We start from the raw sequence: 57,163 nt of genomic DNA, 5'->3' as shown, positions 1-57,163 counted from the left end.
GGATACAGCATCACGTAACGTTGATCCACCAGTTGGGTGAATTGGGGGCCTCGCACACCTTGGTTTTGAAGCTGGTCTGCGTAGATAGCCAAGGCCACCATGTCGGCGAGGTCGGCACGGAGGGCGGTGCTGCTCATGAGCAGCAGCGCGATAGCGGTAAGCTTGGTGAGTGTTTTCATAGCGTTCAATGGGTTGTCCCAAATGAGTACGTCTGTGTTCCCCAGGACAACCGGGTTCATTTCGCGACACTGGGGCATTTGAACAATCAGTTTGATCCCTGACTGCCTTGTCAGAACATCGTCGTCAACAATCAACGGTCACGCCTCCCGCTCTTGCCGAACGCAGACAGGCGTCGAGCACACGTTGCGTGAGCAGGCTGATGTTGGGCCAGTGCGGGTCGATTTTGCCTGAGAGCACGAGTTGGGAAAAGGTTTGAAACATGCCGCATTCCTGCGAGCCGGGCGCGTTGCTGCTGGGTTCGTCGATTGTTTCGATGCTGCGGCCTTCGTGCATGTCGAACTGGCAGCGGTCGAGGACGAAATCAGAGCGGGTGATGCTGAAATGGGTTTGCGGGCCGGAGAAGGGCAGGACGAAGTCGGAGACTTGCAGCAGGCCATTGTCGCCACTGACGATGGCCCACTGGGCGTTCGCGGCGGTGAAGGAGCAGTAGAACGAGGCACTGGTGCCGCCCGCGAAGGTGAGCGTGCCGGAGAATTCGAGCGGTACGGGCGGCGCGTCATCGGTTTGCCGTGTTTCGGCATGGATGCGGCCGGTGACGTGAGTGGGGACTGCGTAGTTCATGGCCCAAAGCGTGAAGCGCAGGCAGTACCAGCCGAGATCGCCCAGACAGCCGAGTGGTTCGAGCGTGCCGTGCGCACGGATGTTGGTGCGCTGGAATTCCGCGTCGCTCATGAAGCTGAATTGCGAGGCGATGTGGCGGATCTGGCCGACATCGCGATCTACCACGCCACGCAGATGATTCAATCGGCGCCCGTGCATGAACATGACGCCGTCCATGAACTGCACGTGGTGCTTTTCACACGCGGCGATGATCTCGGCGACATCGGTGGCGCCGCAACCGACAGGTTTTTCGACGAGAACGTGTTTTCCGGCCTGCGCGGCGCGAATCACCCACTCCTTCCGCAATCCGGTGGGCAGCGGAATGTAAACGGCATCGATGTCGGTTCGCGTGAGCAGTGCATCGTAGCTGTCCATCGCCTCAGGAGCGGTGGGATGCGGCGCGCTGCCCTGGCATTCATTGATGAAACTTTGCGCACGAGCCAGATCACGGCTGGCCACAGCAACCAGCGTGGCGTTTCCGGCATCGCGGATGGCCTGCCAGTTTTTGCGTGCGATGAAGGCGGCGCCGAGAATGCCCCAGCGGCAAAGTGGTGTGTTCATGTCGGAGTGGTTAGATGAGTTCGATCACAGCATCAACCCAAAGCGGGCGGTGATGACGCGCAGCAGCGCGAAGAGGGCGATGGTGAGCACGGCGCTGCCGCCGAGGGCGCCGTAAAAGCCCCACCAGCGTTGAAAGGCAGGAAAGAGCAGGAACATGGGCAGCGTGGGCAGCACGTACCAGAAGATGTAATACATGTGGTCGGCGGTCTTCTGTGCCCGCAGTTCAGGAGCGCTCTCAAAATGCACCCAGAACAAAGTGATGATGCTCACGAACGGCAGCGCGGCGAGGAGGGCGCCGGCTTTGTCACTGCGTTTCACCATTTCGCTCACCAGGGTGATGATGCCTGCGCTGAGGAGGTATTTGAGGAGGAGTTTGAGAGTCATGACGGGTGAGTTTGAAAAATACAGTAACGATTTTCTGCGTGCGGGCTTTTCCGGGGCAGCAAGATCATGCGCACGGGCGTGATCGCAACCCACACCACATGCTATGAAAGCGATCCGCAATCACCCCATCCTCATGCTCGCGCTGGCGTGCTCCATCGTGACGCCAGCCAGCGCCCAGGCACCGAAAAAGCAGCCGCCACCGCCCCCGCGCAACGCGCCTGCGGCTCCGGCCACGCAGCCGGCTCCTCGGACGCCACCGCCACCGCCTCCGCTGAAGCAGCCTTCGCAACGTCCGCAACCGGCGCAGATCCCGCAAACGCCTCCGCCCAATCCGCGACAACCGCAGTTCGGTGATCCGCTGCCAGGACTCACGCGGCGCGAGTTGCAGGAGTTTCGCGATGGCAGGGCCGACTTTGAAGCCGTGGAGACGGATACCAGCGGCTTGGGGCCGATTTTCAACGGTTCCTCGTGCGTGATCTGCCATTCGTCGCCTGCTGTCGGCGGAGCGAGTGTGTTCAATGTGACGCGTTTCGGCCGCACGGAGAACGGCGTGTTCAATCCGCTGGCGACGTTGGGTGGTTCACTGTTGCAGGAGCGCGAGATCAATTCGGCGGTGCATGAGGTCGTGCCGCCGGAGGCGAACGTGGTGGCACAGCGCAATACCACGCCGCTCTTTGGCCTCGGTCTGATCGAGGCGATCCCGGACGCGGAGATTCTGCGCAACGTGAGGCGGCAGCCAGTGGATGGTGTGCTGGGAAAGGTGTCCCGTGTGCAGGATGCGGCGACAGGGCGGAACATGATTGGCCGTTTTGGCTGGAAAGCACAAGTCGCCACTCTGCTGACATTTTCCGGTGAGGCGTATGTGAACGAGATGGGCATCACCAACCGCCTGTTCCCGGTGGAAAACGCGCCGAATGGCAATGCGCAGCTTCTCAGCCAGTACGACACGGTCGCCGATCCTGAGGACACGCTGGATGCGCAGGGCAGGGGAGACATCGACCGGCTGGCCGAGTTCATGCAATGGCTTGGCGCTCCGCCGCGCCTGCAACTGACGCCAAGCGCCGTGGCTGGAAGAAATGTGTTTCAAACTGTCGGCTGCGCGACCTGTCATGTGCCGGTGATGCGCACAGGTCCCAATCGCTCCGCTTCTCTGCGCAACCAGGAGGTGTGGTTGTTCTCCGACCTGCTGCTGCATGACATGGGCGCTCTGGGCGACGGCATCGCTCAAGGCACCGCCGATGTGCGCGACATGAAGACCGCGCCGCTGTGGGGCCTGCGCGCCAGCGCCCCGTATCTGCACGACGGGCGTGCCGCGACGGTCAATGATGCGATCAAGGCGCATGATGGCGAGGCTAAGGCGGCGAAAGAGCGCTACCTGAGGCTCACCAACCAGCAGGTGCAGCAGTTGCTCGACTTTCTGATGTCGATCTGAGAGTGAGTGGAGTGCAATGGGTGCGTGAAGCAGGCAGCGATGTCTGCTTCACGTCGTTGTGTCTCAGCGCTGTTTTTGCCCCGGTTTTCCCTTCACAGGTGCAGGAGCCTTCCCACAGCGAGACAGCATGAAAATCACCAGCAGCAGCACGACTGCGGCTGCGGCGATCAGCTTGGGCTTGAGGTTGTTCCCTGCCGGGGCCGGCGGTTTGCGTGGCGGCGCGTAGGTTTTGCGTGGTGCTGCCACGATGGTCGTGGGTCGTTTCGCCCTGGCGGCGGCCACATGGGGACCGGCGGCGATGGGGATCGTGCTCGAGGTCGCATGATGGCGTGCTCCGTGATGAGCCGTGGGCAGAACGACGGGTGAGGAGGGCGGTTGCGGATTCAGGCTGACCGGTGGTGTGGTGGGCGCGATCTCAGCCGGTGTTTCCGAGCGCGGTGGTAGTTCCGGCAGGTTTGGTGCCTCTCGACGCTCAAAAAGCTCACGGGCCACCGCCGCCTTACGTGGGCGCTGCTCGGGATCCACGGCCAGCAGGTGCATCACCCAGGCGCACATCCAGCCCGGTACATGCGAGGAGATCTTTTGCAAGGGCGGCAGATCATGGCTGATGTGCTTGAGGCGGAGTTCCTTCAATACCTTGCCATCGAAGGGCGGTCTTGCGGCCAACGCCTCATATAGCACGCAGCCCAGGGCATAGACATCGGTGCGGCGTCGCGTCGTACCGTCCTGCCACTGCTCCGGCGCAGTGCAGCGGTAGGCGCGGATTTGCTCCTCCTTGCTATCGTCACGACCGGCGAAGCCCTGGCCGAAACCGTGCAGCGTGACGCGCCAGTTCGCGGCGGAAGCCCCGGTGATGCGCACAAAATCCGGGCGCAGGCTGCCGTGCACGACCGCCTGCTCATGCAGTTCGTCCAGCACGGTCATCAGTTGCAGCGCCACGGTTTCAAATTCCGCGATGGTCAGCGGGCCTCGCTCCAGCACGGTGCTCAGTGTCTCGCCCGGTGGCAGCCCTTCGGTCACCGCGAAGAACCCCTCCCTGTCGGTGCCGAATTCGACCACCGGCTCCAGATGCGGGCTGTCGATGTGGGAGACCTGCATGAAAAGCTCCTTCAGCCCCTCGATATCCTCCTGTTTTTGCGTTTTAAACCGTCGTAGGCAGGATTCACGGCCGCGTTTTTTGTCGCGGACGAGATAGAGCGTACTGGACGTGTCTTCTTCCAGGGGACGCAGGATTTCAAAATTCGATGCCATTCAGAAACGCTCGCCGCTGATGATGAATCCCGCAAGCTCCTTGCCACATCCATTGTTTGCGGGCTACAGTACCTGTTTCCGCCTGCATGGACGATTTTCTCGTCATCGACCACGTCACCAAATCCTTCGGCTCTCAGCGTGCCGTGGATGATGTGTCGTTGGCTGTTGCCCAAGGGGAGGCATTCTCGCTTCTCGGCCCGAGCGGTTGCGGCAAAACCACCCTGCTGCGAATGATCGCCGGGTTTGAGCGGCCTGACAGTGGGCGGATTCTGGTTGGAGGTCAGGATATCACCGCTTTGCCGCCAGAGCAGCGCCCGGTGAACACCGTATTTCAAAACTACGCGCTCTTTCCGCATCTCAGTGTGTGGGAAAACGTCGCCTTCGGCCTGCGCATGAGCCGCCGCCCGCGCGAGGAGATCCGCAGCGGTGTGGATCGCATGCTCGAACTCGTGCGCCTCAGCGAGCAGGCGCGCAAACGTCCCGCGCAGCTTAGCGGCGGTCAGCGGCAGCGTGTCGCCGTCGCCCGCGCACTGGTGAACCGCCCGCAGGTGCTGCTGCTCGATGAACCTCTCGCCGCGCTCGATTTGAAGCTGCGACAGCACATGCTCATGGAGCTGAACACGATCCATGAGCAGGTCGGCACCACCTTCATCTATGTCACGCATGACCAGGGTGAGGCCATGAGCCTGAGCGACCGCATCGCCGTGATGAACGCCGGCAAGGTCGAGCAGATCGATTCACCTGAGCATCTGTATGAAACGCCGCGCAGCAGCTTCGTTGCCACCTTCATCGGGGATGCCAATTTCTTCACCGGCACCGCCGTCGAACTCCAACACGAGGGCTATGTGCGCGTGCTGGTTGAGGGCTTGGGCAGTCCGCTCGTGCTTAGCAATGGCACGATCTCATCGAATCAAACGCTGCGCCTGATGGTGCGCCCGGAAAAAATCAGCCTCACGCTCAAACGTCCGCTTAGCGGCGATCGTGTGAATGCTTTTGCTGGTGTGGTCGAAGACATCGCCTATTTCGGTTCACACACGCGTTACCGCATTCGTGCCGGGGAGCATCACATCATCGCCCAGCTTCAGCGCAGCCGGTTCAGTGGCGGTGAGATCGCCCCGGAGCGTGGAGCCGAGGTGTGGATGAGTTTTCACCCCGATGAGGGCCGTGTCGTGCTGCTGGAGGACGCTGCATGAGCACAGATCGCCAGCGTTCCAAGCAGTGGTTGCTCACGCTGCCATCCCTCGCCTGGCTGGCTGTGTTTTTTGTGATTCCGGCCGTCTTGGTCATCGTCACCGCGTTTCGTCCGGCGGATCTGCATGGCGGCGTCGGGGCAGGCTGGACGATGGCGACGGTTCATGAGGTGAGCGATCCGGCTTATGTGCCCATCCTCTGGCGCACCGTGTGGTTCAGCGGCGTGACTACACTGGTCTGTCTGGCGCTGGCTTTGCCGATGGCGTTTCAAATGGCGCGCGTCGGCCCGCGCATGCGGCAGGTGTTGTTGCTCCTCGTCGTGATTCCTTTTCTCTCGAATTTCCTGATCCGTATCTTCGCGTGGAAGTCCCTGCTGCATCCTGAGGGGCCGCTCACACGCCTGCTGGTCTGGCTGCATTTCATTTCAGAGGATGCCATGCTGCTCAACAACGCCGGCACCGTGCTGCTCGTGCTCATCTACACGCAGCTTCCGTTCGCCATCCTGCCGCTCTACGCCGCCGCTGAGAAGTTTGATTTCAGCCTGCTCGATGCCGCGCGTGATCTCGGTGCCGGGCCGTGGCGCTCATTCTCCAAGGTGTTCGTTCCCGGCGTGAGGCGCGGCCTTGTGTCAGCAGCGGTGATGGTCTTTGTTTGCTCGCTCGGCCAGTATGTCATCCCGCAGATGGTCGGCGGTGCATCGGATGAGATGCTCGGCAGCAAAATCGCCCAGCGCGTGTTTTCAGACCGCAACCTCCCGCACGCCAGCGCTCTTGCAGCCGGGTTGATGCTCGCGGTGCTTGTGCCGATGCTCATTGTCGCCGTCTGGCAGCGGTTTGGCAGAAAGGAGGCCGCGTCATGAGGCACTCACGGCTTCCAGCGCTCATCACACTGGTGGTGATCGTGTTTTTGTTCGCTCCGCTGGTCGTTCTCATCACGAATTCCTTCAATGCATCGCGTTTTGGCGGTGAGTGGGAGGGATTCACCTGGAACTGGTATGAAAAGCTCTGGGAGGCGGAAGAGGTGTGGGAATCGCTCTGGATCACGCTCAAGATCGCCGTCTCCGCCTCGCTCGCCGCGATGATCCTTGGCACGCTGGCCGCCTACGCTCTGCATCGCTTCCGTTCCTGGCTGCAGGATGTGCATTCCTTGCTCATCACCCTGCCGCTGGTCATGCCGGACATTCTCATGGGCATGTCGTTGCTGGCCTTGTTCGTCCTCACCGGTGTCGAAACCGGACTGCTCACCATTTGGATCGCCCATGTCACGTTCTGTTTAAGTTTTGTCACCATGGTGGTGCTCGGTCGCTTGCAGGACTTCGATTTTACCCTCATCGACGCTGCCCGTGATCTCGGTGCCACACGGGTGCAAGCGGTCAAAAAAATCTTGCTGCCGCTCCTGCTGCCCGGTGTTCTTGCCGGCGGCCTGCTCGCCTTCACGCTTTCCATTGACGACTACGTCATCACCTTCTTCGTTTCCGGCCCTGGCACCACCACGCTGCCACTGCGCGTCGCCAGCATGATGAAAACCAGCCGCAGCCTGCCTGTGATCAACGCGCTCAGCACACTTCTCATCGCCAGCACTTTCATCTTGGCCGCCCTCAGCTTCCGCCTGCAACGCCGCGCATGACCTCCTTCCTCAAATCACTGGTCGATTTTCTTGAGCCGCCGGGGCTGATCTGGCTGGCGCTGACGATCAAATTGGTGCTGCACATCCGCCGCCGCCGGTGGCGCGCGCTTTGGTTCACGGGATCGGCCTGGCTGCTTCTAACCGTTACCGCCGCGCTGCCGGTGCCGCATCTGCTGCTCGCTTCGCTGGAAGACGACTGGCCGCCTGTTGATGTCGCTTCCCTGCCGGAATGTGATGCGATTGTCGTGCTCGGTGGTGGTGTCGAGCCATCACGTCTGGAACCTGCGGGTTTGCATCTCAAAGGCGGCTCTGACCGGCTTTTTACCGCGGTCAAACTCGCGCAAGTCGGAAAGGGGAGGCTTCTTGTCGTTGGCGGTGGGGTGCTTGAAAATAACACCATGAATGAATCGGAGGCCGATGGAGCCAAGGCGTGGCTGGAGGCATGGCAGCTTTCAGCCGTCCCCGTCCAAAGTCTTGGCAAATGTTCCGACACTCATGATGAGGCGGTCAAGGTGGCTGAGCTGGTGCGGAAGAACGACTGGAAGAAAGTGGCCCTGGTCACCTCCGCATTTCACATGACGCGTACGAAGGCCGTGTTTGAAAGAGCGGGAGTGGTTGTTGTGCCGGTTCCTTGCAATTACCTCAGCGCCTCCATTCGTCGGCAAAAGCTCAAATGGTTCGATGTTCCGAACGCCACCAATCTCATGAACTTCGAAATCTGGATGCACGAAGTCATCGGTCTGTTGGTCTATCGCCTGCGTGGCTGGATTTGATTCTGGATGCATCAATATCACCCGATGATAAAAAAACATTCGAGCAATCACAGCTTGCGCTGGCCCTCATGCTGGATTGGCTGACGTCACATGACTAGTGGCCTGGCTTTTGCCGATTCCATCATTCTTGGCGATAAAGACAGGACAGGCTCGGAGCTTATCCTGGCGACGAAGCTTTATGCCATGGATAACACCGTGAAAAGCTGGTGGTGCATTCTCTCAACGTCGGTCTTGGTGCTGGCGGCTCTTGCGGGAACGCTGCTCTTTCAACCTCTCGTGTTGAAGCTTGGCTGCAGTGTGCTTGCAGGGCTGTTCCTGCTCCGGTTGTTCGTCATCTACCATGACCAGCAGCACAACGCCATCCTGCCCACATCCAGGCTGGCCGAGTGGTACATGCGCGTGTTTGGCATCCTCGCCCTGAGTCCGAGCAGCATCTGGCGCAGCTCGCACAATCACCATCACCATCATAACTCGAAGATCAAAGGTTCGCACATCGGATCGTTTCCGATCATGACGAAGGATCATTACCTGAAGGCGTCCAAATCGGCGCGCTGGATTTACCTCTTCATGCGTCATCCGCTGACCATCCTGTTCGGCTACCTGACGGTGTTCTTGCACGGCATGTGCCTGCGGCCGTTTGTCACGAAACCGCGTGAGCACCTCGACTGTCTTCTCGCCCTGCTGGTTCACGCTGGAATCGCGGTGCTGCTGCTTGGCTTTTTCGGTTGGCAGGCATGGCTGCTGACCCAGGTCATTCCCAACTTCATCACGTATGCGATCGGCTCCTATCTGTTCTATGCGCAGCACAATTTCCCGGGCGTGTCCTTTTACGACAAGGCGGGCTGGACCTACGAGCGCGCGGCCTTGCAATCCTCCAGCTACATGAAAACCAGCCGGATCATGGCCTGGTTCAGTGGCAACATCGGTTATCACCACATTCATCACTTGAATGCGCGCATTCCGTTCTACCGCCTGCCGGAGGTGCTCAAGGCGATGCCCGAGCTTCAAAAGCCCAAGATCACCACGCTGCATCCCCGCGAAATCCTGCGTTGCCTGCGCCTGAAAGTCTGGGATGTGGAGTTGCAGCGCATGGTGCCGCTGCCTGAGTCTGCGCCTTGAGACCCCTCACGTCTCTGATTCTCGTATGTTCACCGTGTCATATCTAGCAGGGCAGATCGGTGGCGAAGTCGTCGGTGATGGAACCCTTATGATTCAAGGCATTGCGCCTGCCGATGGCGCACGTGCTGGCGATCTCACCTTTGCGGAGAAGCCAAGCTACCTGGCTGCCGCCGAAGCCAGCCAGGCCAGTGCGATTCTTGTCCCCGCAGGCTTCGAGTCCACGACGAAAACGCTCATTCGCGTCAAAGACCCGCGCATCGCCATCGCCAAGGTGCTGCCGCTGTTCTTTCCGCCTGAAACTCACACTGCGGGCATTCATCCGAGCGCTGTGGTCGATCCCGCGGCACAAATCGACGCCACCGCGACCGTCGGACCTCACTGCATCGTCGGTGCCGGAGTCCGGCTGGGGCAACGTTCCGTATTGATGGGCGGCAATCACATCGGCCGCGACAGTCAGATCGGCGATGACACCTGCCTGCACCCGAATGTGGTGCTCTATGCGAAAACGCAGATCGGCAGCCGCGTCATCATTCATGCGGGAACGACCATCGGCTCCGATGGCTACGGCTACGTTTTTGATCAAGGCCGCCACCGCAAAATGCTCCAGGTCGGCAATGTGGTCATTCATGACGATGTCGAGATTGGTTCCAACGCGTCCATTGACCGCGGGGCGCTTGGCTCCACCGTCATCGGTCAGGGCACCAAGATCGACAACCTCGTCCACGTCGCCCACAACGTCGTCATGGGCCGCCATTGCCTCATTATGGGCCAGGTCGGTTTCGCTGGCAGTACCGTGCTGTCAGATTACGTCGTTGTCGCCTCGCAGTCCGGCATCGCCGGCCATCTCAAACTCGGCACGCAGGCCACCGTCGGTGCCAAATCCGGTGTCATGCGCGATATTCCTGCCGGTGAAACAGTGCTTGGCATTCCTGCCGCTCCGGACAAGCAGGCCAAGCGCCAGTGGATCGCCTTGTCGAAGTTGCCGGATGCATTGCGCCGTTTGAAGGCGCTGGAGAAACAGATCGGCGTATCAAAGCCTGTGTGAGTAATTTCGGCTTCACCTGCGGCGATCTCACGCCATCATGAGCACATGACCCGCGAAGACGCCGCCACCATTTTTGAACGTATTGCCCTGCTGCTTGAATTGAAGGGGGAAAACACCTTCAAAGTGCGCGCTTATCGCACCGGAGCCGAGATCGTCGAGAGTTTCAGCGGCGACATCATGAAGCTCGCCGCCGAGAATCATCTCGAAGGAATCAAAGGCCTCGGCGAGGCGCTGCGTGACAAGCTTCACGAGATGGCCACGACCGGGAAACTGGAGTTCTACGAGAAGCTCAAATCCGAGTTCCCCGACACACTGTTCGAGTTATTCGACGTTCAAGGCCTTGGCCCGAAGAAAGTGGCGGCCTTGCATGCCGAACTCGGTGTCTCTTCCGTTGCTGATCTCAAACGCGCCTGCGAAAGTGGCGAAGCGGCCAAAATCTCGGGCTTCGGGGCAAAAACCGTCGAGAAAATCCTCGAAAGCATTGCCTTTCGCGATCAGCACGCGTCCGAGTTCCGCCTCGATCAGGTGCATGCGCTGGTGCAGCAGATTCTGGAGGCACTGCGTCAGCACCCGAACGTCTCGCACGCAGAAATCTGCGGCAGTTTCCGGCGCGGCAAGGAAACGGTGCATGACCTCGATTTCCTCGTTTCCACCCGGCAGCCGGAGAAAGTCATCGACTACTTCGTGCAACTACCTGTGGTCGTCGATGTGATCGCCAAAGGTCCCACCAAGGCCAGTATTCACGTGACTCACGGCTTGCAGTGTGATCTGCGGGCCGTTTCCAGCAAAGAATTTCCCTTCGCGCTCGCTTATTTCACCGGCAGCAAGGAGCACAACGTCGCCATTCGTCAGCGTGCGCTCAATCGTGGCTGGTCGTTGAACGAATATGCATTCACTCCGGTGGCCGATCATGCCGATGCTCCGGTCATTCCGCCGGTTCATGACGAAGCCGGCCTCTACCGCGCTCTCGATCTCGATTTCATCGATCCCGAGCTGCGTGAGAACACCGGCGAGATTGATGCGGCCGAGCACGGCGGCCTGCCACGGCTCATCCAGCTCGAAAACCTGCGTGGAGTCTTCCACAATCACACCACTGCCAGCGATGGCGGCGCAACCTTGCGCGAAATGGCCGACGCCGCGCATGATCTCGGCTTCCAATACCTCGGCATCGCAGATCACAGCAAATCGTCCTTCCAAGCCAACGGTCTCGATGAGAAGCGACTGCTGGCCCAGATCGAGGAAATCAAAGCGCTAAACGCCGAGTTCGACGACTTCCGCATCTTCACCGGCAGCGAGGTGGACATCCTCAAGGACGGCAGTCTCGACTTCAGCGACGAAATCATGGCCCAGCTCGATTACGTCGTCGCATCGGTTCACAACGTCTTCAATCTGCCCGAGGCCGAGATGACGAAACGCATCATCCGTGCCATCGAAAACCCGCACGTCACCATGCTCGGCCATCTCACCGGTCGTCTGCTGCTGCAGCGCCCGGCTTATCAGGTCAACGTCGCCGCCGTGATCGATGCCGCCGCCGAAACCGGTACCATCATCGAAATCAACGCCAGCGCCTGGCGTCTCGACATGGACTGGCGCTGGTGGAAGCTGGCGAAAGAGAAAGGCGTCAAATGCAGCATCAATCCCGACGCCCACAGCACCCGCGGCCTCCAGGACGTGATCTTTGGCACCAAAGCCGCCCGCAAAGGCTGGCTCACGCGCAACGATGTCATCAATTGCCTGCCTCTTGCGGAGGTGGAAGAAGTCTTGAAGGAGAAGCGCTCGCGCTGATGGAGCGCGAGTTTCGTAACTCGCCGGTCTTTCCTGCTACGAACGCTTTGCCAAAAAGTGGCGAGTGGTCTTCGACGCACTCGCGCTCCGGCCTTATTTCCCTTCAGGAATGATCCGAAGCGCATGGCTGGCCTTGCTGGCATACCAGAAGCCGCGTTTGAACGGGCGCAGTTGCACGCCGCTCGGGATCTCGTTGCCGTTGCTGTCCTTTGCCCCGGTGCCGGTGCTGTCGAGAATCAGCGGCAGGCCGTCGGGGCTCTTGCCGATCTTGCCCACCCACAGCACGACATGTGAAACCTCGCCCTTGTTGCTTTTCACAAACAGCAGATCGCCGGTGAGCAGCGTCTTCGCGAAGTCCTCGTAATTTTCCGGCACCTCGATGCGCTGCACCGGAATCGTGCGGCCTGCACCCGGACCGGCGGCTTCGGTCATCATCGCTTGATCCTGCACATCACCGGTCGGCTTGATGCCAAGCGCGAGGTTGTAAACGAACGCGGTGAAATTGCTGCAATCGAGTCCCTTGCTCACCGGGGTCGTCTGCTTCTCATCCTTCGGCCAGTCGGCAGGCGGCTCCCAGTCCGGGATGTGATGATGCTGGTAGCTGTAGCCCGCAAAGCGCAACCCGGTGGCGATCACGCGCTGGCGCGACCACTCCGGGCTTTTCGTCGCGAGTCCGGCGGGCGGGTTGAAATGCTTTGCCGCCGGTCCCCAGTGCGTCCAGCGCCGCTGATTGCCAGGATCATACCAGTCACGGAACGGCACGCTCGCCTGATCCTTCCAGTCTGCACGCGGCCCCTTGAGCAGATCACTGATCAATTCCTCTTCCTTAAAGGTGAAATCGACCTTGTAGGGCGACTGGTAATCGGCGGCAGGGAGCGAACTGCTGCACAGAACGAGGGCCGCGAGGAAAACAGGTGGCTTCATGGTGGCTGGAGAATGCGGTGTTGCTCACTTCTTTGCATCCAAGAAATCACACACCGCCGCCGCCATCACGGCCACGCCAGTTTTGATCGCCTCCTCGTCGCAGTCATACATCGGTGTGTGACCGCCGTAGGTGAAACCTTTGGCTTCGTTGGCGACGCCGAGGCGGAAGTAGAAGCCGGGGACGACCTGCGCGAAGTAACTGAAATCCTCGCCGCCCATGCCGGGAATCAGTTCGACCACGTTCTTTTCGCCGACGATGCGTTTGAGGACGGGCAGTGTGGCCGCGATGAGCTTCAGGTCGTTTTGAATGCTTGGATACGTTTTGCGATACTCCATCTCGTAAGTGGCCCCGTGTGCCTCGGTGATGCCTTTGAGGATGCGGTGCATTTGCTCGATGATGCCATCGCGGAATTTCGCGTCGTAAGTTCGCACTGTGCCGCCCAGCTCGACCTTTTCAGCGATGATGTTCTCGCGGTCACCGCCTTTGATCGTACCAATGCTGATCACCAAGGGCTGCCGTGTGTTCGTCTGGCGGCTTTTGATCATTTGCAGCGCCATGATGGCCTCGGCGGCGACGGTGATGGCATCCACGCCTTTGTGCGGCGCGGAACCGTGCGCCATCTTGCCGTTGATCACGATGTGGAAGCGATCGCTGTTCGCGTTGTCGATGCCCGGCGTGTAGCCGATCTGCCCGGCCTTCAAATAATGCACGCCGTCATCCGTGGTGCCCGCTGGCATCACCTGCGCCGTGGTGTGCAGGCCAAAAACCGCCGCAGGCTTGGGTTTTTCCATCACACCTTCCGCCACCATGAGCTTGGCGCCCCAGTCGCCCTTGAATGTCGCTGGCATGGCCTCTTCGGCAGGTTGAAACAGAAACTTCACGCTGCCCTTCACCTGATCCTTGTGCTTCGAAAGCAACTCTGCGACGCCCAACGCGCACGTCACATGCACATCATGTCCACACGCATGCATCACCCCCGGATTCTTTGAGCGATACGGCACACTGCGCAATTCTTTGATCGGCAGCGCATCCATGTCCGCTCGCACCGCCACGCACGCCCCGTCCTGCTCGCCTTTGAGCAGCGCCACCACGCCATGCTTCGCCACGCCAGTCTTGATGTCGGTGAAACCGAGTTCCTTCAAACGATCCGCCACCAGCTTCGCCGTGCGCACCTCCTCGTTTGGCAATTCCGGGTGCATGTGAATGTCCCGCCGGATCTCCACCAGCTTCGGGAACATTGCCTCGATGCTCTTTTGGAAAACAGTATCACGGTTTTCAGCGGCGAAAGCAGGCCAGGCGAAAAGGAATAACAGCGTCAGCTTCTTCATGGACCAGTGATGGGGTGATTTATCTTTCTGCGATGCCACCGGTGATCTCCTTTGCGTTCGTGCGCAGGATTTCAATACCGCTGAGGATCGGTTCCACGCCGGGTTTCGCGGGGATTAACTCCACGACGAGATTCTCTGTCGCGGGGATGTTTGGGAACTCTTCGACGACAGCTCCTTTGCGCGTGGCGGGATCAAAGGCTTTCAAGACGACCTTGTCGCCGAGTTTCACGTCGAAGACGCGCTGGCCGGGTTTGTCACCTTCGAGAGCGGCGAACATGAGTTTCACGGTATAGGTCGCGGGAGGCTGGCCTTTGGCCAGAACGGGAATATCGAGCTTGGTGAGGCCACGGAGGCCGCTGGTGAAGATCCACGGCGTGTCGTGTCCTTTCACGACATGGCTGTCTTCGTTGAAACTGTAAGCGCCGCCGCCTTTGGCATACTGCGGTTTGAAATCCAGCGGCAGGTCGATGCCCGCACGGCTGCTGGGGCGTGGATAGCCGAGCCAGAGCTTGCCGTGTGCATCGCGGCGGTCGCCAGGAGCACCGAGATTCAGCGCCATGTGCTGCACGGGCAAGGATGCGCCGTCCGCGCTGTAAACGCCCCAGTTCATGCGGTCCTCACGCGGCTCGAAGACGACGGTGCTGGCGATGGAGAACAGGCAGACGCAGCCCGCGCTGGCTTCGGGAATCATGACGAGGCCGTTGGCGGGAATCGTGTTGATCCAGCAGCCGAGGCGATGCCCGGCGAAGTGCTCGGTGCCGCTGTCGCTGTCGCGATCATAGAACGCGGTGAATTTGGAGCGGAAGAACATCATGTTCGGTGTCGCGGAGATCGCGCCGCAGTGGTGGCCCGGGCGTGCGAACATCCATGCCGTGTCCTCCCCGGTGATCGGATGCTTGCGGGTCTTCTGCGCACCGGTGTAGAGGTCGTAGCTCCACGGCTCGGCGATGATTTCGTTATCGATGACGACGGGGCGGTGGCGGTAGTTGGCGTCCTTGGCCCACAGTTTCTCGCCTTTGTTCGCGTCGAGCACGACGAGGCGGCGGCGTTTGAATTCACCGCTCAAGAACTGCTCCCAGTAGTGTCCATTCGCGTTTGCACCGCCAAGAACAAGGTGGCCGTTGTGATACATGAGCGTCAACGCGCCGCCGCCGATGCCGATCTCGCTGCAATCGGTCACATCGACCGGTTTCGCCCACTGCTGCTGGCCGGTGACGGCATCCAGTGCCACGGCCATGCGCAAATCGTTGTTTTTGATGCGATCTTCGGCCAGTTCGCGCTCTTTGCCGGTGAGTTTGGCGAGGTCCGTCTTGTCCTGCGCCAGCATGAGGGCGCGTTGCTCTGGCGTGAGCGAGGCGTCGATGAAAAACAGCCGACCATCGCCGATGGCGATGCTGACGTGCGAGATGTGCTTGCCCTGATGCGTCCATTTCAACGCACCGGTCTTCACATCGAAGGCGAAGATCTTGTCCGTCGAGATCGAGCCGCTTTTGCCGCGGCGGGCGACTTCGGCGGCCTTCTCGACACGCTCGGTTTCGGTGCCGTAGAGCAAACCGTCGTGATAGGCGATGTAGCCCCATTGCAGATCCTTTTTCGTGCCTGCGCCGGGGATTTTGAGGGTGCGAACGATCTTGCCCGTCTCGGCGTCGAATTGAATGCACTCGTCTTCCATGAGCATGAACAGGAAGTCATCGCTCGCGGCCATGTTGCCGGGCTCGCGGGCGTTATAGACGCCGGTGCGCATCGCGCCGGGGTTCTTCGTCTCCCACAGGAACTGACCGTTGTAGGCGTCGTAGGCCAGCACGCTGTCCTCTCCCTGCACAAAGAGACGGCCATTCACTGACAGCGGCCCCACGGCACCATCGTGACGATTCACCCCTTGACCCGGACCGGGATCGCCATACCACAGCACGCTGAGGCCGCCTTTGATGCGGCGGTCGTCGGTGCTCGAGGTGTTCGCCGCGTTGCCATACTGATGCGACCACGAACTCGCGCCGGGCAATGTGGCACGCGTGAGCACGCTCCAGCCATCCACACTCGCGATCTTCGCCTTCTCTTCGCTCAACTTCGTTTCTGCCAGCCATGCGTCGGTCTTCGGCGTCGCTTTGAAGCAGAACTTGCCGCCAATCGGCTTCAAATGCCGCGCCACATCCGCTGGCACGCCGACAGGCTCCAGGCTGTCGCTCACGATCAAATTGGCGCAGTAACTTGAATACGGCATCACCGCGAGATCGAGATGGTCCACCGTGATGCGTGGGCCGTAGAGGCCGGTCGTGAGCAAGGCCGCACGCGATGCAGCTACCTTTTTCGCATCCGCATCGACGCCGAAGATGATCAAGTCGCTGCGCTTCGCGAGTTCGTAGGCGAGTTGGCCTTTGTCATTGCCGAGGACGATGCAGAAGCCCTTTTTCACACCCGATTGCTTCAAGATTTCTTCCGCGGCCTTCGCGTGGGCGTCATCGGATTCAAACGTGCTGCGTTTAGCTGCGAGCGGACTTCCTGCCTTTTCACCGAAGACATAAACACGTCCCGTGGTCGTGCTGACGACGAGATGGCCGCCGGAGACGGCCAGACCACGCGCCTCGCCATCCACGGCCGTTTTCCAGGCCAGTTTGCCTGTTTCAGTCTCAATCGCGATGACCTCGCCTTTGCCGCCCGCGATCAAAGTCTTGCCCGCAACGATCAGCGCCGACTGATGCGGCGATTCGAGCGTCCACTTCACGCCGACATCGGCGGTGGTGGCCAGATCGGCTTTGTGCTTCGCGATCTCGTCCTGCTTTGCCTTGTAGGCGACACGCAGCGGCTCGTATTTGGCCGCGATGGTCGCCAGATCGGCCTGCGCCGTCGCAAACGCCGCCGGATCGTCCTTCACCTTGCGTGCGGCGGACTCGGCGGCCTGCAGCTTCTTCGCCTCGGCGACGGCGGGATGTTTCCTCAATTCTCCGGTGATCTTCGCGATGGCCATTTCGTGTCCGTGTCGGATGCGCGTGCCTTCCGCGTGCTTGATGCGGTCCACGGCGATGATTTTCGTGCCGTTCGCCATGTAGCCCATGTCACCTGCCAGGGTCATCTGCGTGCCTGCGAACCAGCCGAAGCCGGATTTCTGCTTCTCCTGATCGAGCGCGAGGATGTGATGCTCGCCCACGGCGTAGATCTGATCATCCGCGAGGAATGCCTGCGAGCCACCGATCTGCCCGCCCGCATCGCCACGCCAGCCGGGTTCGGGTTTGGCGATGAACTCGCCTGTTTTGCGATCAAACGATGCAGCGAGGGAACGGCCTGACGGCACAAACAAGATGTCTTTCGTCGCGAGCAGATAGCCTTGCGGCGAGAGGTCGTTGCGGCCTGCGTCCTTCTCGCTGATGGCGTCATTCTTCCAGATGATCTTCCCCGTGGCCGCTTCGACCGCGTAGATAAAGACCTTCTCATGCGGAAACACGCCCGCGCCGAAATACGCGATGCCGCCGTCGACCAGCAAACTCGTGCGCACCGGCCAGCGCGAGATCATGCGTCCGCGGGCGAGGATGCGCTCATCGTGTGGCCCGGCGCGCAGCTTCCACACGAGTTTGCCTGTCTTGGCGTCGAGACAGTAAGCATAGCCGTCATCCGAACCGACGAAGACCTTTCCATTCGCCACCGTTGGTGCCAAACGCACCGGCGCATTGGTGAAGAACGACCATTTATCCGCGCCCGTGGCCAGATCACGGCAGATCACGCGTCCATCGACCGACGAGCCGAAGAAGACACGCCCGCCGCTGATGGCGACGTGGAACACATCATCGAAGCGGATGCGATTGAAGAGCTCATGGCCCTCGATCACGCGTCCGTCTTCGCCCGCCCAGGCCATCTTCGGAGCCGTGGGTGATTCAAACGTCCACGCGGGTTGCAGCGGCAGTTTCACGTCCTCCTTGGTGGCACCAACGCGTGAGGCATCGTGCAGATAGGTGGGCCAGTCGGCACTGGCGGTGGAAAGGGCGAGAAGGAACAGGAGCGGGCGCATGGTCGAACTAAAACGCACACATGGCGGTGAATTCATCGAAAGAGCCGCGTATTGTCTGCTCCCATGCTGCCGCGCTCCGCCATTCTATTCTTGTTCGCCGCCACGGCCGCCTTTGCGTGCTCGGTGCCGGTGTTTCGGTATGCCTTGGAGCATTGGGCGGCCGATCCGTATCGCGTGACCGTGCCGCATGGCACAAAGCTGGACGGCAACTTCAAAGTAACGACGACAGACGCGCCGAAAATCGAGTTGCGGCAGCCGGCTTCGATGCGGAACGAGGAGGTCATCTGGTCTGCCGAGTTCAATGAGGCGAATGTGAAGGCGTTGGTGGATTCACCAGCGCGCCAGCAGATCGCCGAACGTCTCGGCGCGGGCGAAAGCGCGGTCTGGGTGCTGCTGGAATCCGGTGACAAGGCGAAGGATGATGAAGCGGCCAAATTCCTTGATGAGCGGCTGGAATATCTCACAGGCGTCATGGAATTGCCAAAGCTCGACCAACAGGACATCAAGAACGGCCTCGTTTCGGTGCCTGGCGATGGGTTGCAGCTCGCTTTTTCGACGTTGAGGGTGAAACGGGACGATGCAGCAGAGCGCGCCTTCATCGCGATGCTGTTGGCGAGCGAGCCGGATTTGCGGGAGATCGAAGAACCCATCGCGTTCCCGATTTTTGGCCAGGGGCGAGTGCTTTATGCGCTGGTGGGGCGTGGCATCAAAGTGGAGACCATCGATCGTGCCGCGCAGTTCTTGATCGGCTCATGCTCATGCCAGGTGAAGGAGCAGAATCCAGGCGTGGATCTGGTTATGGCGGTGGATTGGAAACAGATGGTCAAGGATCAGGCGATGCCAGGCCAACAATTGCCTGAACTGAGCCAGATCGCGGATTTGCTGCCGCAGACGGTGAAAATTGATGGTCAGGTGGAGGCAAAACCCGCTGACACAACGACGAAGTTCGACTGGCGCATCGGTCTGGGGGTGATCCTGCTGCTTGTCGTGATCAGGACGCTGATGAAGCTGAAGCGCTGAGATCGAGCCCCATTTTTTTGAGTTCCCACTCTTGAGCGGTCCACTGAATTGACACCGGTTCGCCGACGGGCTTTTCGTTGACGAAGATGCCGGCTGAGAGCGGGCGGATGCGGCGGTGAGTGGCGTGTTTGTCCACAAGCGGCATGCCTTGAGCCTTGGGCGAAGGATTCTGGGCTTCAGCCTCCTCTTGCTTCCACTGAGTGGCGAACTGATGCAGGGCTACGATGCGATACCAGTGCCAGGGCTGCTCGCACATGACGTTCTCACGGCACCAGCGCCAGTTCGCGAAGCGTTCCAGTTCGGCGGGACGGATGAGGAAGCAGCGCACACACTTGCGGCGCACGACTTTGCGGTCCTCGCAGGTCATGGCGAAGAGCCAGGTCTCGCGAGGGAAAGGCGTGGTGGCGAGATGACCGGCGATGTGGTTGAAGGCGTCGTTGAGCACTTCAAATCCAAGCAGCCCTTCGGTGCGTAACACCGGGCTTTTCAAGCTCGTGTAGTCCGCCATCTCGCGCACGATTTTGCGCGCGGCTGGGTTGTCGTAGAGTTCGTTCACTGTCGTGCTGGGCATCAGGTTGCGGAAGATGAGTGCGCATTTGTCCGAGCCGGGCACGGGGGCGAGGAAATGCGCCTGGAAGAGCACGTCGTCCGAGTCTCCGCGCTTCAGGCGGTCCAGCGCCTTCAGTTGCCTGCGAAAGAGCAGCAGCCAGCTCGCGAAGAAGCCGAGCAAAAAGCCGATGAACTTGCCGGTGATCTCCGGCACCACGCGATTCCATTCGAGATTTTTGAGCCAGTCCGCCACCTGCTGCGCGTTCAAACTGCCTGCCCATTGAATGAATTGATCGTAGAGACTCATGGCGTGGAAGGACCGAGGCTAGAGGCAAAAGTTGGGATGGCAAGGCGTGAGTCGTGCTCGAAAATCAGCCGCGTGCTGAAGGTCAGGAAATCGAAACAACCGCAGGCAAAAGCATGGACGCGGTGACGGGCGCAGCTATCCTGCCAGCGCATGCGAAACACGATTTTATTTTTGATGCTAGTGCTGGCAATGCCGTTTGCCGGCACGGCTATGGCCCAGGAGAAAGCACTGAGTGCCAAGGAGGCGAAGGCGCTCTATGACAAGGCGGACCGTGCTTTGAACGAGGCATGGGCTGCTGCGAAGAAGGCGCTGCCGGAGTCCGAGTTCAATGCACTCAAGGAATCGCAGCGCGCCTGGGTGGAGCATCGCGATTACCTGGCCCGATCACCGATGTACACCGGCGCGGACGCGCAGGGCGAACTGGCACTCGATGCCCTCGAGTATCTCGAAGCCGCCGCCGGTCTGGCGGAGGACCGGACCACATGGCTCAAGGGACTCGTGCGCGAATGGAATGATGACACGCTCACCGGTGTGTGGACGGACAGTTATGGTGGGCGCATTGAGATCGTGGAGCGTGAAGGACACCTGCATTTTGTCATCGAGTGCGTGCGTGGGCCTACCTCGCATGTCGGTGGTCTTGCCGGCATCGCGGTTTGGAATACCAGCATCGGCTGGTTCAGCGACAAAGGCCGTGAGGACAAAAGCGGTGAGCCTGAAACGAATCTCAGCTTCATCCTGCGAGATCGAAAACTCGAGGTTATCGGGGCCAACACTGGCTACTACCACGGTGCGCGTGCTTATTTCGACGGTGAATACGTCCGCGTGCAGCCGCTGAATGCCAAGGCGCAGGCGAAAGTCGTCAAAGCGGCGAAAGCGGGCGAAGTGCCGGAAGAATGATCCCAACCCACGACTCATCATGCACGCCGCCGGCCCCAAAAACCCCCTTCATGGCATCACGTTACAGACGATGGTCACGCAGCTCGTTGAGCACTACGGCTGGGAGATGCTCGGGCGCATGATTCCGATCAACTGCTTCAACTGGAACCCCAGCATCAAGTCCAGCCTCATCTTTCTACGCCGCACGCCCTGGGCACGTGAGAAGGTGGAGGCGCTGTATCTCGATTCGTTGCCGGACATGCAGCCGAATACGGAAGGCGAGGCACCGGCGGCGTAAGCCGGGCGAGCACCGTCCGCTTTTCACAGCCGTTCCACTTGCTTCAAATGCTCCGGGGGCGGATGCGCCTCGTCCACATCGTGGACTTCCACGATTCGTCCGTCATCCATGCTCGCGATGCGGTTGGCGTGATGGAAGATGCGGTTGTCATGCGTCACGATCAAAACAGCGCGCTCCTTGCCACGCGCCACGTTCTCGAAGATCTCCATCACCACATGGCCGTTCTTGGCATCCAGCGCCGCCGTCGGTTCATCGCAGATGATGAGCTGCGGCTCATGTACCAGAGCGCGTGCGATCGCCACCCGCTGCTGCTGCCCGCCGGAGAGCTGTGAGGGCCGGTGCTTGAAGCGGTCCGCCAAACCAACCTGCTCCAGCACCTCCTTGGCCCGTTTTTCCGCTTTCGCAGACGCCATGCCCTGAATGAGCAGCGGCACGCTCACATTCTCCGCGCAGGTCAGCGTCGGGATCAGATTGAAGGACTGGAAGATGAAGCCGATGTGCTTTGCCCGGAAGCGCGTGATCGCCGCCGTGCTCATGCGCCGCAAATCGTGGCCAAAGACCGTCAATTCGCCTTCATCCGCCACCAAGGTGCCTGCGATGATGCTGATGAGCGTCGTCTTGCCACATCCCGACGGCCCCACCAGCATGGTGATGTCGCCGCGTCGCACCTCCAGATCGATCTCCTTCAAGACCTGCAACCGTGAACCGCCGTCCCCAAAGCTTTTGGAGATGCCCTTCACATGGGCCGCGAGTTGGTGATTTTCGCCGTTGTTCATGAATTGTTGCCGCCAGGCGTTGGGACATACGTCTCTGCATGAGTTTGGAGAAACCTGCCAGTCACGCTGCTTTCGTTCGCTGCAATCTCCTTCGGAGTGCCCGTGGCGAGGATGTGGCCGCCTTCGGTGCCGCCGCCGGGGCCGAGGTCGATGATCCAGTCGGCGCAGCGGATGACGTCGAGGTGGTGTTCGATAACGATGAGGGTGTTGCCGGCATCGCGCAGGCGCAGCAGGACGCCGAGCAGCGTCTGGATGTCGGCGCTGTGCAGGCCGGTGGTGGGTTCGTCGAGGACGTAGAGTGTGCGACCGGTGCTGCGTTTGGCGAGTTCGGCGCTGAGCTTGATGCGCTGGGCCTCGCCGCCAGAGAGAGAGGCACCGCTTTGACCGAGTTTGATGTAACCGAGGCCGGTGTCCTCAAGCGTGCGTAGTTTCGGGGCGATGGCGTTGTTGCGCTCAAAGAAGCGTGCGGCTTCGCTGACGGTCATTTCGAGCACATCGGCGATGTTTTTGCCTTTGAAGGTGACCTCCAGCGTTTCCGCGCCGTAACGGCGGCCTTTGCAGGACTCGCAGGTGACGTAAACGTCGGCGAGGAAGTGCATGTCGATCTTGATGACGCCGTCGCCTTCACATTTTTCACAGCGGCCACCAGGTGTGTTGAAGCTGAAGCGTCCGGCATCGTAACCACGCACGCGGGCGAGCGGGAGTTGTGCGAAGAGTTCACGGATGGGGCCGAACGCGCCGGTGTAAGTGGCGGGATTCGAGCGCGGACTGCGGCCGATGGGCGACTGGTCGATGACGACGACTTTGTCGAGATATTCGAGGCCAGTGATGCGCTCGTGTTTGCCGGGGATGTCTTTGGCGTCGTAGAAATGGCGGCGCAGCGCCCGCATGAGGATGTCGTCCACCAAGGTCGATTTGCCGCTGCCGGACGGCCCGGTGACGCAGGTGAAGCTGCCGAGCGGGAAGGCGGCGGTGACGTTGAGGAGGTTGTGCTCGGTGGCGCCGTGAATCGTTAATGAGTTCTTGGTTCTTGGTCCTTGGTTCTCGGTTAAGAGGGTTTGCGGCAGTGCGGTGGCTTGAATGCGCGTTTTGCCGCTCAAGTAAGCGCCGGTGATCGAATTCTGATTTGCCGCGATCTCAGCGGGTGTGCCTTGGGCCACGAGTTTGCCGCCGTGCGGGCCGGCGGCGGGGCCGAGTTCGATGATGTGATCGGCGGCACGCATCGTGGCCTCGTCGTGCTCGACGACGAGCACGGTGTTGCCGAGGTCGCGCAGGCGCAGAAGCGTTTGGATCAGGCGTTCATTGTCGCTGGGATGCAGGCCGATGCTCGGTTCATCCAGCACATACAGCACACCGGCGAGTCCGGCCCCGATCTGTGATGCGAGCCGAATGCGTTGCATTTCACCGCCGGAAAGCGTGCCGCTCTCGCGATTCAACGTGAGATAACCCAATCCGACCTGCTCCAGGAACTCGATGCGCTTCACGATTTCGCGCTGCAACTCGCCCACATAGGCTTTCTGCTGCTCGGTGACTTCTAATTCGCGCATCCAGCCGAGTGCATCGCGGATTTGCAGCGAGGTGAACTCGTGGATGTTGAGTTCCTTTGTTTGGGAGCTCAATCTGACCGCCAGCGACTGCGGTTTGAGCCGCTTGCCTTCGCACGTCGCACACGCATGTGGATTCATGAGCCGCGTGAGGGCGGCTCGGAGGGCGTCGCTTTCGGCGCTTTGATAGAGACGGGCGATTTCGGGCAGCAGGCCTTCAAACGGCTTCGCCATACTGCGGGTGTTGTCAGACTTCTTCCAACCGGTGGCGATGGCGACTTCACCGGTGCCGTGAAACAGGGCATCTTTGAATGCCTGCGGCAGAGTTTGGAAGGGAACGTCCATCGCAGCGCCGAAGTGCTTCGCCAGTGCTTCCACGCTTTGATTGAAAACGATGCGCACTTTCGGATGCCGTGCCCACCACGCCTTGATCGCGCCATCGGCGAGCGATTTGGATTCATCAGGCACCAGCAGCGCCGCATCTGGTGTCGGCGTCATGCCGGTGCCTTCGCAGGTGGGGCAGGCCCCGAGATGCGTGTTGAAGGAGAAATGCTGCGGCGTGAGGCGCTCGATGACGTAGCCGGTGCGTGGATTCGCGAACTCAGTGGTGTAGCTGAGAATTTCGTCGCTGCCGTCGAGGTTCACGAGGAACTGCACCTCGTGCTCGTTCCAGTGCAGCGAGCTTTCGATGGCCTCCATGAGCCGCTGGCGTGAATCCGCACGCACGACGAGGCGATCGATGACGATCTGCACCTGTTGTTGCTCGTTGGCTGCCAGTTTGAGCGAATCTTCCAGCTCCACGATCTCGCCGTTCAAGCGCACGCGTACAAAGCCCTGGCGTTTGAGTTTTTCAAACAGCGTGTGCGTGTCCTCGCCATTCGCCGGAGGTTGCGGCGAGAGTACCATGACGCGAGTGCCTTCACCAAGCGCTAACACCTTGTCCGCGATCTCCGGCGGCGTGCTGCGCAGGAGTTTTTCGCCGGTTTGCGGGTCATGCGGCTGCCCGGCCACGGCGTAGAGCACGCGGAGGTAGTCGTAGATTTCCGTCACCGTGGCGATGGTGCTGCGCGGGTTCGGATTCGAGTGAACCTGCTCGATGGCGACCGCCGGGGACAGCCCCTCGATGAAATCCACGTCCGGCTTCTGCATTTGGTCGAGAAACTGCCGCGCGTAGGCGGAAAGGCTCTGCACATAGCGCCGCTGGCCTTCCGCAAACAGGGTGTCGAAGGCCAGGGATGACTTCCCGCTGCCGCTCACGCCCGTGAGCACCACGAGCTTATGCCGTGGGATGTCCACGTCGATATTCTGGAGATTGTGCTGCCGTGCGCCACGCACGCGGATCACGTCTTCTGGCATGCGCCACACAAGCCGCGTGGGGCAGGGGAGATCAAGCCCAAGAAATCCCCCGGCACGTCCGTTTCCAGAATGGTGCATGAGGGCGGTTGATTATCCCCGGCCTCTCCCCTAGACTCCCCACCGTCATGAAACCTCTCATTGTCATCATTCTCGCCATCGCCGTCGGCTACGTCTCCTACGAGTACGTGTATCCGCCCTTCTCCGAGGCCATGAAGTTCACGAAGCATGTGCCCAAGGTGGAGCCGAAGAAGGAAATCGCTGTCGTTCCGGCACCGAAGCCGGTCGTCAAACCAGAGCCAGTGGTCGTGATAGCGCCCAAGCCCGAGCCGAAGCCGGAGATGAAACCCGAGCCGAAGCCCGAAATGCCCAAGATCCCCGAGCCACCGCCGGTGGACCCGAATGCCTTCGTGGCCCCCGTCTTCCCGCCAGTGGATGAGCTCACGCAGAACTGGGCCGCCGTGCCGAAAGGCTTCTTTGCCAAGCCCAAGCAGGTCACGATGAAGAAAGACCTCGAGCTCAAGATGCAGATGGGTAAGGCCACCGCCGCAACTACCTTCAAGGCCGGGGCCAAAATCTTCGTCATGGGCCAGGAAGGACCGAATCTCATCGTCGGCGCTTCCGAAAACTCACCCATGCGCGGTCAGGTGCCCATGGAAGACACCGATTTCAAAGACGTCTTCATCGCCGCCTATGAGCAGGTGAAAATAACCAGCACCGAAAATGCCCGCAAGGCGCATGAGTACAAGCTCGCCGCAGCGGAACGTGCCAAGAACGCGCCTGTTGCCGCCACCAAAGGCGGTGGCGGTGGCAGCAGCAACGACAAGCCAGTCAAGGACGCCGACGGCACCTACCCGCTGCTCGTCGCCAGCATGAAAGCCGGCGAAGTCACCGAGGTGAAGCCTGACAACGTCAAGTCCTGGGGCGATCCAGCGCAGGAAAAAATCGACGGCAACGACTACTGGACCGTGAACGTCAAATACGAGACCCAGACCATGTTCGGCAAGTTCGAGACCGAGGCCCAGGCCCGCATCAAGAACGGCAAGGTCGAGAAGTGGGTGTACACCGGTTCTGGTGAAGTGGTGCCGTAAACACAGTGTCAGGAGAGGGATCATCCTGATCCCTTCAGAACCATGCGGGCAGCGATGCCCGCATTTTTTGTCGAAGCAGCACGCATCTTCCTTCCTTGACGTCATTGCAGCGCTTGGCACGTAAAACCTCCGAATGAAAGTCATCCGCCCCACAGATCCAGACTACGCCAGCGCCGCCGCCGCGCTCAACCGTCGTGCCGAGGCCAGCGATGCCGTGCGTGAAGTCGTGTCAGGCGTCATCAAGGCCGTGCGTGAGCGTGGCGATGCCGCCGTGCTCGAACTCACCGAAAAATTCGACGGTGCCAAACTCACAGCCGCGCAGATGCGTGTCCCACAGTCCGAACTCGATGCCGCCTGGAACGCCGCCGATGCCACGCTGCGCTCCGCGCTCGAAGCCTCGCATCGCAATGTCATGGCCTTCGCCAAACGCAGCATGCGCCAGGCCTGGAGCTACAAGAACGAGCAGGGAGCCGATGTCGGCGAAGTCTTCCATCCCTTCGAGCGTGTCGGTTGCTATGTGCCCGGTGGCACCGCACCGCTGGTTTCGACCTCCATCATGACGGTCACCTTCGCCGCAGCAGCCGGTGTGCCTGAGATCGTCGTCTGCACGCCTTGCGGTCGCGATGGCACAGTCAATCCCGGTTTGCTCGCGGCGCTCAAACTCGCTGGAGCCACCGAGGTCTATAAAGTTGGCGGTTCGCAGGCCATCGCTGCGCTGGCTTTCGGCACGGAGACGATTCGCCCTGTCACCAAAATCTTCGGCCCAGGCAACAGCTATGTCGTCGAGGCCAAGCGCCAAGCCTTTGGCGTCGTTTCCATAGACCTACTCCCCGGACCCAGCGAAGTGCTCATTCTCGCCGATAAATCCGGCAATCCGGCCTTCATCGCCGCAGACATCCTCGCCCAGGCCGAGCACGGCAAGGACAGCATGGCCGGATTCATCACCGATGACGCAACCTTACTCGATGCCGTCGTCGCTGAAGTCGATTCGCAGTCGAAAACTCTCAGCCGGCAGGTCCAGCTTGCCCCTGTGCTCGAAAAAGGCGCGTTTTGCATGCTCGTGCCGAGTTTGGAAGAAGGCGCACGTCTTGTGAATGATTTTGCGCCGGAGCATCTCACGCTCATCACCACGCGAGAAGATGCCATCCTGCCGCTCATCCGCACCGCTGGAGCGATCTTCCTCGGCAATCACTCACCCGTCGCTGTCGGCGATTTCCTCGCTGGCCCCAGTCACACGCTGCCCACTGGCGGTTCCGGCAAATCCTTCCCCGGTATCACTGCCGACATGTTCCAGCGTCGCACCAGTATCATCCGTCTGGATCGTGAAAGCTGCGTCAAATCCGAGTCTATTGTCCGCGCCTTCAGTCAGGTCGAAGGACTCGACGCGCATGGGCGTTCCGTTTCCATCCGCTGCTCATGAAATCCATCGTCATTATCGTCGGACTGCTTCTCGTCTCTTGTGGCAAAGAGGAGACAAAACCGCAACCAAAGGCCGCTGTAGCACCCAAACCGGCACCCGAAAAGAAAATGCCGCCGGTCCCTCAAGGCAAATTGCCCGTGATGGACCCGGAGAAAGCCAAGTTCATCGCCGTGCCGAATACGCCCAAGGATATCGAGCCAAAAAAAGACGAGCAGCCTGCGCCAGAAGCCAAGAAGTAAGACGGGCACTCTTGCCCGTCTCGCTGCTCACGCTGGCACACGAATTTCCAGCCACTGACTTGTGGCATTCGCTGGTTTCACCTCGCGTGATTGTAACGTCATGCCCGCAGGCAACAGCGCAAAGTCGCCCGCTTTCAAAATCACGCGGCCCACGCTGATCTCGCCGCTCACCACGGCCAGCGTCACGCATTCACCGGCCTCGCCCACGGCTCCGGCTGTGTCACGCAGTCGCACATCGAAGTAATCACACTTCACCAGCGTGCCATCCGCCTCGATCTGCTGCACCTGCGGCTCAAAGTCCGCGAAGTCGATGCTTTGCAGCGACTCCTGCACATGCAGCGCTCGGGGTTTGCCATCCAGGCCGACGCGGTTCCAATCGAAGACGCGGTAGGTGGTATCGCTGTTTTGTTGGATCTCGTAGATCAGCAATCCAGCGCCGATGGCATGCACGCGTCCGCTCGGAATGAACAGACAGTCGCCCGTGCGTGCCTCGATCACATGCACCACCTCGGTCACCGTGCCGTTTTGCAATGCCTTCTCGAAAGCCGTCCGCGTCACGCCGGGCTTCAATCCCGCATAAATCTTCGCCCCTGGATCGGCATGCGCGATGAACCACATCTCCGTCTTCGGTTCCCCCTTCAAGGCCGCCGCCATGCTTGCCGGTGGATGCACTTGGATCGACAGGTCATCGCACGCGTCGAGAATTTTCATCAGCAGCGGAAACGTGGGGCTTGTGGAAGCCAGCAACGCCTTGCCAAACACCTCCTCGCGATGGTTCGTCCACAGTTCATGAAGCGACACGCCATCTGCCGTCACACTTTGCGCCTCGGGGCGGTCTGCAACAGTCCAGGCTTCGCCATAGGGTGTCGTCTCATCCGGCAGGGTGGCTCCCAGCAGCGTTTCCATGCGACGGCCACCCCACACGCGGCTTTGATAGATGGGTGTGAAGAGGATCGGCTGGTCTCGCAACATAACCTGACAATGAACCACAGCCTTCGTTGACGCTCCACCACGATCTCGCCAGAATGCGCCGCGTGAACATGATTGAAGCCAGCTTTATCCAGTCTCTGAAGGAAATCTTAGATCCTGAACGCGTGCTCACCTCTGCGGAGGACATCGTTCCATACAGCTTCGATGGTACCGCCGCCTTGAAACAACGTCCTGGAGCTGTCGTGTTTCCGCTCACGGCTGAAGAAGTTGCCGATTGTGTCAAACTCGCACGAAGGTGCAGCATCCCAGTCGTCACCCGCGGTTCCGGCACCGGCTTGAGCGGCGGCAGTGTGCCTCTGGACGGTTGTCTCGTGATCTGTCTCGTGAAGATGGACAAGCTCATCGAGGTCGATGAAAAAAACCTCACGCTGCGGGCGCAAAGCGGCGTGATCACCAAGGAGATCGATGACGCGGCTGCCAAGGTCGGCCTGTTTTATCCGCCCGATCCAGGTTCGATGAAAATCTCCACCATCGGCGGCAACGTGGCCGAAAACTCCGGCGGCTTGCGCGGCCTGAAGTATGGCGTGACGCGGGATTACGTCATGGGCATCGAAGTCGTGCTGCCGGACGGCACGCTGACCTTCCTTGGAAACAAATGCGTCAAAGACGTGGCCGGTTACTCGATGAAGGATCTGTTCATCGGCAGCGAAGGCACGCTCGGCATCATCACCGAGGTCATCTTGAAAGTGCTGCCGCGTCCGAAGGCACGCAAAACGATGCTGGCGCTCTACGATTCGATGGATGCCGCCGCGAAGACCATCTCCGCCATCATCGCCGCCAAGATCATTCCCTGTACGCTGGAGTTTCTCGACCGCGTGACGGTGCAATGCGTCGAAGATTACGCCAAGATCGGTTTGCCGACTGATGTTGAAGCCCTCGTGCTCATGGAGACCGACGGCCATCCCGTTGTCGTCGAAGAAGAAGCCGCGCAGATGATGGCGCTCGCCAGGGCAAATGGTGCCCGCGATGTCCGTGCCGCCGCCGATGAAGCCGAAGGCGCGAAACTCGCCGCCGCTCGTCGCAACGCCTTCTCCGCTCTCGCGCGAGTGCGACCCACGACGATCCTCGAAGACGTGACCGTGCCGCGCAGCGAACTCGCCACAATGGTTGCTTTCATCGACAGCGTCGCGAAGAAGCATAGTCTCCAAATCGGCACCTTCGGGCATCTGGGCGATGGCAACCTGCACCCTACCTTCCTCACCAACGAACGCGATCACGAGGAGATGCACCGCGTTGAAGTCGCGCTGGCGGAGATCGTCGAAGAAACCATCCGCCTCGGCGGCACTGTCACTGGCGAGCACGGCGTTGGTCTTGCCAAAAAAGCCTTCCTCAAACGCCAGCTTGGCGAAGGCAGCTACGAGCTCATGCGCAGCATCAAACAAGCCCTCGATCCGCAGGGATTGCTGAATCCAGGGAAGATTTTTGATTTGAGGAATTGATCATGCCACAAGCAAATCTCCTCAAATCTCTCGATTACTCCGTGCTCCAGCAGTGCATGCACTGCGGCATGTGCCTGCCGACGTGTCCGACGTACGTGGAGACAAAAATGGAGAAGAACAGCCCGCGCGGGCGCATCGCGCTCCTGCGGGCGGTGGCGGATGGCGATCTCGAAGTCTCACGGGCGCTCTCGGATGAAATGTATTATTGCCTCGGCTGTCTCGCGTGCCAGACGGCCTGCCCGGCCGGTGTGAACTACGCGGAGCTGTTTGAAACCGCACGCGCCGAGGTGGAGCAGGCGGAGGTGAACGACGGCATGCAGCGCGGCTTCTGGCGCTGGCTCACGCTGAATGTCATCTTCATGCGCCCATGGCTGCTGCGGTTGATCGGTCGTGTGCTGCGCGTGTATCAAAGCGCCGGACTCGACAATCTGATGCGCAAGCTGCGCTTCTTCGGCCTCATGCCGCGTTCGTTGGCGAAGCTGGAGCCGCAGACTCCGCAAATCTCGGAGCATTTCTCGGATGATCTGATCTGGCCGGAAGAATCACCAAAAGGACGGCAGGAATACCGTGTGGGCCTGCTCACCGGCTGCATTCAGGATCTTGCGTTCTCGAACATCAATCGCGACACAGCCGATGTGCTGCTCGCGAACGGATGTGAGGTGATCACACCGCGTTCGCAGAGCTGTTGCGGTTCTTTGCACGCGCACAATGGCGAACTCGAACTGGCGCGTGAACTGGCGCGGAGGCAGATCGACAGCTTCGATCTCGACTCGCTCGATGCCATCATCACCAACGCCGGTGGTTGCGGTTCGCATTTGAAGACTTACGGCCATCTGCTGCACGATGACCCGTTCTACGCCGCCAAGGCGAAAGTTTGGGACGCGACGGTGAAGGACATTCACGAATGGCTCGTGCAGATTGGCTTCCGCAAGCCGACTGCCGGTGCAGGTGTGAGCGAGGTCACCTATCACGAGAGCTGCCATCTCTGCCACGGTCAAAAAGTCGTCTCACAGCCACGTCAGGTGCTCGCCAGCATCCCCGGACTCGTGTTCAAGGAACTGCCGGAGTCGAACTGGTGCTGTGGCAGCGCGGGCATCTACAACATCACCCAGCCCGAGCAGAGTCAGAAGCTGCTGGACCGCAAAGTCGCCAACTTGAAGCTCACGAAAGCCCCCGTCGTCGCCACCAGCAATCCCGGCTGCCATTTGCAGCTCGCCAACGGCCTGCGTTCCTGCGGTGATCATCCCTGCCAGGAGGTCACGCAGCCGGTCACGCTGCTGGCGCGTGCGTATCGCGCTGAACAAGGAGTGGGGGCCTCTGGCCCCCATAAACCGGGGTCAGAGACCCCGGCACCTTGAAACTCACTCGCCTCTCATGGAACTCGATCTCACCGGCCCACTTCGCGATGACGCCTACATGATCCTCGCCGGACTCGTCACGCCGCGTCCCATCGCGCTGACGACCACCGTCGATCTTGAAGGGCGCGTGAATGCGGCACCATTCAGCTTCTTCAATGTGCTGGGAGATTCCCCGCCCATCGTCGGCCTGTGTCCGGGTGATCGTTCGCCCGGCGTGCCGAAGGACACGGCGCGAAACATCCGCCTGACGCATGAGTTCGTCGTGAATCTCGTCGATGAGGCGATTGCGGAGAAGATGAATCTCTGCGCCACCTCGTTGCCGCCCGGTGAAGACGAACTGCTTCACGCCGGACTCACCGCCGTGGCCAGCAGCGTGGTCAAACCGCCGCGCATCGCCGAATCCCCCGCCAGCCTCGAATGCCGTAGCCACAGCATCATCGAGATCGGCGACAACCGCCTCATCATCGGCGAAGTCCTCCGCGTCCATGTGCGCGACGACATCTTCGATCCCGAAACTTGGCTGGTGAAGCCGGAGAACTACCATCCCATCGGCCGCATGCAGAGCCCACACTGGTATTGCCACACGCGAGACATGTTTGAGCTGAGAAGGCCGAGGTGAATCGGGCATTATCTTGAAACACCTGCAAAGAGAAAGTGCCTATGATTGAGGCTGGACTCAATCAACACTTCGACAATTCGCGTCTGTATCAGCAATTGATGATTACTGTGAAGCAAGCTCCTGCGCCTGCGGTTGACGAGGCGTGTTTTCCAGGAGGGTCGGTTCCTCCAATTGCTGATCGCTTGGAGCTGCCTCAAGGTCACGGAATTTCCGCGCAGTGACCAACACGCGGGTTTCGAGGCTGTTGAGTGCTTTGTTGTAGCAATCCACCGCAGAACCGAGGCCTTTGCCGAGGCGCTGGAAGTGGTCTCCCATGGTGCAGAGGCGCTCGTAAAGCTCACGGCCTAGAGCGCTGATCTCTTTTGCATTCTTCGCCAACGCCTCTGTCCGCCAACCGTAGGCCACAGCACGAAGCAGAGCGATGAGCGTTGTCGGCGTGGCGAGGATGACTTTGTTCTCAACTCCCGCCTCAATGAGTGAGGGATCCTTCTCCAGAGCGGCGCTAAAGAACATTTCTCCGGGCAGAAAAAGCACGACAAACTCCGGGCTGGGTTCGAACTGTTCCCAGTAAGACTTCTGGCCGAGCAACTTCATATGCTCACGGACAGCGCGTGCATGCCCCGCCAGCGCAGCCTCGCGTGCGCCATCGTCTTGTGCCTCTGCGGCGGCGAGATAGTGCAGGAGTGGTGTCTTCGCATCGACGACGAGATTTTTCCCACCAGGAAGTCGCACGACCATGTCTGGACGCAAACGGCCTTCGTCGGTGGTCGTGCTGACTTCGAGATTAAAATCGCAATGCTCTATCATGCCACTGATCTCTGCTACGCGGCGAAGCTGCATTTCTCCCCATTGCCCGCGTGCCTTGGGCTGACGCAGTGCGGAGACAAGGTGGGCGGTCTCTGTTTTAAGCGCGATGTGGGTGTCCTTGAGATTTGCGACCTGGCCGAGAAGTTCACTGTAGGCGACCATTCTTGCTTTTTCGAGCTGATGGATTTTTTCGTCCACGTTCTTCAATGACTCTGCTACCGGCTTCACGAGCTGGTTGATCGCCTGTTGGCGTAGTTCGAGATCGCCCTTCGCCGTCTCTTGATGTTTTTCAAAATTGGCCTTCGCGAGTTCGAGAAAAGATTGCTGGCTATGACGCAGCGTATCGGCAGAAAGTGCTTTGAAGGTATCGGTAAGGCGCGCCTCCGCCTGTTGTAGCAGCTCTTGCTTTTCCTGAGCAGTGCGCTGCTCATCTGCAAGTGCCGTCTCAAGCGAGGCATTCGTTACAAGCAGTTCGCGCTCATGCGCTTCCCTGGTAGTGATGCTCAGTTCAAGATTCGTGATCGTTACCTGCAAGGCGTCGAAAGTTTGTTTTGCACTCGTTAGTTTCTCCTGAAAGACGGCTGTGGAGATTTGCTGTCTTTGGTGAAAATACAGTGCGGCGAGAGCGAACCCTAGCAGGAGTGCGAGCGCACGATAAAGCCATTCCAATTGTTCCGGCGTGAGATTATCCATGATTCAGGTTCCCATACTTAGCAGTCCGACTGGATGTGCTCAAGCATCTTACACGGTGTGCCCACCAACCCTTCCGGGATTCGGAGGAACGCACACGCGTTCTGCTACAACCTTGAACTCACTTCGCCGGGAGCCACTGGGCGGCGTCGATGATGACGTGGCCGGTGGTGGCTTCGTTGCGGATTTCGAGCCAGCCGGTTTTGCCTTTTTCGAAACGGAAGGTGCCGAGGGGAATGAGCACATCCTTCTCGGGGGCTTTCTTCTTCTGGTTCACGATGACCTTCTCCTCACCATCGGCGTGGTGGATGATGACAGGGACGGATTCGGCGCGGTTCGCGAGGGCGGTGTAGGTGATGGCGACGCGGTATTGACCTGCGGCAGGGAGATTGGGTGTGAAGCGGGCTTTTTGCTCGCCTTTGAGGCTGTCGCTGTCGTGGCGGTAACCTTCGCCGACGAAGCCGGGCGTGGTGTGGCCGATGGAGCTGAAGCCGGTGAGTTCCGCTTCCATGTCATCGACGACGATGCCGCCGAGTTTTTCCTTGGTGATGGAAACATGCTCGGGCATGGGCGGGGACTCGAAATCGAGCATCTGGCCGTCGGCGAGGAGCTTTTCTTTGAGCTTGGCGAGGTCGATCTGCTGGAGGTCTTTGCCCGAATCAATGGCGATGACGGCGGCGGTGGCGGCGCTTTGGCCCATGACCATGAAGACGGGCTCCATGCGGATGCTGCCGTAGGCGATGTGGCTGGCGCTGAGGCAGACGGGCACGAGGAGGTTGGTGCATTCCCCAGCCTTCGGCGTGATGCTGCGGTAGCTGATGGGGTAGGGGCGGGTGCCGATCTGGATGTCGCCCTCGTTGCGCACAAAGCCTTCCTTGGTGATGTAGCGCTGCACGTTGTGGCTGTCCATGTTGTACGCGCCCATGCCGACGCTGTCCTCGACGATCTCGCGGCGTTTACAGTTCTTCTCGCTCATGACGTAACCGCCGATCATGCGGCGTGCCTCGCGCACATACATCTGGCGCGGCCAATGGCCGTTGTCGGCGAACTCATCCTTGGCGAGGCCGAGTTTCTGGAAGGCGGCGCGGATTTGCTCAGGCACACGCGGATGGTACGCGTAGGTCCACATGAGGCCTTTCTGCCAGTCTTCGTGCGCCTGCCAAATCTTCGCGCGTGTGGCGTAATCGGCGTCGGGATAGTCGAAATTCTGCCCGATGAAGTCGGTGCTGACGGCGAAGTTGTTGTTGGTGTCGGTTTTGCGATTCGGCATCCAGCTTGGAGCCCAGGAGATGCGCGCGTCACCGGCCTCGACATTGCGCAGGGCCAGTTCAAACCACTTCTCGTCGTAGTTGGCAGGCTTTTCCCAGTCACGGCGATTTTCCGGCACATCCGTGGTACACATGCGAAAGTTGTAGGCTTGGAGCTTGCGGTCGCCGGTTTCGTCCTCGCCAATGTCGCCTGGATCAATGCCAGGAAGCACGCCGCTGCTCGGATCGCCCGGTTTCACATACGGATCGACGTTTTTGATGAACTGGTGATGCACCGTCTTCACCTTCTGCACGCCGTTGATGGTTTCGCCATACATCGCGTTCGCCTCACGGCCAACGGCGTAGCTCACACCTGCCTTCGCCATCAAATCGCCCTCGTAAGTGGCGTCGATGAACATAGGGCCTTCAAACTCACGTCCACTCTCCATCACAATCTTGACAATTCTTGACCCTTTCTTGACAACGCCCTTCTTCAAATCAAGTCGCTCGCTGAAGACGACGGTGACCTTGTCCTTCACGGTGGCGAGCATGGCGTCGTAGATCTCGGTCGCGGCGTGTGGTTCGAAGGTCCACATGGTGTCCTCGCTGCCAGTGTTGCCGTGGGGCTTCTTGGCGTAGTATTCCTCGCGCGTCTGCTGCTTCCACTTCGCGGCATCGCTGTAGTACTTGAAGACGTTGGCGTAAAACTCACGCGACATGCCGCCGATGGCCTTCTTGTTGCCGATGTCCGTCGCGCCGAGACCGCCGGTGGTCAGGCCGCCGAGGAATTTTGTCGGTTCGATGAGCACGGCCGTTTTGCCCATGCGCGCGGCTTGGATGGCGGCGGTGATGCCACCGGAACTGCCTCCATAGACGACAATGTCATACGAATCGGCCGCAGCGAGCGGGCTGACGGCTGCGAGCGTGGAAAGCAGGAGGGCAGGGAGAAGCTTCATGGTAGTGCATCCCAGCGCAGACGGGGAGGTTTTGCAACTGCGGCGATGATTTGAGCGGCATTGTGAAAAAGAATCGAATAGTCTTCCAATGGCCTCGTCTGACTGCAGGACAAGATTCACCCCCCCCACCCCATGAAGACATCTCTCGTTCGTGCGCTGCCCTTTGGAACTTTGCTGCTGAGCTTTACCCTGACTTCTTGTGTTGACCCCTATGGCTACGGATACGGCCCCGGTGGCTATGGCGGTGGTGGTTACGGTCGTCCTCCGGCCCAAGGTGCGGTGACGGGCGCTCTGCTCGGTGCTGCCGCAGGTGGCATCATCGGCAATCAGAGCCGTCGTGGTCTCGAAGGTGCGGCCATCGGTGGTCTGCTCGGAGCGTTGGCCGGCGGGGCGCTCCAAAACAGCCGCCAGCAGCGCTACAGCCAGCCGAACTGCAATCCCGGCTACAGCCGTGGCTACAGTCGAAACTACAACTCCGATCCCCCAAATTACAATTCTGACCCCCCGAATTACAATTCCGACTACAACCGCGGTTGGAGACCTTCCAGCTACAATCCCTACGCGTTTGGCAACTGGCAGTAAAAGTCAGTTATGACGGGTGTTTGAGTCGCGGCGGTTTTCCCGTCGCGATTCTTTTTTATACGCATCATGTCCCCCACGCTGCTGCTTCTGACTCCGCCTATCGCGCTCCTGGCCCTTTCCACCGCACGCTGGTCCTGGCTCTCGCAATAGATCACCAGCCATGCGATAAAGACTGGGGCTGCGAATATGTCGTCTTTGCGCTCGGTTTGGGCATGTTCTGGAGCCGCACGTTTCTCTACCGGAATGGCCGCGCGAGGCGCTTCGCACGGAGTTTTTATCAAGGTGGGCATTGTCCTGCTCTGGGCGGTGATTCTGCTGCCTGGATGATTTGAGCAGCAGTGTGAAAAAGAATTGAATAGCCGATAGGCATCGTCGTCCGTATCTAGGACAAGAATCACACCGCTCATGAAGACATCTCTCATTCGCACGCTCACCTTTGGATCTTTGATGCTGACTTTCACTCTGGCATCCTGCGTTGATCCGTATGGCTACGGTCCTGGTCCCGGTTACGGCGGTCATGGGGTTCGCCACGGGCGGAACTACAATTCCGATCCCCGGAATTACAACTCGGATCCTCCGAACTACAATTCCGACCCTCCAAATTACAACTCGGATCGCCCGAATTACAATTCCGACCCCCCGAACTACAACTCGGATCCTCCGAATTACAATTCCGATCCCCCAAACTACAATTCCGATTCTCGTCGGATCTGGAGACCCTCCAGATAGAAAACGTGATCGCTCGGCAACTGGCAGTAAAATAACAGTCACAGCAGGCGTTTGAATCGCGGCGGTTTTCCCGCCGCGATTTTTTTTATACCCAACATGTCTGCCAACGCCGCCGCTTCCGATTCCGCTTATCCCTCCCCCGGCCCCTCCACCGCTCGCTGGTGGCAAAACGAAGACTGGCTCGCGGTCTTGGCCGCGCTGCCGATCTTGATCGCGGTGGCGAATGGCTGGAGCCCGAAGATGCCATCGCTGGGCTGGACTGGCGCAGCGGATGCCGCGAAGGCATTTTCAGCGGACAATCTCGCGTTGAGCGGGGTGTTGCTGGCGGTGTTTCTCAGCATCTCGGTGCTCGCGCTGAGTGCCTCGCTTGGTAAACGAGCCCTTTCATTCCTCGGCGGCGCGGTGGTGGTGTTTGTGCTGGCTTGGTTCTCACAATGGATCGCCAATCATGCCGGGATTAAGGCCTGGGGCCTCGAATACGTCGTGTTTGCGCTCGGTTTGGGCATGCTGTGGAGTCACACGCTGCCGGTGCCGGAATGGCTGCGCGAGGCGGTGCGCACGGAGTTTTTCATCAAGGTTGGCATTGTGCTGCTCGGGGCCTCGATCCTGCTGCAAGAGATGATGAAGGCGGGATTGCCCGGCCTGATTCAGGGAGCGCTCGTCATTCCGGTGGTGTGGTATGCGTGTTTCTTCATCGGCCGGAAGTTAAAGGTGGATGACGAGTTCGGTGTGATGCTTTCGACGGCTGTGTCGATCTGCGGCGTGTCAGCGGCCATCGCGGCCTGCGGCGCGATCCAGGGCGACCGCAAGAAGCTCTCTTATGTGACCTCCATTGTGCTGCTGTGCGCGGTGCCCATGATGATCCTGATGCCCATGGCGGTGCAGAAACTCGGTTTGTCCGAAGCCGTGGGCGGCGCGTGGATCGGCGGCACGCTCGACACCAGCGGCTCCGTGGCTGCGGCGACCGAGCAGGTGGGCAAAGACGCCACGAAAGTCGGCGTGATCGTCAAACTCTCGCAAAACGTGCTGATCGGCGTGGCGGCCTTCGTCTTGTCCGTGTGGTGGACGATGCGCGGTGGCAAGGATGGTGCGACCAAGGGCCAGAAGCCGTCCATCGGTGTGATTTGGGAGCGTTTTCCGAAATTTGTGATCGGCTTCGTGATCGCCTCCATCGTGTTCTCGTATTTCGTTCCGACATCTGTAGCCGAAGCGGCCAGCAAGCCGCTCAAAGGCCTGCGTGAAGTGTGGTTTGCCGCCGCATTCGTCTGCATCGGACTGGAGACGAGGCTTGGGGAGCTGTTCAAGCTCGGTGGAGGCCGTCCTGCCATCGCTTTCCTCGGCGGTCAGGTCTTCAATATTGCCTGGACGCTGTTGCTGGCTCTGTGGCTTTTCGGCAAGTGATCAGATTTCAAACGAGACCGTTTCGCGGGAGCGTTCCTTCTCGATGATCTGCGCCACAGTGTGTTCAGCGAACCACTGAACCACCTGATCACGCAAACCGCTGAAAACTTGCCCGAGAGCGTCATGATCGGCACCAGGCAGCGGATCGAAGGGGCCGTCGAACAGCGTGATGACCTCGCCCAGCGTGATGCGGGTCGGATGGGTGACGAGCTGGTAGCCGCCGCCCACGCCGCGCTTGCTGCGCAGCAGGCCGCCGTTTTTGAGGGCAAGCAGGATTTGTTCGAGAAACTTTAACGGGATGCGCTCATTGCTGGCCAGATCCTGGATGGAGAAATTCGTCCCCTCGCGCTCACGTCCCATCGCCACGAGGGCGCGGAGGGCGTATTCGGCTTTTTTCGAGAGTTTCATGGGCGGGACAGGAGCGCTATCGGAACATCAAACCATCGTCGGCGCAAACTGCGATTTGCCGCCGGGGTGATTCCGCGTCATTCATCGTGCCCTATCCGCATGAGCGACGATTTTTTTGCCCCCACACCCCCGGAGCAGCCTCGTGCCGCTGTGGCGGTGCATCATGCGGGCGCGCCGCTGGCCGCGCGCATGCGGCCTCGCACGCTGGATGAGTATGTCGGCCAGCAGCATATCCTGGCGGAAGGCAAACTGCTGCGTCGTGCGGTGCAGGCGGATCGTTTCTCCTCGCTCATCCTCTACGGCCCGCCGGGTGTCGGTAAGACGACGCTGGCCCACATCATCTCGCAGGAGACGAAATCGCGTTTCGTCACGCTCAGCGGTGTGGAAAGCAGCGTGGCGGACATTCGCAAGGAGGCGGAGCATGCTTCGCAGCACCAGCGGCTCTACAACAAGACGACGATCCTCTTTGTGGATGAGATCCATCGCTTCAACAAGGCGCAGCAGGATGTGCTGTTGCCACATGTGGAGCGTGGAACGCTGCGTTTCATCGGGGCGACGACGCACAACCCGTTCTTTTATGTGAACAGCCCGCTTGTGAGTCGCTCGCAAGTCTTCACGCTGGAGCCGCTGGGAATCGCCGACCTCGAATCGCTCATGGATCGCGCTTTGAGCGATGTGGAGCGCGGTTTGGGCAACATGAAGGCAAGGATTGAGCCGGCTGCGCGTCATCACCTCGCCACCGTGGCCGATGGCGATGCGCGGCGCTGCCTGAATGCCCTCGAATTGGCCGTGCTCTCAACGCAACCGGACGCGGCGGGCGAAATCGTCATCACTCTGGCCGCCGCCGAGGAGTCTGTGCAGCAAAAGACCGTCGTTTACGATGGCGATGGCGACGCGCACTACGACACGATCAGCGCCTTCATCAAAAGCATGCGCGCCTCCGATCCCGACGCGGCTCTCTACTGGCTGGCGAAAATGCTCTACGCCGGGGAGGACATCCGCTTTATTGCCCGGCGCATCGTCATCGCCGCTAGCGAGGACATCGGCATGGCCGACAGCAATGCGCTGCGTGTGGCCGTGGCCGCTCAGCAGGCCGTTGAATTCATCGGCATGCCCGAGGCACGCATCATCCTGGCCCACGCGACGATTTACAATGCCACAGCGCCCAAGAGCAACCGGGCCTACACCGCCATCGACGCCGCCCTGGAGGACGTGAAAAACGGCCGCACGCTGCCGGTGCCGAAACACCTGCGGGACGCGCATCACAAGAAAGCCGCGAAGGAATTCGGCCACGGGGAAGGCTACCTCTACCCGCACAACTACGAGGGCGGTTTCGTTCCCCAGCGCTGCCTGGAAGGCGGCAAGCAGTATTACGACCCCACCGCGAACGGGTTGGAAGCCCGGATCAAAGAGCGCTTGGATCACTGGCGGAAGCTCTGGGAAGACCAAGGGAGCGTCGAATAATCGCCGGATGGGCAAGCTTGGAGGCTGGAAGCTCAAACCTTATCAGCCAATCTTGCTGCAGTGGCTATGATTATTTAAATTTATTAATCTTTAAAAGTCTATAAATTATGTTTTTTATATTGAGGATGTATGAAAATTACGGTAATGTTTTCGTAAATCCAAAAAAATCCAGCCATGTACAACTCACGTTTGATCACATCTGGCCTGTGTGTCGCCCTTGCGACCACTCTTTCTTCCTGCGCTCTGCCCAAGCAACCGCTGCTCACCTACTGGAAGGAAATGCGACAGAAAAATGCCGCTCCCCTCGAAACAGGGAAGCAATACGAGGTGCGTAAAGCACTCGCGACGAACATCCCGTTCCGCCCGAGCGAGATCAAAAGCTACACCTTTGTGTTCGAAGCCCCCAAGCCGCCGCTGATGATCGCCTCGAATTTGCATCGCAATTCTCAGATGCGCGTGCGTACCACGGCCTACACGCATGATGAAAGCGATCACATCATCTACGGCGTGAAGAATGCCATCGGCACGAATTTGAAGTTCGGCAGCGTGCGCAGCGCAGCCGCCGATTGGTCGCGTTTCCCTGTGGGCACGAAGTTCCGCATCGCCGGTCAGCCCAATGTGGTTTACGAAGTCGATGATTACGGTAGCGCACTCGTTGGCACCGGTACCATCGATCTCTACAAACCCAGCCAGTCCATGATGAATGACTGGGGCGTGCGCCATGTGGATATCGAGGTCATTCAATGGGGATCCTACGAGCGCAGCATGCAGCTCATGCGCGACCGCACGAAGTGGAAGCACGTCCGCTCCATGATGGAGGGCATAGAGGCTCGTCTGCGCACCGCGGGACTGCCAGAGGGCAAACATCCCGTCACCGCGTCACTGTAAATCGGCGCGATAGGGAAATAGGGCGATATTCCGCAGTATGTGCGTCGTTAGAAAACGCACACATGCGTGCCGTCCTCTTTCTGAGCCTCCTGCTCACTGCCAGTTTCAGCCAGGCCCAGAACAAACCAGGAGCGCAACCGACCGTCACGCCGCGCCAAATTGCGGCGGCCTTGATGACAGCAACCCAGCCTGCGGAGGAAAAAGCGCTGCATGACAAAGTCGTGCGCCTCTTTGGCATCAACAATCTCACGCAGGGCAGGGCCGGAGCGAAGATCGAGGCCACCACTGTCGCCTGGGCCGTCATCGACCCCAAGCCTGCCCGTGTCGTGCAGCAGGATGGCGCTCTGATTGGCGAAATGATCGCGCTTGGTGGGGATGGCCTCCAAGTGCTCGTGGCAGACATGCCGAACTTCACCGAGTTCGGCTACCGCGTCGAATCCGAAGGCATGCCGCGCCTCGCAGGCACCGTGCATGTGGAGCATTTCGATTACACCGCCGACAGCCAGCCACAGAAAAACGTGCCGCAGGGCAGGCTGGAGAAGTTTGAATGGACAACGAGCAAGGTCTTTCTCGAAACCGTGCGCGATGTCACGGTGTATTTGCCCGCAGACTTCAAACCCGGCGAGGAAACCTGCCTCATGGTCTGGCAGGACGGCTCCCGCCATGTTGATCCCAATGGTCCCATGCGCGCTTCCGTCGTCTTCGACAATCTCATCCACAAAAAGGAGATGCCACGCACCGTCGGCGTCTTCATCGACCCAGGTCGCAAGCCCAAGCAGAAGCGGGGTGAAAAAGCCGGGAACCGCAGTTTCGAGTACGACTCCCTGGGTGATGCCTACGCCCGCTTCCTCATTGATGAAATCCTGCCTGAGGTCGAAAAGCGTTATCAGACCAAGTTCCGATCTCAGCCCGAGGCCTGGGCCATCGCCGGCGGATCTTCCGGCGGCATCTGCTCCTTCACCGTCGCGTGGGAGAGGCCGGACAAGTTCCGCAAGGTGCTCTGCTGGGTCGGCACTTTCGTCGATATTCGCGGCGGAAATCACTACCCGTATCTGGTGCGCATCACCGAGCGCAAACCCGTCCGCGTTTATCTGCTCGATGGCGAAAACGATCTCGACAACAAATTCGGCAACTGGCCTCTCGCCAACAAGATGATGGCCGCGTCGCTCAAATACATGAACTACGACTTCTGCATCGACTGGACCCAGTGCTTCCACGGCAGCAAAGGCATGGCCCCGAACCTGCCTGAGGCACTGCGTTGGCTGTGGCGCGATGTGAAGTGATCCGCATCACCTTGATGAGACGATGTGCTTCTCCAATGGCAGCACATCCTCCAATTGCTCCGCCTTTGCCAGATCACGGGGCGTGATCATTTCACGCTCCAGCGGAATCGGATCTCCCGCGATGGCGCGGATGACCTGCTCATGCGGACGCCAGTCCAAGTCGCCGAGTTTGACCGTCTTGCCCAAGCTCTTCCCGCTGGCTTCTTTGAAGCCTTTGTAGATCAGCTCGGAGCAGTAAATCTTCTCATCATCCAGCTCATACTGGATGTCATACGGCAACCCGATGAATTTTTCCGCCGCGGTGATCATTGCCGCCACCTTCGGCTGAAAGTCGGCCTTCAAACGGCAGACTGCGAACGCCTCTTCGCGTCCTTGGCCGATCCAGCGGTCCAGTCGTGTCACCCTCACCGGTCCGATTGCCTCCAGCACATGCCAGACACCGTCTTGCTTCACCACGATGCCGCAATGCGAGTAAGGTGAGTGCGTGCAGCCTTCGATGGCATCGATGACCGGAATGTGCGGCAGTGATTGAAACACGATGTCACCTTGTTTGGGCGTGTAACTGGTGATGGGGCCGGAGGAGGCACAGCCGGTGAGGAGAATGTAAATCGACAGCAGCAGGGAATGCTTCATGACGGAAGCTTACCCAACCATAGCCATGCCTGTCACGCCTATTTGCTGCCGATGAAGGTCAGCACATCGGCCACATCTTGCATGGTGAGCACGCTTTCGAGACCCTCGGGCATGATTGAGGTCGTCAGCGTCTTCATATCCTGAATATCCGAGCGCAGCACGACCATTTCAGCACCACCGGGCATGCGGATCGTGATGTTTCCTGGTGTTTCGGACGCAAGCTGGCCGACGATCATGGTCTTGTCCTTCTTGGTCACCTGCGTGGCCGCGTTGCGCTGCTCCACGGCACGGTTCGGATCAAAAATGGCCTCGATCAGCTGTTCACGCGGCTTGGTGACCACCGTCAGCAGATCAGGGCCGACTTCGATGCCCAGATCACGCACCTTGTGGCACACCATGCACAGTTTCTGGAAGACTGCGGCTCCGCGCTTCGCATCGCCGCCAAGTTTAACGACTTCAGTGATGTATTTGGCGACGACTTTCTGGCGGTTCGGGTTGTTGTTTGTGATCACGGGCAGCACGGCCACGGCGGGCGCTTTCTGCGGCGATTGCTTCAGCAACGGCTTTTCCACCTCGATAAACACATCGTCGGACGAAGTCCCCGTCGCTGTGAGCGCCGCTGCACGAACCTGCGGGGCCAGAGGTTGGATCGCCGCATGCAATTCATCCGATGTCATGCCGCCGAGCTGCATAATCGTGAACGCCGCCTGGATTTTCACCGCAGGCGCGGCGGTGAGCAGATTCTTCAATTCAGTGACGGCAGCCGCATCACCACGCTCAATCAACAACCGCTGCGCTGTGTCACGCATCCAGCCATTCGCTGAAGCCATCGCTTTGATCGGATCGGGCACTGTAGTCCCGCCTTGAGGCGGCCCGGTCCTCCCAATGCGATAAATCCGCCCTTTGTCCTCACCACCTCGCAAATCCAATCCCTTCGCGATTTCCGCCGGAATCCACTCCGGGTGCTCCAGCACGAGGCGGTACATGTCCACGACGTAAAGCGCGCCATCCGGGCCGGTGCGGGCCATGCTGGGACGGAACCAATTGTCCTCGCTGGCGATGAACTCACTCTCAGCGTCGCCAGGATGACGTTTACTGGTAATGTGAGCCCCATCGTAGCTCAAAACCTCGCGATGCACGAGGTTGTTGGCCGGTTCGCAGATGAACATCACGTTTTCGCCATCAGCGCCGAAGGTTGTGTCACGAAACGGCATGGGCGAGCAGCCGGAGGTCAGCGTGTTGACCGCGCTGCCTTGATTGAACCGCCGCACCGGCGGACTGGCCGGAAAAACACGCTTCTCGCCATTCAAATCGCCTCGCACTGACTTCGCCACGATTTCGGGATGGCGTTCCAGATGACGAAACGGCAGCCAGTAGTGCCAGCCGATCGTGGCGTTGTTGTTGCCGAACCAGTTGCCGAAATCATCGCGCCACTTGCCATACTGGCTGCGACCGCCTTCGAGTGCGAACTCGCCCGTGCGCGGGTCGAAGCGGAAGTCATTCGTGCCGAGCGCATTTATTTTGCCCGTCTTCACGCAAGTGATGTCGCCGCCGCTGTCGCCATTTGCGCCATAGAACCAGCCGTCGAGTCCCCAGCAGAAGCCGTTCACGAGGTGCTGAGGATTGCCGGCGGTGAAACCGGAGAACCACGTTTCACGTTTGTCGCACTTGCCATCGCCATCCGTGTCTTCGGCGAAGAAGATGTCCGGGATGTTGGCGATGATGACCCCGTTTTTCCACGGCGCGAGTCCGGTGGGATGCTTCAGGCCGTCGAGAAACAGCGATGCCTTGTCATAAACACCGTCGCCATCCGTGTCCGTGAGGATTTTGACGCGGCCCGCCTGCAAGTCAGAGACTTTGTCCTGCCCCATGCTGCCATCCTTGGTTTTCTCACCGGGCGCGAAGGGGTAATCACCCATTTCCACGACCCACATGCGGCCTTTGGCATCCCAATTGATGAACACGGGGTCTTGCACGAGCGGTTCGTGCGCCACCAGCATCGCTTCAAAGCCAGGCTTCAGCTTCATCGCCTTCAGTGAATCCTGCGGAGATCTTGGCGCGGGTCCGGGCACTTTGAGCAGTTCAGAGAAGGGGATGCGCTGCTTCGTTGCCTCGATCCACATCGCGCCATCGCGAAACGTGACGCCCAGATCGCGGCCATTCGCGTCAACGATCAGCGGTAAGCTGTTCGCGTCGACCGCCTTGCCCTCCCGCATCACTTGCGACCAGCCTTCGTCCCATTGCAGGTTCGCCTTGGCCCGCTCTTTTGGCACAAAGAGAAAGACGCCGTATTCGTGTGGATTGGAGACCACGATGTCCTCGTGGCCGTCGCCATTCAGATCGACAAAACGCACGCCATTGTCGTGGCCTTCAGCGTCCTGAAGCCGGGCTGTCTCAGGAAGGGGCTGGTACCGTAGTTTTTCAGGAATCTCGACGGCTGCTAGGCGGCCCAAAGAGGAGGTAAGAAGCAAAAAAGTGCGGATGAGACGGAGCATGGCGCAGGAGAGAGGCAAACCAACGTCCGGCGCACTCCTCTTCCTTTGCGTTGAATGCGAATTTTGTCCGCAAAATCCGGGCAGCTTCAAGCAAGGCATGCCGAGCACGGAAAACGGGGGTGCGCTCTATTGCGCCAACAATGGAAGTCTTCGCTGTCACCATCTTCATGAGCCTCGCGTTCGCCGTGCTGTTTGCGGTGCTGTTTTTTGCCGAGCGCTCGCAGAGGCGGGACCGCAGCATCGAGCAGGACGCCCTGCTGCCGCTCGATGACGGCGCTCCAGCTCCCTCCCGCCGCCAAACTCCGCTTTCCTAATTTCCCTTCGCCCCCCTCTATGACCACCAACGCCTCCAAGATCACCATCGAGTTCGATGACCGCACCGTCCGGCGCTTCATGATTGCCTCCATCATCTGGGGCATCGTGGGCATGCTGGCGGGCGTCTTCATCGCCTCGCAGTTGAACTTCCATCAGCTCAATCTGGCCTCCTGGCTCAGTTTTGGCCGTCTGCGTCCGCTGCACACGAACGCGGTGATCTTCGCCTTCGTGGGGAACATGATGTTCGCTGGCATCTACTACTCGACGCAGCGTCTGTGCAAGGCGCGTACGGCGTCGGATATGCTCTCCAACATCCACTTCTGGGGCTGGCAGCTCATCATTGTGGCGGCGGCGATCACGCTGCCGCTGGGGCTCACGCGTGGTCAGGAATACGCCGAACTGATCTGGCCGATCAACATCGCCGTGGCGCTGATCTGGGTCGTCTTTTCTGTGAACTTCTTCTGGACGCTGGCGAAACGCAACGAGCCCTCCCTCTACGTGGCGCTGTGGTTCTACATCGCCACCATCATCACCATCGCGATGCTTTACATCGTGAACCATCTGTCGATCCCGACGAGCTGGACGCACAGCTACACGATCTTTGCCGGGGTGCAGAACGGGCTGGTGCAGTGGTGGTACGGGCACAACGCCGTGGCCTTCTTCCTCACGACGCCGATTCTGGGCATCATGTACTACTTCCTGCCGAAGGCGGCGGAGCGTCCGGTGTATTCCTACCGTCTGTCCATCGTTCACTTCTGGTCGCTGGTGTTCATCTACATCTGGGCCGGCCCGCACCACCTGCTGAATACCGCGCTGCCGAAATGGCTGCAGATGCTGGGCACGTTTTTCAGCCTCATGCTGTGGGCGCCGAGCTGGGGCGGCATGCTCAACGGCCTTCTCACGCTGCGTGGCGCGTGGGACAAGCTGCGCACCGATCCCGTGATCAAGTTCTTCGTCGCCGCCGTTACGTTTTACGGCATGTCCACCTTTGAAGGGCCGCTGCTCTCCATCCGTGCGGTCAATGCGCTCTCGCATTACTCGGACTGGACCATCGGCCATGTGCATGCCGGTGCGATGGGCTGGAACGGCTTCATGGCCGCGGGCATGTTCTACTGGCTCACGCCTAGGCTCTACGGCGCGAAGCTGTACTCGACGAGCTGGGCGAACTTCCACTTCTGGATCGGCACCATCGGCATCCTGATTTATGTCGCTGCGATGTGGTGGTCAGGAATCATGCAGGGCCTCATGCTGAATGCCACCACGCCTGACGGTCTGGCGCTGGTCTATCCGAACTTCATCGACACGCTGACCTCCATCCGCTTCTTGATGGGCTTCCGCATCATCGGCGGTTCCCTCTACCTGGCGGGCATGATCCTCATGGGCGTCAACATCTGGCTGACCATCCGCAAGGGCAGCCCGGTGAACGAGACCCGCGAAGTGGCCGTCATCGAACGCACGCAGCGCGACACGATGAGCCTGAAGGAGACCTTCCTCAATGATCCGATCGCCTGCATGTTCGCCGGGCTCCTTCTGGTGCTTGCCTGGCTCTTCCTGCCGCCCGGTGCCGACATCGCCGCGCTGGTTTGCGCGGGTGTGTTTGCTGTGCTGGCGGTGAAGCGGTTTCAAACGGGTCACAACCGCTGGTCGCAGTGGTATGAAAGCCTGCTGCACAACTGGCTGCCCTTCACGGTGCTCACCTTTGTGGCAGTGGCTCTCGGCGGTCTCATCCAGATCATCCCCACGGTCATGGTCAATCGTGCCACCAACGTCGAAGACCGCATCCAGCAGCCCTACACGCCGCTCGAACTCGCCGGACGTGACATCTACGTCAGCGAAGGTTGTTACAACTGCCACTCGCAAATGATCCGCACCATGCTGCCGGACGTGCTGCGCTACGGTGACTACAGCCGCCTCGGTGAGAGCATCTACGATCATCCCTTCCAATGGGGATCGAAGCGCACCGGTCCCGATCTCGCCCGCGAAGGCGGCAAATACCCACATAGCTGGCATTACGACCACATGAAGGATCCGCGCTCGATCTCGGTCGGCTCCAACATGCCGCCCTACACGCATCTCTTCACCGAGAAGTTCGACCAGAAGACGCTGTGGAAGAAGATCGCCGTCATGACGCAGCTTGGCGTTCCTTATCCAGCGATGACCGACACCGAGGTGAAGACCAAGGCGGTCGAGCAGGGCATCCAGATCGTCAAGGATCTCGAGACCCAGGGCCGCAGCGGTGCCCTGCCGGACACGAAGATCGTCGCCATCATCGCCTACCTGCAGAAACTCGGGAAATTCGACGTGCCAGATCTTGAGGGGAAACTCAGAGGCACACCAGCAGGCATACCGTTCCCGCTGAAACCCGGCATCCCTGACGGTTACCGCAGCTCCTCCGTCACGAAATAATCAAACACCCCGCAAACCATGTACAAACGCATCATCTACGACTCCGCGCTCGATTGGGTGCCCTACCTCGCCTTTGGCGTCACGGCGGCAGTGTTCCTAATCTTCATCGTGCGCGCCATCGGTCTGCGCAAAGACAGCGCCGCCAAAATGTCCCGCCTTCCCTTGGACGACTGATCTTCGCGACTTTCAACCCCGCCCTTCGACATGACACCCCAATCTCCCAACAACGGCCCCGTTCTCCGTGACCACACCTATGACGGCATTCAGGAGTACGATCAGAAACTGCCGAACTGGTGGCTCTTCACCTGGTACATCACCATGGTGTGGTTTGTGATCGCCTGGGTGGCCTACTACCAGCTCAGCCTCGGTGAATCCGGCGAGGAGCAGGTGGACAAGGCTCTCGCCAACATCCAGGCCGTCCAGCTCAAAGAGCTCGAAAAGCTCACTGACGACAAGCTCTGGGCCATGTCTCAGGACGACAAGATCGTGGGGGCCGGTGCCGCTACCTTTGCCACCACCTGCGTGGCTTGCCATGCGCCGGATCTCTCCGCACACATCAACGGCGTCAAGCTTCCTGGCCAGCCGCTCAACGACACCGAATGGAAACACGGCGGCAATCCGTTGCAGCTTCTCAGCATTGTCCGCAAAGGCGCGCCTGATCTCACCAAGGGCATGCCGCCATGGGAGCCGCAGCTCGGCCTGAATCGTGTGGTTGAAGTCGTCGCTTTCATTCTCAGCAAGCACAAGCAGGGCGAGCCCATCACGCTCTCCGCAGATTCACCTTTGAAGAAATAATTCGGACAGCATCCGCCTGACGCGCCAGGCACGGAAATGAAACCCAGCACCCCCACACTCGACTCACTCTCCACCATCCACGCCGACGGTTCGCGCAAATTCGTTCAACCGTCGGATGTTCATGGCCCCTTCACTTTCTGGAGACGAGTCGCGGCGCTGGTGCTGCTGGTCATCTATGTGGCGCTGCCGTGGATTCCGGTGAACGGCTTTCCCGCCGTCTTTCTCGATGTGCAGGAGCGCCGTTTCCATTTCTTTGGCCTCACGCTCGCCACCCAGGATCTCTGGATCGGCTTCTTCCTCGTCACCGGCCTCGCCTTTTCACTCTTCTACGTCACCTCGCTCTTCGGTCGCGTCTGGTGCGGCTGGACCTGCCCCTACACCGTGTTCATGGAGCAGCTCTATCGCCGCGTGGAGCGCTGGATCGACGGCGACGGCCCTGCGCGCCGCCAGCTCGAAGACGCGCCCTGGACGGCCTCCAAGATCGCCCGCCGTGTGTTCAAGCACGGGATCTTCATCCTCATCTCCGCCGTCATCGCCCACATCTTCCTCAGCTACTTTGTTTCGATCAAGTCGCTCTATGAGATGATGCAGCACTCGCCCGCGCATCATGCCAAGGCCTTCGGCGTCGTGCTCTTCCTCACCGGCGCGTTGTATTTCTCATTCAGTTGGTTCCGTGAGCAGTTCTGCATCATTCTCTGCCCCTATGGCCGCCTTCAATCCGCGCTCACGGACGACAACTCCGTAGTCATCGGCTACGACAAAAAACGCGGTGAGCCGCGTGGCAAAGCCACCGTCGAAAAACCGGCCGGCGATTGCATCGACTGCCGCCGCTGCGTGCAGGTCTGCCCCACCGGCATCGACATCCGCAACGGTCTCCAGTTGGAGTGCATCGGTTGCGCCGCCTGTGTCGATGCCTGCGACGACATCATGACCAAGCTCAAGCGTCCGAAAGGGCTCGTGCGCTACGACTCCTTCATCGGCCTCCAGGGCGGAAAAACACGGCTCGTTCGTCCTCGCACCATCTTCTACACCCTCATGCTGGTCGTCGGGGCAGTCGCCTTCAGCTTCGCCATCACGCGCATCTCGCCGCTGCGGGCCAGCGTCGTGCGCATGGGCGGGGCTTCGTTCTACGTCGATGCCGGAGTCATCCGCAATCAGTTCCAGCTCCGCATCATCAACAAGCGCAATGCCGAGTCCACCTACAAGATCGAACTCGTCGGTGCTGTGCCGGCTTCCTTGAAGATCATCGGTGTCGATCAAACCATCACGCTCCCGCCCATGGGCGAGGATTTGAAGACCCTCGTGCTCACCCTGCCGCAGGCCGACTTCAAAGAGCACTTCAAGTTCCGCATCAAAGTCACAGATGCCGCTCGTGGCGACAGCAGCGAGACCCGCGTCATGGAATACCTCGGCCCCGATCCGAAGGCCCCGCCTGCCGCTGCGCTCAACGCCAAAGACTTCATCCGCTAAACAGGGCTTCCTAACTCATCACCTTTACTTCTCCCGCCATGATTCCGAAATGCATCTCCAGCCGCCCTTGGCTCTTCGTGGCCGTCGCCTTCATCGGTTTCGTCTCTTGGTGGGTCTTTTTCATCACGCTCGCCATCAAAAACGCGCCGCCTGAGATTCCGCTCACCACTCGCACCGTCCATGCAGTCCATTGATACCAGCGCCGCCGCCTTTCTGGCCGGACTCGTCACCAGCGTCCACTGCGTGGCCATGTGCGGTCCGTTGTCCTGCTCCTGGGCGGTCACCGCCAAGTCTGGTGCGTCCAATTTCATGCGCGACACCGGCCTGTATCATGCCGGGAGGCTTGTTTCGTATGCCGTCGTCGGTTCCATCGCCGGTATGATAGGCATCATGCCCCTGAGCTTCTTCCAGCATGGTGCAGGCATCGTTTTGCCCTGGCTGCTCGTCATCGCCTTCGCCATCGTCGGCATGGGTTTGGAGACCTATCTGCCGAAGCCGCAATTCCTCCGCGCCGGAGTCCGCCGCATTCAGAGTTTCGCCTTCCGCATGCCAGGTGCCGCACGGGCTGGCCTGCTCGGCTTCGCCACACCACTGCTGCCCTGCGGCCCGCTTTATCTGATGTTCGCCCTCGCCATGGCCAACGGCTCCGCCATCAAAGGCGCCGAATTCGCCTTCGCCTTCGGTCTCGGCACGCTCCCACTCCTCTGGATCGCTCAAACCCAGCTCCACCTCATCGGTGGCAAAGTGCAGCCTCAGACCATGCGCAAAATCCAGCGCACCCTCGCCTTCACCGCCGCCCTCATCATGGCCTGGCGTCTTCGTGGCACCCTCGATTTCGGCAGCGACGCAATTCCAAGCTGCTGCCACGCGGTGATGTGAGATCCCCAGCTCCAACGGGGCTACGGAAGCCAGCCCAGGGCAAGCGAGCCTAAGCGAGTGCCGCCCTAGGTCCAGCGCATCAAAAGTGGGAAGCAAACCCGGTGTTACGCCACACGCCGCGCCTAACAGCAGCGCCTGCAACGCATTCCGCCACGCCATTGATGTGAACCGCGTTTTCATCACCATTTCATCCCCGCTTCATCAAGGTTTCACGCCGCTTTTCACCATGAGCGTCGATGAAACCACTGCTCATTCTCCTGCTCGGAGCCGCTTCAGTGCTGGCTCAAACCGAAAACCGCGTCACCGCCGCCACGCTCGATGAGAGCGAGGTGCGCATCACCTATGGCGAGCTCAAACGCCTCGTTGCCGCCACTTTACCGAAGGAAACACCGCCGGAACCGAAACCGCCGCCCGTGCCTGCCGCGTTGCTTTCGACGATCTACCGTCTCGATGCCAAGGCAGGCACGATCATCGCCGAGATGCAGGTGGAGAGCTTCGACGCCGCCTGGCATGCCATCCCTCTCGCAGGCGCGGTCTCGGGTGCGGTTTCGGTCGAACCCAAAGATTCACGCATCGTCGTCACCGAGGATCATCTTTGCCTCATCACCGACAAGACTGGTGCACAGACCGTGAAACTCACCTTCGCACTCGCGCATGAAGGGCAGGGGACCACGTTGCATCTCGCGGCGTCTCCGATCGCTTCGCTGGAGGTCAAAGAACTGCCGGAAAACAAAGTTCTGCACCTCCAACACGGCTCCACGACGAAAAACATCGTCCTAGCCGGAACAACCGCCCTGCCCGCCAGCGGCGGCGAAATCACCCTCACGCTCGAAGACGCCCGCACAGCCGCGCAAACATCTCCTGCCGGCTCCACTGACGACGCCATCGTCTCCACGGCCAGTTACACGACCCAAGTCGTCCGCGACGGCTCGGTTTTGACCGAAGGCTCGATCACCGTGCGTCACGATCAACCCGTGAAACTCGTTTTGCAGCTTCCCGAGGCCGCGAAACTTCTCCAATGCCACGTCAACGCCGATCCCGTGCGTCCCACGCTCGGCGAAGTGAATCGCATCGAGATCCCACTCGATGATCCCGCCACCGACGGAGCTGAGTCCGAGGTGAAGCTCTCCTTCACCTCCACCCTTACCGCCTTGCAGGCCGCCGAAGGCGAACTCGATCTCGCCCTGCCGCAGACACCGCTCTTTGCGAAGCAGATCGACTGGAACGTGCAACTCCCCACCGGCTACGACCTCACCTTCACCGGCAACGTCGATCCCATCACCGACAAAACCACCGCTCCCGGATTGTACCTCCGCAAATCCCTCTGCCGCGATCAACAACCCCAAGCCCGCATCACCTATCGCAAACGCACCAGCAACTAAGAACCACGAACCAGGAACAAATAACAAACACATGAAACTCACCCACCTCATCGCCATCGCCGTCATTTTCATCTGCACCAGCATCGCCTGGTGGCTCCTCGGCGGCGTCATCATGCACCGCACGAACCACGTCTCCTATCAAACGGGCGACAGCGTCAGCGGCCGCTGGGGGCCGCCACTGTTGCAAAAGCATCCCTCCGCGCGCTACACCTCGTCCAACGGCTCCAAAGTCATGCTTCAGCCTGCGAAAAGCGACGTGCAGGTCAAACTTGCCTACCAGCCGGTCAAAATGGGTCTGCTCTGGCACCGCACCTACGGCGTGCAGTTCGAAGGCGCTTACACCTTCACCAACACCACTGCCATCACCCAGACCTTGGACATCGACATTGAGCTGCCCTCCGGCAACACGCTGCTCGACAAGATCAACTTCACCCTCGGCACCGGCGAAAAAGCCCGCCGCTCAGTCGCCGCTCCCGAGCAAGGCGTCATCACCGACAGCGTGCAGCTTGCCCCTGGCGAAAGCATTCCCGTCACTGTGAGCTACGAATGCCGTGGCATGGATCAATGGCGCTACGCTTTTGCCGATGCCAGCCGCATCCGCGACTTCACGCTGACCATGAACACCGATTTCAGCGACGTGAACTTCCCCATCAGCTCACCCACCGATCGCAAGCCGGCAGGTGAGGGCATGCAGCTTGTTTGGAAATACGAAGACGCCATCTCCGCCCCCGGCATCGGCATGGAAATGCCGCGCGAGCTGAACGCCGGCCCCGTGGCATCGCAGATCTCGTTTTATGCGCCGCTTTCGCTGCTGCTGTTTTTCATGGTCGTCATCATCACCGTCATCTCACGCGGCGTGTCACTTCATCCGGTGAACTACTTCTTCCTCGCCGCCGGATTCTTCGCCTTCCCGCTGCTGTTCTCTTACATGCTTGATGTCGTCCCGGTGCATCTGAGCTTCGTCATCGCCGCGCTCGCCTCCTTGCTGCTCGTGTGCGGCTACCTGCGTGCTGTCGCAGGAGAATTTATCTTCCGCGTCGCCGTTGTCGCCCAAACCGCCTACATGGTGCTGTTCAGCTACAGCTTCTTTTTCAAAGGCCTCACCGGGCTCACTCTCACCGTTGGCGGCATCGTCACGCTCGGCGTTTTGATGGCCCTTACCGCCAAAGTGGACTGGAGTCAGAAACTCGGCGCGGTTTCGCCAAGACTTGCTTGATGTCTGCATGCCCGGATCGTTTAATCACCCACACCCGTCATGCCCACTCGCATCCTCGTCGTCGAAGACGAACCCTCCATCTGCGAAAACGTCGTCTATGCCCTCGAAGCCGATGGATTCGCGGTTACGACCGCCACCACGGGTCGCGACGCGTTGGAGCAGATGAAGTCGCAGACCTTCGATCTCATCATCCTCGATGTCGGTCTGCCGGACATGACGGGCTTCGAGGTGTGCCAAACGATCCGCAAGACACAGTCGTTGCCGATTCTCTTTCTCACCGCACGCTCCAGCGAAGTGGATCGTGTGGTGGGTTTGGAGATCGGGGGCGATGACTACGTCGTGAAACCTTTCAGCCCGCGCGAACTCGTCGCCCGCGTGCGTGCGATCCTGCGGCGTGTTTCAGCCACACCGCTGCCGCCGAACGGCCACGACGCCTCCATCCCGCTCGTCATCGACGACGTGCGCTGCCAGGCCATCTACTTTGGCACCGCCTTGAATCTCTCGCGTTATGAGTTCCGCATGCTGAAGGCCTTCGCCGCGCATCCGGGCCGCGTGTTCAGCCGCGAACAGCTCATGGATCACGCGTCCGAAGAACCAGACGCCTCCATGGAACGCACGGTGGACACGCACATCAAAACCCTGCGCTCCCGCATGCGCGGGGTGCGGTCGGCCATTGATCCCATCGTCACGCATCGCGGCATGGGCTACTCGTTGCTCGAAACCTGGCCTGACGCATGAGCCTGACCGCACGTTTCCTTCTCGGTTTCGCGCTCGTGGCCAGTGTGGGGCTGTTTGTGCTGTTCTCGCAGCTCATTCATCGAGTCGAGCGGCAGTATTTCGAGGCGGTGGAGGAGCCGATGGTCGATGTGGCGAACATCCTGGCCGAAATCTTCGCTGCCGATGCGAAGAACGGCGTTTTGGAACCGCAGGCCGTCGAAAAGGCCATCCGCGCCGCGCAACAGCGCCAGCTCAACGCGCAAATCTACAATCGCACCAAGACGCAGGTGGACATGCAGGTCTATGTCACTGATGCGCAAGGACGTGTGCTGTTCGACTCCGCCGGCATCGAGACGCCCGGAACGATCTCCAATCATCGCGATGTGAATCTCACGTTGATGGGCGAATACGGCGCACGCTCCTCTCGCACCAGTGAATACGACCCTCTTTCCGTCGTGATGTATGTCGGCGCGCCGATCCGGCAAAACGACCGAACCCTCGGCATGCTCAGTGTCGCCAAGCCGCAACGCGGCGTCCTCGCTTTTGTGTGGGAGACGGAGCGCTGGCTGAAATGGTCCATCGTCACCACCGTCGTCCTCATGCTGCTGGGCATCTACCTTGCTGCCCGCTGGGCCACCCGGCCGCTGGATGATCTGTCGCGCCATGCGCTCGCGGTGAGCCGTGGCGAGCGATCCACTTCGCCGCACATGCCGGGCCATCAAATGAAGACGCTTGCAACGGCGCTCGAAGACATGCGCGATGCGCTCGAAGGCCGCGAATACGTTGAGAACTACGTCCAGAGTCTCACGCACGAACTGAAAAGCCCCGTCGCCGCCATCCTTGGCGCCAGCGAGATTCTGCAAGGCGATGTGCCCGAGCCGAAGCGCGCCCGCTTTCTGCAAAACATCCGATCCGAAGCCGGGAGACTGCGTGACCTGCTGGAACGCCTGCTGCACCTCGCCGCGATAGAGAAGCAGAAAACGCTCGAAAATCGCGAGCCGGTAAACCTTCATGAGATGCTGTACCGCGCATGGGATCATCATGCGCTCATCGCTGCGGGCCGTGAAGTCAGCCTGCAACGTGAAATGACCGGCGATCACGTCATTCAAGGCGATCCGTGGCTCATCGAGCTGGCCGTGAGCAATCTCATCCAAAACGCCATCGACTTTGCGCCGAAAGGAAGCGCGATCAGCGTCCGCAGCTACCGCTTCGACTCGAATGTAGTGATCGAGATCGAGGATCGCGGCCCCGGCATTCCCGATTATGCGCGTGAGCGTGTGTTCGAGCGCTTCTACTCGCTGCCGCGCCCCGACACCGGCAAAAAGAGCACCGGCCTCGGCCTGTGCTTCGTCAAGGAAGTCGCGGAACTACATGGTGGCAGCGTGGAACTGACAAATCTTGAAAGCGGGCCGGGTGCGAAGGCGATGTTGATTCTTGCTGCCTAGTGGATGGCAGGTTTGACAATTCAGACCGGCTTCCCTAGTCTCGCGCGATCTCGCCAACCAATCATCATGAGCACACCCGAAGCCGGAAAGCCCGTTTACAACGTCAAGAACCCCTGCATCGCGAAAGTGAAGCGCATGTTCAACCTTTCCGGCCCGGACGCGCCCAAGCACACGGCGCACTATGAGATCGATCTCGCCGGTTCCGGTTTGGAATACACGCCGGGCGATTCCCTGGCCGTGCAACCCACGAACGATCCCGCGCTCGTCGATGACACGCTCAAGGCGCTCGGCTTCGCCGGTTCTGAAATTGTGAAGCATCCCAAAACGGCCGCTGACGTGCCAATCCGGCAGGCGTTGATCGAAGGCGCGCTCATCACCGAGATCGATAACAAATTGATCAAAGCCATCGTCGAGAAGACCGGCGGCAACACGCCACTCGCCGAGCTTTCGCAGCCGGAGAAGAAGGAGGAACTCAAAAACTATCTCTGGGGCCGCTTTGTGATCGACCTGCTGCTCGAAAACCCCGCCGCGAAGTTCACGCCCGAGGAATTTATGCTGACGCAGAAGAAGCTGAACATCCGCCTCTACTCGATCAGCAGCAGCCAGAAAGCGCACTCCGATGAAGTGCATCTCACCGTGGCCACCGTGCGCTACAACAGCCACGGCCGTGCCCGCAGTGGCGTGTGCTCGTCGTTCCTCGCTGAACGTGTGACACCGAACGAGACGCTGATCCCGTGCTTCGTGAACCACGGCAAAGGCTTCCGCCTGCCCGAACCTCACGAGGAGACGCCCATCATCATGTGCGGCCCCGGCACC

The 57,163-nt window shown here is 59.9% G+C and carries 49 protein-coding genes and 1 pseudogene (1 of these 50 cut by a window edge); 34 read left to right on the top strand and 16 right to left on the bottom strand.

Annotated elements, in window-relative coordinates:
* From U1A53_RS18495 to U1A53_RS18485, 3 genes are all read right to left on the bottom strand, one after another.
* A protein-coding gene (locus tag U1A53_RS18495) for a hypothetical protein (protein ID WP_322283265.1) crosses the window boundary here: on the bottom strand, positions 1–179 show its 5' portion. Its footprint begins 304 nt before the window's first position; the window shows 179 of its 483 coding nt (coding positions 1–179); the start codon lies at positions 177–179; its stop codon lies beyond the left edge, outside the window.
* A gap of 124 nt (positions 180–303) precedes the next feature.
* The gene (locus U1A53_RS18490; RefSeq protein ID WP_322283263.1) at positions 304–1,401 is read right to left on the bottom strand and encodes a Gfo/Idh/MocA family oxidoreductase; all 1,098 of its coding nucleotides are present in this window, start codon (positions 1,399–1,401) and stop codon (positions 304–306) included.
* A gap of 24 nt (positions 1,402–1,425) precedes the next feature.
* Complete coding sequence (locus U1A53_RS18485; RefSeq protein ID WP_322283261.1) at positions 1,426–1,785, bottom strand: DUF3147 family protein; 360 nt, start codon at positions 1,783–1,785, stop codon at positions 1,426–1,428.
* Positions 1,786–1,888: 103 nt separating this feature from the next.
* Between U1A53_RS18485 and U1A53_RS18480 the strand changes: the two genes are divergently transcribed.
* Positions 1,889–3,217, top strand: coding sequence for a di-heme oxidoredictase family protein (locus U1A53_RS18480; protein ID WP_322283259.1), 1,329 nt, complete (start codon positions 1,889–1,891; stop codon positions 3,215–3,217).
* A 63-nt stretch (positions 3,218–3,280) separates the two neighbouring features.
* Here U1A53_RS18480 and U1A53_RS18475 read toward each other — a convergent pair whose 3' ends face one another.
* Positions 3,281–4,468 carry a protein kinase gene (locus U1A53_RS18475; RefSeq protein ID WP_322283257.1) on the bottom strand — a complete coding sequence of 396 codons (1,188 nt, stop codon included), beginning with the start codon at positions 4,466–4,468 and terminating at the stop codon, positions 3,281–3,283.
* An 86-nt stretch (positions 4,469–4,554) separates the two neighbouring features.
* Here U1A53_RS18475 and U1A53_RS18470 point away from each other — a divergent pair, with 86 nt between their 5' ends.
* From U1A53_RS18470 to polX, 7 genes are all read left to right on the top strand, one after another.
* A complete protein-coding gene (locus tag U1A53_RS18470) occupies positions 4,555–5,661 on the top strand; it encodes an ABC transporter ATP-binding protein (RefSeq protein ID WP_322283256.1) in 1,107 nt (368 codons plus the stop codon).
* On the top strand, positions 5,658–6,518 hold the full coding sequence (locus U1A53_RS18465) for an ABC transporter permease (protein WP_322283254.1): 861 nt from the start codon (positions 5,658–5,660) through the stop codon (positions 6,516–6,518). The genes U1A53_RS18470 and U1A53_RS18465 overlap by 4 nt, the downstream gene beginning before the upstream one ends.
* The gene (locus U1A53_RS18460; RefSeq protein ID WP_322283251.1) at positions 6,515–7,285 is read left to right on the top strand and encodes an ABC transporter permease subunit; all 771 of its coding nucleotides are present in this window, start codon (positions 6,515–6,517) and stop codon (positions 7,283–7,285) included. Before U1A53_RS18465 ends, U1A53_RS18460 begins: the two co-directional genes overlap by 4 nt.
* Positions 7,282–8,058 (top strand): YdcF family protein, encoded by a 777-nt coding sequence (locus tag U1A53_RS18455; RefSeq protein WP_322283248.1) that lies wholly within the window; start codon positions 7,282–7,284, stop codon positions 8,056–8,058. The genes U1A53_RS18460 and U1A53_RS18455 overlap by 4 nt, the downstream gene beginning before the upstream one ends.
* A 183-nt stretch (positions 8,059–8,241) precedes the next feature.
* Complete coding sequence (locus U1A53_RS18450) at positions 8,242–9,177, top strand: fatty acid desaturase (protein WP_322283246.1); 936 nt, start codon at positions 8,242–8,244, stop codon at positions 9,175–9,177.
* Between the two features lie 25 nt (positions 9,178–9,202).
* Positions 9,203–10,222, top strand: coding sequence for a UDP-3-O-(3-hydroxymyristoyl)glucosamine N-acyltransferase (gene lpxD / locus U1A53_RS18445; protein WP_345786499.1), 1,020 nt, complete (start codon positions 9,203–9,205; stop codon positions 10,220–10,222).
* Between the two features lie 45 nt (positions 10,223–10,267).
* Positions 10,268–12,007, top strand: coding sequence for a DNA polymerase/3'-5' exonuclease PolX (gene polX / locus U1A53_RS18440; protein WP_322283242.1), 1,740 nt, complete (start codon positions 10,268–10,270; stop codon positions 12,005–12,007).
* Positions 12,008–12,100: 93 nt separating this feature from the next.
* On the opposite strand, the gene U1A53_RS18435 is transcribed toward polX, so the two are convergent.
* From U1A53_RS18435 to U1A53_RS18425, 3 genes are read right to left on the bottom strand one after another with little or no spacing between them, the layout of a single operon-like run.
* On the bottom strand, positions 12,101–12,931 hold the full coding sequence (locus U1A53_RS18435; RefSeq protein ID WP_322283240.1) for an NlpC/P60 family protein: 831 nt from the start codon (positions 12,929–12,931) through the stop codon (positions 12,101–12,103).
* A 24-nt stretch (positions 12,932–12,955) separates the two neighbouring features.
* Entirely contained in the window at positions 12,956–14,260 is a 1,305-nt protein-coding gene (locus tag U1A53_RS18430) for an amidohydrolase (protein ID WP_322283238.1), read from the bottom strand.
* 19 nt (positions 14,261–14,279) lie between these two features.
* Entirely contained in the window at positions 14,280–18,260 is a 3,981-nt protein-coding gene (locus U1A53_RS18425) for a PQQ-binding-like beta-propeller repeat protein (RefSeq protein ID WP_322283236.1), read from the bottom strand.
* Between the two features lie 63 nt (positions 18,261–18,323).
* Here U1A53_RS18425 and U1A53_RS18420 point away from each other — a divergent pair, with 63 nt between their 5' ends.
* Entirely contained in the window at positions 18,324–19,280 is a 957-nt protein-coding gene (locus tag U1A53_RS18420; protein ID WP_322283235.1) for a hypothetical protein, read from the top strand.
* On the opposite strand, the gene U1A53_RS18415 is transcribed toward U1A53_RS18420, so the two are convergent.
* Entirely contained in the window at positions 19,252–20,136 is an 885-nt protein-coding gene (locus U1A53_RS18415) for a hypothetical protein (protein WP_322283234.1), read from the bottom strand. The two genes, U1A53_RS18420 and U1A53_RS18415, sit on opposite strands and share 29 nt — an antisense overlap.
* Positions 20,137–20,286: 150 nt before the next feature.
* Between U1A53_RS18415 and U1A53_RS18410 the strand changes: the two genes are divergently transcribed.
* Both U1A53_RS18410 and U1A53_RS18405 read left to right on the top strand, forming a co-directional pair.
* Positions 20,287–21,033: a lysozyme inhibitor LprI family protein gene (locus U1A53_RS18410; protein WP_322283233.1), complete on the top strand. Its 747-nt coding sequence runs from the start codon at positions 20,287–20,289 to the stop codon at positions 21,031–21,033.
* A gap of 19 nt (positions 21,034–21,052) precedes the next feature.
* Positions 21,053–21,310, top strand: coding sequence for a VF530 family protein (locus tag U1A53_RS18405; protein ID WP_322283232.1), 258 nt, complete (start codon positions 21,053–21,055; stop codon positions 21,308–21,310).
* A 23-nt stretch (positions 21,311–21,333) separates the two neighbouring features.
* Here the strand turns inward: U1A53_RS18405 and U1A53_RS18400 are convergent, their stop codons facing one another.
* Together U1A53_RS18400 and uvrA are read right to left on the bottom strand one after the other, a co-directional pair.
* Positions 21,334–22,086, bottom strand: coding sequence for an ABC transporter ATP-binding protein (locus U1A53_RS18400; RefSeq protein WP_322283230.1), 753 nt, complete (start codon positions 22,084–22,086; stop codon positions 21,334–21,336).
* Complete coding sequence (gene uvrA, locus U1A53_RS18395) at positions 22,083–25,064, bottom strand: excinuclease ABC subunit UvrA (RefSeq protein ID WP_322283229.1); 2,982 nt, start codon at positions 25,062–25,064, stop codon at positions 22,083–22,085. The genes U1A53_RS18400 and uvrA overlap by 4 nt, the downstream gene beginning before the upstream one ends.
* 47 nt (positions 25,065–25,111) lie before the next feature.
* Between uvrA and U1A53_RS18390 the strand changes: the two genes are divergently transcribed.
* From U1A53_RS18390 to U1A53_RS18380, 3 genes are all read left to right on the top strand, one after another.
* The gene (locus U1A53_RS18390; RefSeq protein ID WP_322283228.1) at positions 25,112–26,074 is read left to right on the top strand and encodes a hypothetical protein; all 963 of its coding nucleotides are present in this window, start codon (positions 25,112–25,114) and stop codon (positions 26,072–26,074) included.
* 133 nt (positions 26,075–26,207) lie between these two features.
* Complete coding sequence (gene hisD / locus U1A53_RS18385) at positions 26,208–27,494, top strand: histidinol dehydrogenase (RefSeq protein WP_322283227.1); 1,287 nt, start codon at positions 26,208–26,210, stop codon at positions 27,492–27,494.
* Positions 27,491–27,733, top strand: a complete 243-nt coding sequence (locus U1A53_RS18380; protein WP_322283226.1) for a hypothetical protein — start codon at positions 27,491–27,493, stop codon at positions 27,731–27,733. The genes hisD and U1A53_RS18380 overlap by 4 nt, the downstream gene beginning before the upstream one ends.
* A gap of 27 nt (positions 27,734–27,760) precedes the next feature.
* Here U1A53_RS18380 and U1A53_RS18375 read toward each other — a convergent pair whose 3' ends face one another.
* Positions 27,761–28,705 (bottom strand): type I phosphomannose isomerase catalytic subunit, encoded by a 945-nt coding sequence (locus tag U1A53_RS18375; protein WP_322283225.1) that lies wholly within the window; start codon positions 28,703–28,705, stop codon positions 27,761–27,763.
* Positions 28,706–28,773: 68 nt separating this feature from the next.
* Here U1A53_RS18375 and U1A53_RS18370 point away from each other — a divergent pair, with 68 nt between their 5' ends.
* From U1A53_RS18370 to U1A53_RS18360, 3 genes are read left to right on the top strand one after another with little or no spacing between them, the layout of a single operon-like run.
* Positions 28,774–30,162, top strand: coding sequence for an FAD-linked oxidase C-terminal domain-containing protein (locus U1A53_RS18370; protein WP_322283224.1), 1,389 nt, complete (start codon positions 28,774–28,776; stop codon positions 30,160–30,162).
* Positions 30,163–30,164: 2 nt separating this feature from the next.
* Positions 30,165–31,520 carry a (Fe-S)-binding protein gene (locus tag U1A53_RS18365; RefSeq protein ID WP_322283223.1) on the top strand — a complete coding sequence of 452 codons (1,356 nt, stop codon included), beginning with the start codon at positions 30,165–30,167 and terminating at the stop codon, positions 31,518–31,520.
* Between the two features lie 16 nt (positions 31,521–31,536).
* On the top strand, positions 31,537–32,139 hold the full coding sequence (locus U1A53_RS18360) for a flavin reductase family protein (protein WP_322283222.1): 603 nt from the start codon (positions 31,537–31,539) through the stop codon (positions 32,137–32,139).
* A 102-nt stretch (positions 32,140–32,241) separates the two neighbouring features.
* On the opposite strand, the gene U1A53_RS18355 is transcribed toward U1A53_RS18360, so the two are convergent.
* Both U1A53_RS18355 and U1A53_RS18350 read right to left on the bottom strand, forming a co-directional pair.
* The gene (locus tag U1A53_RS18355; protein WP_322283221.1) at positions 32,242–33,639 is read right to left on the bottom strand and encodes a DNA recombination protein RmuC; all 1,398 of its coding nucleotides are present in this window, start codon (positions 33,637–33,639) and stop codon (positions 32,242–32,244) included.
* A gap of 118 nt (positions 33,640–33,757) precedes the next feature.
* Positions 33,758–35,839, bottom strand: coding sequence for an FAD-dependent oxidoreductase (locus U1A53_RS18350; protein WP_322283220.1), 2,082 nt, complete (start codon positions 35,837–35,839; stop codon positions 33,758–33,760).
* A 132-nt stretch (positions 35,840–35,971) separates the two neighbouring features.
* Here U1A53_RS18350 and U1A53_RS18345 point away from each other — a divergent pair, with 132 nt between their 5' ends.
* On the top strand, positions 35,972–36,421 hold the full coding sequence (locus U1A53_RS18345) for a YMGG-like glycine zipper-containing protein (protein WP_322283219.1): 450 nt from the start codon (positions 35,972–35,974) through the stop codon (positions 36,419–36,421).
* 825 nt (positions 36,422–37,246) lie between these two features.
* Positions 37,247–38,551, top strand: coding sequence for a putative sulfate exporter family transporter (locus tag U1A53_RS18340; protein ID WP_322283218.1), 1,305 nt, complete (start codon positions 37,247–37,249; stop codon positions 38,549–38,551).
* Here U1A53_RS18340 and U1A53_RS18335 read toward each other — a convergent pair whose 3' ends face one another.
* Positions 38,552–38,959, bottom strand: a complete 408-nt coding sequence (locus tag U1A53_RS18335; RefSeq protein ID WP_322283216.1) for an Rrf2 family transcriptional regulator — start codon at positions 38,957–38,959, stop codon at positions 38,552–38,554. It lies immediately after the preceding gene.
* Positions 38,960–39,148: 189 nt separating this feature from the next.
* On the opposite strand from U1A53_RS18335, the gene U1A53_RS18330 reads away from it, so the two are divergent.
* From U1A53_RS18330 to U1A53_RS18320, 3 genes are all read left to right on the top strand, one after another.
* Positions 39,149–40,423: a replication-associated recombination protein A gene (locus U1A53_RS18330; protein WP_345786500.1), complete on the top strand. Its 1,275-nt coding sequence runs from the start codon at positions 39,149–39,151 to the stop codon at positions 40,421–40,423.
* Positions 40,424–40,597: 174 nt separating this feature from the next.
* Positions 40,598–41,311, top strand: a complete 714-nt coding sequence (locus tag U1A53_RS18325; RefSeq protein WP_322283213.1) for a 3D domain-containing protein — start codon at positions 40,598–40,600, stop codon at positions 41,309–41,311.
* 62 nt (positions 41,312–41,373) lie between these two features.
* Complete coding sequence (locus U1A53_RS18320) at positions 41,374–42,594, top strand: alpha/beta hydrolase-fold protein (RefSeq protein ID WP_322283211.1); 1,221 nt, start codon at positions 41,374–41,376, stop codon at positions 42,592–42,594.
* 6 nt (positions 42,595–42,600) lie between these two features.
* On the opposite strand, the gene U1A53_RS18315 is transcribed toward U1A53_RS18320, so the two are convergent.
* Positions 42,601–43,227: a YiiX/YebB-like N1pC/P60 family cysteine hydrolase gene (locus U1A53_RS18315; RefSeq protein ID WP_322283210.1), complete on the bottom strand. Its 627-nt coding sequence runs from the start codon at positions 43,225–43,227 to the stop codon at positions 42,601–42,603.
* A gap of 38 nt (positions 43,228–43,265) precedes the next feature.
* On the bottom strand, positions 43,266–45,722 hold the full coding sequence (locus U1A53_RS18310; RefSeq protein ID WP_322283208.1) for a PVC-type heme-binding CxxCH protein: 2,457 nt from the start codon (positions 45,720–45,722) through the stop codon (positions 43,266–43,268).
* 140 nt (positions 45,723–45,862) lie between these two features.
* Here U1A53_RS18310 and U1A53_RS18305 point away from each other — a divergent pair, with 140 nt between their 5' ends.
* From U1A53_RS18305 to U1A53_RS18250, 12 genes and pseudogenes are all read left to right on the top strand, one after another.
* Positions 45,863–46,036 (top strand): hypothetical protein, encoded by a 174-nt coding sequence (locus U1A53_RS18305; protein WP_322283207.1) that lies wholly within the window; start codon positions 45,863–45,865, stop codon positions 46,034–46,036.
* A gap of 19 nt (positions 46,037–46,055) precedes the next feature.
* Positions 46,056–48,443, top strand: a complete 2,388-nt coding sequence (gene ccoN, locus U1A53_RS18300; protein WP_322283206.1) for a cytochrome-c oxidase, cbb3-type subunit I — start codon at positions 46,056–46,058, stop codon at positions 48,441–48,443.
* Between the two features lie 18 nt (positions 48,444–48,461).
* Positions 48,462–48,617, top strand: coding sequence for a hypothetical protein (locus U1A53_RS18295; protein ID WP_322283205.1), 156 nt, complete (start codon positions 48,462–48,464; stop codon positions 48,615–48,617).
* A gap of 30 nt (positions 48,618–48,647) precedes the next feature.
* Complete coding sequence (locus U1A53_RS18290; protein ID WP_322283203.1) at positions 48,648–49,238, top strand: cbb3-type cytochrome c oxidase N-terminal domain-containing protein; 591 nt, start codon at positions 48,648–48,650, stop codon at positions 49,236–49,238.
* A 36-nt stretch (positions 49,239–49,274) separates the two neighbouring features.
* On the top strand, positions 49,275–50,708 hold the full coding sequence (gene ccoG / locus U1A53_RS18285; protein ID WP_322283201.1) for a cytochrome c oxidase accessory protein CcoG: 1,434 nt from the start codon (positions 49,275–49,277) through the stop codon (positions 50,706–50,708).
* A gap of 38 nt (positions 50,709–50,746) precedes the next feature.
* Entirely contained in the window at positions 50,747–50,902 is a 156-nt protein-coding gene (locus U1A53_RS18280; protein WP_322283200.1) for a hypothetical protein, read from the top strand.
* Positions 50,889–51,587 carry a sulfite exporter TauE/SafE family protein gene (locus U1A53_RS18275; protein ID WP_322283199.1) on the top strand — a complete coding sequence of 233 codons (699 nt, stop codon included), beginning with the start codon at positions 50,889–50,891 and terminating at the stop codon, positions 51,585–51,587. Before U1A53_RS18280 ends, U1A53_RS18275 begins: the two co-directional genes overlap by 14 nt.
* A 236-nt stretch (positions 51,588–51,823) precedes the next feature.
* Positions 51,824–52,969 (top strand): hypothetical protein, encoded by a 1,146-nt coding sequence (locus U1A53_RS18270; RefSeq protein ID WP_322283197.1) that lies wholly within the window; start codon positions 51,824–51,826, stop codon positions 52,967–52,969.
* Positions 52,970–53,000: 31 nt separating this feature from the next.
* The gene (locus U1A53_RS18265) at positions 53,001–54,185 is read left to right on the top strand and encodes an inner membrane CreD family protein (RefSeq protein WP_322283195.1); all 1,185 of its coding nucleotides are present in this window, start codon (positions 53,001–53,003) and stop codon (positions 54,183–54,185) included.
* A 39-nt stretch (positions 54,186–54,224) separates the two neighbouring features.
* Complete coding sequence (gene creB / locus U1A53_RS18260; RefSeq protein ID WP_322283193.1) at positions 54,225–54,923, top strand: two-component system response regulator CreB; 699 nt, start codon at positions 54,225–54,227, stop codon at positions 54,921–54,923.
* The gene (gene creC, locus U1A53_RS18255; RefSeq protein ID WP_322283192.1) at positions 54,920–56,347 is read left to right on the top strand and encodes a two-component system sensor histidine kinase CreC; all 1,428 of its coding nucleotides are present in this window, start codon (positions 54,920–54,922) and stop codon (positions 56,345–56,347) included. The genes creB and creC overlap by 4 nt, the downstream gene beginning before the upstream one ends.
* A gap of 66 nt (positions 56,348–56,413) precedes the next feature.
* Positions 56,414–57,163 (top strand): annotated as a pseudogene (locus U1A53_RS18250) (hypothetical protein); the annotation flags it as partial.

The organism is Prosthecobacter sp., assembly GCF_034366625.1.
Taxonomy (GTDB): domain Bacteria; phylum Verrucomicrobiota; class Verrucomicrobiia; order Verrucomicrobiales; family Verrucomicrobiaceae; genus Prosthecobacter.
This window is presented reverse-complemented; position numbering and strand designations above follow the sequence as displayed.

Coding starts and splice junctions, on each gene's coding strand:
- U1A53_RS18340 (WP_322283218.1), top strand. CDS start 37,247: ATGTCTGCCAACGCCGCCGCTTCCGATTCCGCTTATCCCTCCCCCGGC.
- U1A53_RS18405 (WP_322283232.1), top strand. CDS start 21,053: ATGCACGCCGCCGGCCCCAAAAACCCCCTTCATGGCATCACGTTACAG.
- U1A53_RS18410 (WP_322283233.1), top strand. CDS start 20,287: ATGCGAAACACGATTTTATTTTTGATGCTAGTGCTGGCAATGCCGTTT.
- hisD (WP_322283227.1), top strand. CDS start 26,208: ATGAAAGTCATCCGCCCCACAGATCCAGACTACGCCAGCGCCGCCGCC.
- U1A53_RS18325 (WP_322283213.1), top strand. CDS start 40,598: ATGTACAACTCACGTTTGATCACATCTGGCCTGTGTGTCGCCCTTGCG.
- U1A53_RS18450 (WP_322283246.1), top strand. CDS start 8,242: ATGGATAACACCGTGAAAAGCTGGTGGTGCATTCTCTCAACGTCGGTC.
- U1A53_RS18470 (WP_322283256.1), top strand. CDS start 4,555: ATGGACGATTTTCTCGTCATCGACCACGTCACCAAATCCTTCGGCTCT.
- U1A53_RS18485 (WP_322283261.1), bottom strand. CDS start 1,785: ATGACTCTCAAACTCCTCCTCAAATACCTCCTCAGCGCAGGCATCATC.
- U1A53_RS18275 (WP_322283199.1), top strand. CDS start 50,889: ATGCAGTCCATTGATACCAGCGCCGCCGCCTTTCTGGCCGGACTCGTC.
- U1A53_RS18330 (WP_345786500.1), top strand. CDS start 39,149: ATGCGGCCTCGCACGCTGGATGAGTATGTCGGCCAGCAGCATATCCTG.
- U1A53_RS18415 (WP_322283234.1), bottom strand. CDS start 20,136: ATGAGTCTCTACGATCAATTCATTCAATGGGCAGGCAGTTTGAACGCG.
- U1A53_RS18490 (WP_322283263.1), bottom strand. CDS start 1,401: ATGAACACACCACTTTGCCGCTGGGGCATTCTCGGCGCCGCCTTCATC.
- U1A53_RS18400 (WP_322283230.1), bottom strand. CDS start 22,086: ATGAACAACGGCGAAAATCACCAACTCGCGGCCCATGTGAAGGGCATC.
- U1A53_RS18480 (WP_322283259.1), top strand. CDS start 1,889: ATGAAAGCGATCCGCAATCACCCCATCCTCATGCTCGCGCTGGCGTGC.
- U1A53_RS18420 (WP_322283235.1), top strand. CDS start 18,324: ATGCTGCCGCGCTCCGCCATTCTATTCTTGTTCGCCGCCACGGCCGCC.
- U1A53_RS18365 (WP_322283223.1), top strand. CDS start 30,165: ATGCCACAAGCAAATCTCCTCAAATCTCTCGATTACTCCGTGCTCCAG.
- uvrA (WP_322283229.1), bottom strand. CDS start 25,064: ATGCACCATTCTGGAAACGGACGTGCCGGGGGATTTCTTGGGCTTGAT.
- U1A53_RS18435 (WP_322283240.1), bottom strand. CDS start 12,931: ATGAAGCCACCTGTTTTCCTCGCGGCCCTCGTTCTGTGCAGCAGTTCG.
- ccoN (WP_322283206.1), top strand. CDS start 46,056: ATGACCACCAACGCCTCCAAGATCACCATCGAGTTCGATGACCGCACC.
- U1A53_RS18465 (WP_322283254.1), top strand. CDS start 5,658: ATGAGCACAGATCGCCAGCGTTCCAAGCAGTGGTTGCTCACGCTGCCA.
- polX (WP_322283242.1), top strand. CDS start 10,268: ATGACCCGCGAAGACGCCGCCACCATTTTTGAACGTATTGCCCTGCTG.
- U1A53_RS18320 (WP_322283211.1), top strand. CDS start 41,374: ATGCGTGCCGTCCTCTTTCTGAGCCTCCTGCTCACTGCCAGTTTCAGC.
- U1A53_RS18290 (WP_322283203.1), top strand. CDS start 48,648: ATGACACCCCAATCTCCCAACAACGGCCCCGTTCTCCGTGACCACACC.
- U1A53_RS18315 (WP_322283210.1), bottom strand. CDS start 43,227: ATGAAGCATTCCCTGCTGCTGTCGATTTACATTCTCCTCACCGGCTGT.
- U1A53_RS18430 (WP_322283238.1), bottom strand. CDS start 14,260: ATGAAGAAGCTGACGCTGTTATTCCTTTTCGCCTGGCCTGCTTTCGCC.
- U1A53_RS18350 (WP_322283220.1), bottom strand. CDS start 35,839: ATGAAGCTTCTCCCTGCCCTCCTGCTTTCCACGCTCGCAGCCGTCAGC.
- creC (WP_322283192.1), top strand. CDS start 54,920: ATGAGCCTGACCGCACGTTTCCTTCTCGGTTTCGCGCTCGTGGCCAGT.
- U1A53_RS18355 (WP_322283221.1), bottom strand. CDS start 33,639: ATGGATAATCTCACGCCGGAACAATTGGAATGGCTTTATCGTGCGCTC.
- U1A53_RS18380 (WP_322283226.1), top strand. CDS start 27,491: ATGAAATCCATCGTCATTATCGTCGGACTGCTTCTCGTCTCTTGTGGC.
- U1A53_RS18345 (WP_322283219.1), top strand. CDS start 35,972: ATGAAGACATCTCTCGTTCGTGCGCTGCCCTTTGGAACTTTGCTGCTG.
- lpxD (WP_345786499.1), top strand. CDS start 9,203: ATGTTCACCGTGTCATATCTAGCAGGGCAGATCGGTGGCGAAGTCGTC.
- U1A53_RS18280 (WP_322283200.1), top strand. CDS start 50,747: ATGATTCCGAAATGCATCTCCAGCCGCCCTTGGCTCTTCGTGGCCGTC.
- U1A53_RS18295 (WP_322283205.1), top strand. CDS start 48,462: ATGTACAAACGCATCATCTACGACTCCGCGCTCGATTGGGTGCCCTAC.
- U1A53_RS18265 (WP_322283195.1), top strand. CDS start 53,001: ATGAAACTCACCCACCTCATCGCCATCGCCGTCATTTTCATCTGCACC.
- creB (WP_322283193.1), top strand. CDS start 54,225: ATGCCCACTCGCATCCTCGTCGTCGAAGACGAACCCTCCATCTGCGAA.
- U1A53_RS18390 (WP_322283228.1), top strand. CDS start 25,112: ATGAAACCTCTCATTGTCATCATTCTCGCCATCGCCGTCGGCTACGTC.
- U1A53_RS18425 (WP_322283236.1), bottom strand. CDS start 18,260: ATGCGCCCGCTCCTGTTCCTTCTCGCCCTTTCCACCGCCAGTGCCGAC.
- U1A53_RS18270 (WP_322283197.1), top strand. CDS start 51,824: ATGAAACCACTGCTCATTCTCCTGCTCGGAGCCGCTTCAGTGCTGGCT.
- U1A53_RS18335 (WP_322283216.1), bottom strand. CDS start 38,959: ATGAAACTCTCGAAAAAAGCCGAATACGCCCTCCGCGCCCTCGTGGCG.
- U1A53_RS18370 (WP_322283224.1), top strand. CDS start 28,774: ATGATTGAAGCCAGCTTTATCCAGTCTCTGAAGGAAATCTTAGATCCT.
- U1A53_RS18475 (WP_322283257.1), bottom strand. CDS start 4,468: ATGGCATCGAATTTTGAAATCCTGCGTCCCCTGGAAGAAGACACGTCC.
- U1A53_RS18455 (WP_322283248.1), top strand. CDS start 7,282: ATGACCTCCTTCCTCAAATCACTGGTCGATTTTCTTGAGCCGCCGGGG.
- U1A53_RS18310 (WP_322283208.1), bottom strand. CDS start 45,722: ATGCTCCGTCTCATCCGCACTTTTTTGCTTCTTACCTCCTCTTTGGGC.
- U1A53_RS18305 (WP_322283207.1), top strand. CDS start 45,863: ATGGAAGTCTTCGCTGTCACCATCTTCATGAGCCTCGCGTTCGCCGTG.
- ccoG (WP_322283201.1), top strand. CDS start 49,275: ATGAAACCCAGCACCCCCACACTCGACTCACTCTCCACCATCCACGCC.
- U1A53_RS18360 (WP_322283222.1), top strand. CDS start 31,537: ATGGAACTCGATCTCACCGGCCCACTTCGCGATGACGCCTACATGATC.
- U1A53_RS18460 (WP_322283251.1), top strand. CDS start 6,515: ATGAGGCACTCACGGCTTCCAGCGCTCATCACACTGGTGGTGATCGTG.
- U1A53_RS18375 (WP_322283225.1), bottom strand. CDS start 28,705: ATGTTGCGAGACCAGCCGATCCTCTTCACACCCATCTATCAAAGCCGC.